At 69.1% G+C, this 55,015-nt stretch carries 54 protein-coding genes and 1 pseudogene (2 of these 55 running past the window's edge); 28 read left to right on the top strand and 27 right to left on the bottom strand.

All coding sequences use genetic code 11. The features are described 5' to 3' along the window. Window positions 1–841: the 5' portion of a sensor histidine kinase gene (locus tag ACZ7MX_RS01905; protein ID WP_472129253.1), read on the bottom strand. It extends 878 nt beyond the left edge of the window; the window shows 841 of its 1,719 coding nt (coding positions 1–841); it begins with the start codon at window positions 839–841; the stop codon falls past the left edge of the window. Between the two features lie 243 nt (window positions 842–1,084). Here ACZ7MX_RS01905 and ACZ7MX_RS01900 point away from each other — a divergent pair, with 243 nt between their 5' ends. Then, window positions 1,085–1,966: a universal stress protein gene (locus ACZ7MX_RS01900; RefSeq protein ID WP_472128357.1), complete on the top strand. Its 882-nt coding sequence runs from the start codon at window positions 1,085–1,087 to the stop codon at window positions 1,964–1,966. 55 nt (window positions 1,967–2,021) lie between these two features. Here ACZ7MX_RS01900 and ACZ7MX_RS01895 read toward each other — a convergent pair whose 3' ends face one another. Then, the gene (locus ACZ7MX_RS01895) at window positions 2,022–2,876 is read right to left on the bottom strand and encodes a universal stress protein (protein ID WP_472128355.1); all 855 of its coding nucleotides are present in this window, start codon (window positions 2,874–2,876) and stop codon (window positions 2,022–2,024) included. Between the two features lie 302 nt (window positions 2,877–3,178). Between ACZ7MX_RS01895 and ACZ7MX_RS01890 the strand changes: the two genes are divergently transcribed. Beyond that, a complete protein-coding gene (locus ACZ7MX_RS01890) occupies window positions 3,179–3,640 on the top strand; it encodes a Crp/Fnr family transcriptional regulator (RefSeq protein WP_472128353.1) in 462 nt (153 codons plus the stop codon). A gap of 10 nt (window positions 3,641–3,650) precedes the next feature. Here the strand turns inward: ACZ7MX_RS01890 and ACZ7MX_RS01885 are convergent, their stop codons facing one another. Together ACZ7MX_RS01885 and ACZ7MX_RS01880 are read right to left on the bottom strand one after the other, a co-directional pair. Further along, window positions 3,651–4,358 carry a helix-turn-helix domain-containing protein gene (locus ACZ7MX_RS01885; RefSeq protein ID WP_472128351.1) on the bottom strand — a complete coding sequence of 236 codons (708 nt, stop codon included), beginning with the start codon at window positions 4,356–4,358 and terminating at the stop codon, window positions 3,651–3,653. Between the two features lie 28 nt (window positions 4,359–4,386). Beyond that, complete coding sequence (locus ACZ7MX_RS01880; RefSeq protein ID WP_472128349.1) at window positions 4,387–5,076, bottom strand: CBS domain-containing protein; 690 nt, start codon at window positions 5,074–5,076, stop codon at window positions 4,387–4,389. A 253-nt stretch (window positions 5,077–5,329) separates the two neighbouring features. On the opposite strand from ACZ7MX_RS01880, the gene ACZ7MX_RS01875 reads away from it, so the two are divergent. Next, on the top strand, window positions 5,330–6,322 hold the full coding sequence (locus tag ACZ7MX_RS01875; RefSeq protein ID WP_472128347.1) for an Acg family FMN-binding oxidoreductase: 993 nt from the start codon (window positions 5,330–5,332) through the stop codon (window positions 6,320–6,322). 73 nt (window positions 6,323–6,395) lie between these two features. On the opposite strand, the pseudogene ACZ7MX_RS01870 reads toward ACZ7MX_RS01875, so the two are convergent. From ACZ7MX_RS01870 to ACZ7MX_RS01850, 5 genes and pseudogenes are all read right to left on the bottom strand, one after another. Then, window positions 6,396–6,777 (bottom strand): annotated as a pseudogene (locus ACZ7MX_RS01870) (GNAT family N-acetyltransferase). Between the two features lie 150 nt (window positions 6,778–6,927). Next, the gene (locus ACZ7MX_RS01865) at window positions 6,928–7,524 is read right to left on the bottom strand and encodes an MFS transporter (RefSeq protein WP_472128345.1); all 597 of its coding nucleotides are present in this window, start codon (window positions 7,522–7,524) and stop codon (window positions 6,928–6,930) included. Window positions 7,525–7,637: 113 nt separating this feature from the next. Further along, window positions 7,638–9,527 carry an ABC transporter ATP-binding protein gene (locus ACZ7MX_RS01860; protein WP_472128344.1) on the bottom strand — a complete coding sequence of 630 codons (1,890 nt, stop codon included), beginning with the start codon at window positions 9,525–9,527 and terminating at the stop codon, window positions 7,638–7,640. A 587-nt stretch (window positions 9,528–10,114) separates the two neighbouring features. Continuing rightward, window positions 10,115–11,296: an acyltransferase family protein gene (locus ACZ7MX_RS01855; protein ID WP_472128342.1), complete on the bottom strand. Its 1,182-nt coding sequence runs from the start codon at window positions 11,294–11,296 to the stop codon at window positions 10,115–10,117. Window positions 11,297–11,627: 331 nt separating this feature from the next. Next, entirely contained in the window at window positions 11,628–12,083 is a 456-nt protein-coding gene (locus ACZ7MX_RS01850; protein ID WP_472128340.1) for a MarR family winged helix-turn-helix transcriptional regulator, read from the bottom strand. Window positions 12,084–12,172: 89 nt separating this feature from the next. Here ACZ7MX_RS01850 and ACZ7MX_RS01845 point away from each other — a divergent pair, with 89 nt between their 5' ends. Continuing rightward, complete coding sequence (locus tag ACZ7MX_RS01845) at window positions 12,173–13,120, top strand: quinone oxidoreductase family protein (protein ID WP_472128339.1); 948 nt, start codon at window positions 12,173–12,175, stop codon at window positions 13,118–13,120. Between the two features lie 111 nt (window positions 13,121–13,231). On the opposite strand, the gene ACZ7MX_RS01840 is transcribed toward ACZ7MX_RS01845, so the two are convergent. Then, on the bottom strand, window positions 13,232–13,798 hold the full coding sequence (locus ACZ7MX_RS01840) for a nucleoside deaminase (protein WP_472128337.1): 567 nt from the start codon (window positions 13,796–13,798) through the stop codon (window positions 13,232–13,234). Window positions 13,799–13,898: 100 nt separating this feature from the next. Between ACZ7MX_RS01840 and ACZ7MX_RS01835 the strand changes: the two genes are divergently transcribed. From ACZ7MX_RS01835 to ACZ7MX_RS01825, 3 genes are all read left to right on the top strand, one after another. After that, window positions 13,899–14,882, top strand: coding sequence for an antibiotic biosynthesis monooxygenase (locus ACZ7MX_RS01835; protein WP_472128335.1), 984 nt, complete (start codon window positions 13,899–13,901; stop codon window positions 14,880–14,882). 28 nt (window positions 14,883–14,910) lie between these two features. Beyond that, window positions 14,911–16,308, top strand: coding sequence for an FAD-binding oxidoreductase (locus ACZ7MX_RS01830; RefSeq protein ID WP_472128334.1), 1,398 nt, complete (start codon window positions 14,911–14,913; stop codon window positions 16,306–16,308). Window positions 16,309–16,652: 344 nt separating this feature from the next. Then, window positions 16,653–17,174 (top strand): lamin tail domain-containing protein, encoded by a 522-nt coding sequence (locus ACZ7MX_RS01825; RefSeq protein ID WP_472128332.1) that lies wholly within the window; start codon window positions 16,653–16,655, stop codon window positions 17,172–17,174. Between the two features lie 430 nt (window positions 17,175–17,604). Here ACZ7MX_RS01825 and ACZ7MX_RS01820 read toward each other — a convergent pair whose 3' ends face one another. Then, window positions 17,605–18,006 carry a carboxymuconolactone decarboxylase family protein gene (locus tag ACZ7MX_RS01820; protein WP_472128330.1) on the bottom strand — a complete coding sequence of 134 codons (402 nt, stop codon included), beginning with the start codon at window positions 18,004–18,006 and terminating at the stop codon, window positions 17,605–17,607. A gap of 128 nt (window positions 18,007–18,134) precedes the next feature. Here ACZ7MX_RS01820 and ACZ7MX_RS01815 point away from each other — a divergent pair, with 128 nt between their 5' ends. Next, window positions 18,135–19,019 (top strand): LysR family transcriptional regulator, encoded by an 885-nt coding sequence (locus ACZ7MX_RS01815; RefSeq protein WP_472128328.1) that lies wholly within the window; start codon window positions 18,135–18,137, stop codon window positions 19,017–19,019. A gap of 169 nt (window positions 19,020–19,188) precedes the next feature. Here ACZ7MX_RS01815 and ACZ7MX_RS01810 read toward each other — a convergent pair whose 3' ends face one another. Further along, window positions 19,189–19,911 carry a hypothetical protein gene (locus tag ACZ7MX_RS01810; protein ID WP_472128326.1) on the bottom strand — a complete coding sequence of 241 codons (723 nt, stop codon included), beginning with the start codon at window positions 19,909–19,911 and terminating at the stop codon, window positions 19,189–19,191. Between the two features lie 92 nt (window positions 19,912–20,003). Continuing rightward, a complete protein-coding gene (locus tag ACZ7MX_RS01805; protein ID WP_472129251.1) occupies window positions 20,004–20,948 on the bottom strand; it encodes a beta-ketoacyl-ACP synthase III in 945 nt (314 codons plus the stop codon). A 103-nt stretch (window positions 20,949–21,051) separates the two neighbouring features. On the opposite strand from ACZ7MX_RS01805, the gene ACZ7MX_RS01800 reads away from it, so the two are divergent. From ACZ7MX_RS01800 to ACZ7MX_RS01790, 3 genes are all read left to right on the top strand, one after another. Continuing rightward, window positions 21,052–21,660, top strand: coding sequence for a TetR/AcrR family transcriptional regulator (locus ACZ7MX_RS01800; protein WP_472128324.1), 609 nt, complete (start codon window positions 21,052–21,054; stop codon window positions 21,658–21,660). 407 nt (window positions 21,661–22,067) lie between these two features. After that, the gene (locus tag ACZ7MX_RS01795; RefSeq protein WP_472128322.1) at window positions 22,068–22,742 is read left to right on the top strand and encodes a hypothetical protein; all 675 of its coding nucleotides are present in this window, start codon (window positions 22,068–22,070) and stop codon (window positions 22,740–22,742) included. 3 nt (window positions 22,743–22,745) lie between these two features. Continuing rightward, window positions 22,746–24,044: a sensor histidine kinase gene (locus ACZ7MX_RS01790; protein WP_472128320.1), complete on the top strand. Its 1,299-nt coding sequence runs from the start codon at window positions 22,746–22,748 to the stop codon at window positions 24,042–24,044. A 179-nt stretch (window positions 24,045–24,223) separates the two neighbouring features. On the opposite strand, the gene ACZ7MX_RS01785 is transcribed toward ACZ7MX_RS01790, so the two are convergent. Beyond that, entirely contained in the window at window positions 24,224–24,394 is a 171-nt protein-coding gene (locus tag ACZ7MX_RS01785) for a hypothetical protein (protein ID WP_472128318.1), read from the bottom strand. 386 nt (window positions 24,395–24,780) lie between these two features. Between ACZ7MX_RS01785 and ACZ7MX_RS01780 the strand changes: the two genes are divergently transcribed. Continuing rightward, a complete protein-coding gene (locus tag ACZ7MX_RS01780; RefSeq protein ID WP_472128316.1) occupies window positions 24,781–25,983 on the top strand; it encodes an alpha/beta hydrolase family protein in 1,203 nt (400 codons plus the stop codon). Between the two features lie 247 nt (window positions 25,984–26,230). Here the strand turns inward: ACZ7MX_RS01780 and ACZ7MX_RS01775 are convergent, their stop codons facing one another. Beyond that, a complete protein-coding gene (locus ACZ7MX_RS01775; RefSeq protein ID WP_472128314.1) occupies window positions 26,231–27,130 on the bottom strand; it encodes a hypothetical protein in 900 nt (299 codons plus the stop codon). Between the two features lie 262 nt (window positions 27,131–27,392). Further along, entirely contained in the window at window positions 27,393–28,091 is a 699-nt protein-coding gene (locus ACZ7MX_RS01770; RefSeq protein ID WP_472128312.1) for a MerR family transcriptional regulator, read from the bottom strand. An 87-nt stretch (window positions 28,092–28,178) separates the two neighbouring features. On the opposite strand from ACZ7MX_RS01770, the gene ACZ7MX_RS01765 reads away from it, so the two are divergent. Beyond that, window positions 28,179–28,640, top strand: a complete 462-nt coding sequence (locus ACZ7MX_RS01765; protein ID WP_472128310.1) for a DUF6194 family protein — start codon at window positions 28,179–28,181, stop codon at window positions 28,638–28,640. A 184-nt stretch (window positions 28,641–28,824) separates the two neighbouring features. Next, window positions 28,825–30,237 carry a PA14 domain-containing protein gene (locus ACZ7MX_RS01760; RefSeq protein ID WP_472128308.1) on the top strand — a complete coding sequence of 471 codons (1,413 nt, stop codon included), beginning with the start codon at window positions 28,825–28,827 and terminating at the stop codon, window positions 30,235–30,237. Window positions 30,238–30,857: 620 nt separating this feature from the next. On the opposite strand, the gene ACZ7MX_RS01755 is transcribed toward ACZ7MX_RS01760, so the two are convergent. Then, window positions 30,858–31,661, bottom strand: a complete 804-nt coding sequence (locus ACZ7MX_RS01755; protein ID WP_472128306.1) for an alpha/beta fold hydrolase — start codon at window positions 31,659–31,661, stop codon at window positions 30,858–30,860. Window positions 31,662–32,787: 1,126 nt separating this feature from the next. On the opposite strand from ACZ7MX_RS01755, the gene katG reads away from it, so the two are divergent. From katG to ACZ7MX_RS01740, 3 genes are all read left to right on the top strand, one after another. Next, a complete protein-coding gene (gene katG / locus ACZ7MX_RS01750; RefSeq protein WP_472128304.1) occupies window positions 32,788–34,977 on the top strand; it encodes a catalase/peroxidase HPI in 2,190 nt (729 codons plus the stop codon). Between the two features lie 195 nt (window positions 34,978–35,172). Further along, entirely contained in the window at window positions 35,173–35,805 is a 633-nt protein-coding gene (locus ACZ7MX_RS01745) for a glyoxalase (RefSeq protein WP_472128302.1), read from the top strand. A 142-nt stretch (window positions 35,806–35,947) separates the two neighbouring features. Then, window positions 35,948–36,349, top strand: a complete 402-nt coding sequence (locus tag ACZ7MX_RS01740; protein WP_472128300.1) for a PPOX class F420-dependent oxidoreductase — start codon at window positions 35,948–35,950, stop codon at window positions 36,347–36,349. A gap of 133 nt (window positions 36,350–36,482) precedes the next feature. On the opposite strand, the gene ACZ7MX_RS01735 is transcribed toward ACZ7MX_RS01740, so the two are convergent. Then, a complete protein-coding gene (locus ACZ7MX_RS01735) occupies window positions 36,483–36,917 on the bottom strand; it encodes an ester cyclase (protein WP_472128298.1) in 435 nt (144 codons plus the stop codon). A 196-nt stretch (window positions 36,918–37,113) separates the two neighbouring features. On the opposite strand from ACZ7MX_RS01735, the gene ACZ7MX_RS01730 reads away from it, so the two are divergent. Then, window positions 37,114–37,692 carry an antibiotic biosynthesis monooxygenase gene (locus ACZ7MX_RS01730; RefSeq protein ID WP_472128297.1) on the top strand — a complete coding sequence of 193 codons (579 nt, stop codon included), beginning with the start codon at window positions 37,114–37,116 and terminating at the stop codon, window positions 37,690–37,692. Window positions 37,693–37,921: 229 nt separating this feature from the next. Here the strand turns inward: ACZ7MX_RS01730 and melC2 are convergent, their stop codons facing one another. The 3 genes from melC2 to ACZ7MX_RS01715 all read right to left on the bottom strand — a co-directional run bounded on the left by melC2 (window position 37,922) and on the right by ACZ7MX_RS01715 (window position 41,058). After that, window positions 37,922–38,740 carry a tyrosinase MelC2 gene (melC2, locus tag ACZ7MX_RS01725; RefSeq protein ID WP_472128295.1) on the bottom strand — a complete coding sequence of 273 codons (819 nt, stop codon included), beginning with the start codon at window positions 38,738–38,740 and terminating at the stop codon, window positions 37,922–37,924. Between the two features lie 40 nt (window positions 38,741–38,780). Continuing rightward, window positions 38,781–39,254, bottom strand: coding sequence for an apotyrosinase chaperone MelC1 (melC1, locus tag ACZ7MX_RS01720; protein WP_472128293.1), 474 nt, complete (start codon window positions 39,252–39,254; stop codon window positions 38,781–38,783). Between the two features lie 646 nt (window positions 39,255–39,900). Beyond that, window positions 39,901–41,058 (bottom strand): ABC transporter substrate-binding protein, encoded by a 1,158-nt coding sequence (locus ACZ7MX_RS01715; RefSeq protein ID WP_472128291.1) that lies wholly within the window; start codon window positions 41,056–41,058, stop codon window positions 39,901–39,903. A 794-nt stretch (window positions 41,059–41,852) separates the two neighbouring features. Here ACZ7MX_RS01715 and ACZ7MX_RS01710 point away from each other — a divergent pair. After that, on the top strand, window positions 41,853–42,425 hold the full coding sequence (locus ACZ7MX_RS01710) for a hypothetical protein (RefSeq protein WP_472128289.1): 573 nt from the start codon (window positions 41,853–41,855) through the stop codon (window positions 42,423–42,425). A 111-nt stretch (window positions 42,426–42,536) separates the two neighbouring features. Here the strand turns inward: ACZ7MX_RS01710 and ACZ7MX_RS01705 are convergent, their stop codons facing one another. Then, window positions 42,537–42,971, bottom strand: coding sequence for a spore-associated protein A (locus ACZ7MX_RS01705; protein WP_472128287.1), 435 nt, complete (start codon window positions 42,969–42,971; stop codon window positions 42,537–42,539). Between the two features lie 191 nt (window positions 42,972–43,162). Between ACZ7MX_RS01705 and ACZ7MX_RS01700 the strand changes: the two genes are divergently transcribed. Continuing rightward, the gene (locus ACZ7MX_RS01700) at window positions 43,163–43,591 is read left to right on the top strand and encodes a DUF5959 family protein (RefSeq protein ID WP_472128285.1); all 429 of its coding nucleotides are present in this window, start codon (window positions 43,163–43,165) and stop codon (window positions 43,589–43,591) included. A gap of 42 nt (window positions 43,592–43,633) precedes the next feature. On the opposite strand, the gene ACZ7MX_RS01695 is transcribed toward ACZ7MX_RS01700, so the two are convergent. Then, on the bottom strand, window positions 43,634–44,365 hold the full coding sequence (locus ACZ7MX_RS01695; RefSeq protein ID WP_472128283.1) for an SDR family oxidoreductase: 732 nt from the start codon (window positions 44,363–44,365) through the stop codon (window positions 43,634–43,636). Between the two features lie 522 nt (window positions 44,366–44,887). On the opposite strand from ACZ7MX_RS01695, the gene ACZ7MX_RS01690 reads away from it, so the two are divergent. Next, a complete protein-coding gene (locus ACZ7MX_RS01690; protein WP_472128281.1) occupies window positions 44,888–45,553 on the top strand; it encodes a DUF4097 family beta strand repeat-containing protein in 666 nt (221 codons plus the stop codon). 347 nt (window positions 45,554–45,900) lie between these two features. On the opposite strand, the gene ACZ7MX_RS01685 is transcribed toward ACZ7MX_RS01690, so the two are convergent. After that, window positions 45,901–46,365, bottom strand: a complete 465-nt coding sequence (locus ACZ7MX_RS01685; protein ID WP_467568904.1) for a MarR family winged helix-turn-helix transcriptional regulator — start codon at window positions 46,363–46,365, stop codon at window positions 45,901–45,903. A 116-nt stretch (window positions 46,366–46,481) separates the two neighbouring features. Here ACZ7MX_RS01685 and ACZ7MX_RS01680 point away from each other — a divergent pair, with 116 nt between their 5' ends. The 5 genes from ACZ7MX_RS01680 to ACZ7MX_RS01660 all read left to right on the top strand — a co-directional run bounded on the left by ACZ7MX_RS01680 (window position 46,482) and on the right by ACZ7MX_RS01660 (window position 51,735). Then, window positions 46,482–47,372, top strand: coding sequence for an SDR family oxidoreductase (locus ACZ7MX_RS01680; RefSeq protein WP_472128279.1), 891 nt, complete (start codon window positions 46,482–46,484; stop codon window positions 47,370–47,372). Between the two features lie 401 nt (window positions 47,373–47,773). Then, the gene (locus ACZ7MX_RS01675; protein ID WP_472128277.1) at window positions 47,774–48,793 is read left to right on the top strand and encodes an L-histidine N(alpha)-methyltransferase; all 1,020 of its coding nucleotides are present in this window, start codon (window positions 47,774–47,776) and stop codon (window positions 48,791–48,793) included. A gap of 105 nt (window positions 48,794–48,898) precedes the next feature. Then, window positions 48,899–49,042 carry a hypothetical protein gene (locus ACZ7MX_RS01670; protein WP_472128275.1) on the top strand — a complete coding sequence of 48 codons (144 nt, stop codon included), beginning with the start codon at window positions 48,899–48,901 and terminating at the stop codon, window positions 49,040–49,042. 48 nt (window positions 49,043–49,090) lie between these two features. Continuing rightward, window positions 49,091–50,278: a YcaO-like family protein gene (locus ACZ7MX_RS01665; RefSeq protein ID WP_472128273.1), complete on the top strand. Its 1,188-nt coding sequence runs from the start codon at window positions 49,091–49,093 to the stop codon at window positions 50,276–50,278. Further along, complete coding sequence (locus tag ACZ7MX_RS01660; RefSeq protein ID WP_472128271.1) at window positions 50,275–51,735, top strand: TfuA-like protein; 1,461 nt, start codon at window positions 50,275–50,277, stop codon at window positions 51,733–51,735. Before ACZ7MX_RS01665 ends, ACZ7MX_RS01660 begins: the two co-directional genes overlap by 4 nt. Before the next feature lie 181 nt (window positions 51,736–51,916). Here the strand turns inward: ACZ7MX_RS01660 and ACZ7MX_RS01655 are convergent, their stop codons facing one another. After that, window positions 51,917–52,369, bottom strand: coding sequence for a nucleoside deaminase (locus ACZ7MX_RS01655; RefSeq protein WP_472128270.1), 453 nt, complete (start codon window positions 52,367–52,369; stop codon window positions 51,917–51,919). Window positions 52,370–52,458: 89 nt separating this feature from the next. Between ACZ7MX_RS01655 and ACZ7MX_RS01650 the strand changes: the two genes are divergently transcribed. Continuing rightward, window positions 52,459–52,911 carry a hypothetical protein gene (locus ACZ7MX_RS01650; protein ID WP_472128268.1) on the top strand — a complete coding sequence of 151 codons (453 nt, stop codon included), beginning with the start codon at window positions 52,459–52,461 and terminating at the stop codon, window positions 52,909–52,911. Window positions 52,912–53,097: 186 nt separating this feature from the next. Further along, entirely contained in the window at window positions 53,098–53,673 is a 576-nt protein-coding gene (locus ACZ7MX_RS01645; protein ID WP_472128267.1) for a TIGR03086 family metal-binding protein, read from the top strand. Window positions 53,674–53,764: 91 nt separating this feature from the next. On the opposite strand, the gene ACZ7MX_RS01640 is transcribed toward ACZ7MX_RS01645, so the two are convergent. After that, window positions 53,765–54,430 carry a response regulator gene (locus ACZ7MX_RS01640; protein WP_472128265.1) on the bottom strand — a complete coding sequence of 222 codons (666 nt, stop codon included), beginning with the start codon at window positions 54,428–54,430 and terminating at the stop codon, window positions 53,765–53,767. Next, on the bottom strand, window positions 54,427–55,015 hold the final stretch of the coding sequence (locus ACZ7MX_RS01635; protein WP_472128264.1) for a sensor histidine kinase. 728 nt of this gene lie beyond the right edge of the window; the window shows 589 of its 1,317 coding nt (coding positions 729–1,317); the start codon falls outside the window, past its right edge; its stop codon occupies window positions 54,427–54,429. The genes ACZ7MX_RS01640 and ACZ7MX_RS01635 overlap by 4 nt, the downstream gene beginning before the upstream one ends.

Below are 55,015 nucleotides of genomic sequence, written 5' to 3'. Positions count from 1 at the left end.
TACCGACGAAGGAGCCGTCGAGGGGGAGGACCAGGCCGCGATGGGCGTCGGCCTCCACACCGACGGCGAGTGCGACGCTCACGTGGTCGTCGTCGACCGGCAGGGCCAGCGCGCCGAGATCCGCCGCGAGAATACGCACGGCGTGGCCGAGGATCATTTCGAGGACGTCGTTCTCGCCCGGCCCGGGCAGGAGACCGGCGACGATCTCACTGTTGGCCTCCAGCCACTGCCCCCGGTAGCGGACCTCGTCGTACAGACGGGCGTGCTCGATGGCCACACCGGCCGCCACGGCCAGCGTCGCGAGCACCGTCTCGTCCGCGGCATCGAAGGGGCGGCCGCCGCGCTTCTCGGTGAGGTAGAGATTGCCGAACACCTCGTCGCCGACCCGTATCGGCACCCCGAGGAAGGAGTGCATCGGCGGGTGGCCCGGCGGGAATCCGTACGACGCGGGATGGTCGGCGAGTTCCGTCAGGCGCAGCGGCGTGGGGTGGCGGATCAGCTCACCCAGAATTCCGTGCCCCTCCGGAAAATGACCGATGGCCTCGGCCTGCGCGTCGGGGATCCCCACGGTCAGGAACTGGGAGATCCGGGTGTCTTCGCCGATCACCCCGAGTGCCCCGTATTCGGCGTCCACGAGGACGACCGCCACCTCGACGATGCGGCGCAGCACCTGCGACAGCTCCAGCCTGCCGCCCACGGACATGACCGCTTCGAGCAGCAGATGCGGCGACCGGTCCGAGGTGCGTTCGATCGCCCGGAGCCGCTCCTGCAGATCGTCGGGCAACGCACCCAGGCTCAGGTGCGCCCCGTCGCCTCGGTCAAGCCTCTCGCCAGTCACCATGTCCTCCGCGGTGACCGCCCCGGTATCCGCGGCCACACCTTCCACGGTAGTGACCGCGGCGGGACGGGCACGCCCGTGCCGGGTGCGTGGCGCCGGACCGGTCGGACAGCGCAGCGGTGGGCCGTTCGGCCTCCTGACGGCACCCTTCGGCTCATTGCCGGCCGGGGGAGCATTCGGCAGGCTCGAGATGGGGGACGGGTGCATCGCGACCCGTACCCCCTCCTCCCTGGAAGAAGGACAGCCATGGAGCCGGAAGTGATCACCGTGGGGCTCGACGGCTCTCCGGAGAGTCTGGCAGCGGCACAGTGGGCAGCTGACGAAGCGGACCGGCGGCGCTGTGTGCTGCGACTCCTCCATGCCTGGGTCCTGCTGGCCGCCGAAGCCCCCGACACGCCCCCCGATCGCGACCAGAACGCCGGCGCCCGGCGCCTCGTGCGCCGGGCACGGGAAGAGGTGCAGGACCGCCATCCCCATGTGCAGGTCATCGAGGACCTGGTCGGTTCGGAGCCGTTGCCGGCGCTGTTGTACGCGGCGAACGAGTCGCGGATGGTCGTGCTCGGGACCCGTGCGCTGACGGCATGGGAGAGCTATGTGCTCGGCGATGTCAGCCTGGACGTCGTGGGCCAGGCCGATCGGCCGGTCGTACTCGTCCGCGGGGGCTGGTCCACCGAAGCACCGCGATCCGAGGCACACGTCGCGGAGCCGCGCATCGTCGTCGGGATGAGCCTGAACGGCCCCTGCGACCCCCTCCTCGATTTCGCCTTCGACGCCGCGGCGAGCCGTGGCCTGCCGCTGCAGGCCGTGCACGGACGTGCGCTGCCGGCAAGCGCCTATGTGCCGTGGGGGATCGAACCGGAAGTGGCGGAGGAAGTCGCCAAGGAGGCGGACGGTGAGCTGAGGGAAGCGATCCGCCCCTGGCGGGAGCGCTTCCCCGACGTACCGGTACGGCTGACCGTGCTGCCGGAGAGCCCGACCCGGGCCATGGTGCAGACGGTCGCGGGCGCCGAGCTCCTGGTCGTCGGCCGGAGGAGGAACCATCCGCGCTTCGCACCCCGGGTCGGTCCGGTGGCGCACGCCGCGATGCACCACGCCACGTGTCCGGTGGCAGTGGTACCCCACGACTGAGCGGACCCCGGCCAAGAGGGACCCCGGCCCGTGACGGGCGCGTCCGGGCGGCCGCTCAGATCCGCGGCACGACCGCCACGGGGCAGCGGGAATGATGCAGCACGGCGAACACCACGGGCCCGAGCAGCATCGGCGTCCGCTGCACGCGCCTCCCCACGACCAGCAGACCCGCCCGGGAGCAGGACTCCAGCAGGACCGGGGTGATCCGGCCCCGTTGCAGCTGTGCGACGACGTCGACGTCGGGGAACTTCGCCCGCCACGGCGCCAGAACCTCGGCGAGCTTCCGCTCCTCCGCTGCCGCGAGTTCCCCTTCGTCCACCGGAGGCACGGTGGTGGGCACACACTCCACCACCGGTGGCTCCCAGGCCCGCACGGCACGCAGCCGCCTGTGATGGGCCTCGGCGGCAACGAACGCGAACTCCACAACCGCCTCGCCCCGCGAGCCGGCTTCCTGCACGCCGACCACGACCTCGGGCCGCTCGTAGGCGGCGCTCTCCTCCTCGCGCACGGTCACCACCGGGCACTTTGCGCGCCCGAGGACATGAAGGCTGACCGAACCGAGCAGGAAGCCGGCGATCGCGCCGTGCCCGCGCGACCCGAGCACCATCATCGTGGCCAGGCCGCTGCGGTCCACCAACGCGTCGACCGCTTGCTCCGAGACCTGCTCGGTCGTCACCGCAACGTCCGGATGCAGCTCGTGCGCCATGGCTTCGGCCGCTCCGAGGACCTCGTCCCCGTAGCGCTTCCGGTCCGTGGCCGCCCGGGCGCCGGGGACGTTCACCGGCTGCGAGACCCAGGAATGGAGGAGGCGCAGCGGAAGTCCGCGGGCCGCCGCCTCCGCGGCACCCCAGCGCACGGCCGGCACGCTGTTTTCGGTGCCGTCCAGACCTACGACAACAGACCCGCCCATGACGTACCTCCGCGCACCCAGGGCCGGGATACCGGCTTCCTCGTTCCAGCATCGCCGCAGCCCGGAACGGAGCCCATGGGCCGAGTGGGCCCTGACGGGGGCCGGGTGGCGGTGTAAGCCCGGCTCCCGGTCGGCCGTCCGTAGCGGCGCGTCCAGGGGCCCTGCGAACGGGGCTGTTCGGCCCACCGACCCGCGCCGAACAGCCCCTGCCCGGAGCACCGTCCGCGTGCGCACGCTGAAGGCTGACCGAGTTGCGGAGGGCCGGCCCGCACGCCGCCGGCCGGAAACCGGGAGCAACCGTCATGACCACGGAGCCACTGCTCACCGCGCTGCCGGCCGAAGGACGGGAACGCCTGATGCGCTTCGCCCACGAAGTGTCGTTCCCGGCAGGGCAGCGGATCTTCGAAGAGCACGGACTCGCCGACCGGTTCTGGATCATCCGCACCGGCTCGGTGAACCTGGACGTCCACATCGCGCCCGGCCCACCGACGGTCGTCGACATGCTCGGCCACGGCGACCTGGTCGGCTGGTCCTGGCTGGTCCCGCCGTACACCTGGCGCATGGGCGCGGAGGCCTGCACCCCGGTACGCGCCTACGAGTTCGACGCCACGGCAGTGCGTGCGCTGTGCGAGGCGGACCGGGACCTCGGCCTGGCCGTGACCCGCCGGGTCCTCGGTGTGCTCGCCCGCCGCCTCCAGGCCACCCGGCACCGGCTGGCCGACATGTGCGCGCCGGGGGCGACCACCATGCCGGCCCCGCCGTGAGCGGGGTGGGTCACGTCGCTGTGGTCGACGGCGCACGAGCCCCCATGACACGGATGCGGCGTCCGGTGATCCGGGTCGGGTGCACCGCGATCCAGACGTGGCGCCCGTTGCCGGTCCAGGGGCCGGTGTGGGCGTGCTCGTCCAGCCAGCGGCACTCGGACCTGTCGGTGACCGCGTGCGCGGGCCCGACGACGAGGACGCTCCACCCCTGACTGAAGGCGTCATCGATGTGGTCGACCTCCAGCGCGACCTCCTGGCCGGCCGCGGCAGCGGGGCCGGAATCCGGGGCGGTGCGGTAGCCGATGACCTCGTCGGCGACGGTGTAGTTCACGGGGAAGATCGCGGGCGTACCGTCAACGGTCACCGCCACTCTGCCGACCCCGTGGGTGGCGAGCAGGTCCTGGCACTCGTCGGAGCTGAGGACCAGCACCTCTGGGTGGGCCGCCGCCGTGCCGACGCCCGTCGGCAGCTCCGTCGTTCCCCCGGTGAGTTCGGCGACCGTCGTGTCCAGCGCACCGGCGAGGCGCAGCAGGAATCCGATACCGGGCTCGGCGGTGCTCTCCTCCACGTACCGGAGATATTCCGGCGAGGCGGCGGCCCGCGCCGCGGCTTCCTCGCGGGTCAGCCCCAGCTGCTGACGGCGCAGCGCCACCCGCCGGCCGAGGTCGCTGCGCGTCCGGACCGGCTCCGCCGGGGGCTCGGGTCGGCTGTCCTTCATCGTCCCCACATCCCTTCGTCGAGGTGCTTCATGCGGGTGTCGAGCTTCGTCCGACCGGTCCGGCCGGACCGGCGGCCATGGCCGGCCGCAGGTCCTCGGAGACCGCGACGACGCCGTCGACGCCGGCGCACATGCGCACGAGGACGGGGGTCAGCAGCGGCTCGTCCACCGAACCGTGCAGCGTGACCTGGCCCCGCACCACCTCGGCGGTCACTCCCGAGGCGCCGAGGCGTGCGGTGCGTCCGATGACCTCACGGGTGATCTCGTCCTCGATGGCCTTGTCCTTGCGCAGGAAGACGCGCAGGAGGTCGCTCCGGCTGACGATGCCCAGCAGCACGTCCGCCTCGTCGACCACGGGGAGACGCTTGACGTTCTGGACCTCCATCAACCGGGCGGCCTCCACCACCGTCCATTCCGGGTGCGCGCACACTGCCGGCGCGGACATCAGCTCACCGGCGGTGCGCCCCTCGGCCCGGGCCCGCTCCCACGCCTCCAGGTGAGGCACGGGCGTCCTGCCGGAGAGGTCCGACCGGTCGGCCGCCTTCCGCAGCAGATCGGCCTCCGACACGATGCCGGCCGGCCGGCCGAGGGCGTCCAGGACCGGTACGGCGCTCACCGCGTGGTCGGCGAGGACCTGTGCGATGTCCTTGAACGGCGTATCGAGCTGCACGCTGACGACCTTCCTCGTCATGAGCTCGCCTATCGTGCGGTGTTCCATCTCCGGCTCCTTCCGCCCGGGCGGACCCGACGTGGCATGCGCTTCGCCGGCCGCAGGTCCGGGTGCTGCTCCAGCCTGGCCGCAGCGGACCGGCCGGGGGATGAGCCGATCGGCCCCCGAGCGGTGGCCGGCAGGCCCGAAAGGCCCGGGTGGCCCACCGACAGGGCCCTACGGCCCCTGACGCGGGCCCGGCAACACCGGCGACGCTGAAGAGGTCCAGCGATCCACTGCCCGCCGGTTCGGGAGGCCCCCGGTGTTCACCAAGATCCTCGACGACACCCTGGTCAAGAGCCTGGTCGCCGACGCGGTCACCGCGCCGTCCATGCACAACGCCCAGCCGTGGCGCTTCCGCTACGCCCGCCACAGCCGCACGTTCACCCTCTCCGCCGACCTGAACCGCGCGATACCGCAGGCCGATCCGACGACCCGCGGCATGCACCTGGGCTGCGGAGCGGCGCTGCTGAACCTACGGGTGGCCGCGGCCCAGGCCGGCCACCGCACCTGGACCACGCTGCTGCCCGACCCGGACAGCCCGGCACTGCTGGCGATCGTGCGCCTGGACGACCCGCACGGCCACGCCGACGAAGCTCTCCCCGACCTCCACCCGGCGATCCGCGAACGCCACACCAGCCGCCACCCGTTCACCGAGCGGCAGATCCCGGAGACCGTACGCGCCGCCCTGACCGAGGCCGCGGCCCGGGAAGGCGCACAGCTGAGCTTCCTCACCGCCGCGCACCGCGAGACCGTACTGGACCTCATCAAGCACGCCGAGGGCTACAACCGCATGGACGACGCCCGCGACGCCGAACAACACGGCTGGACCCGCGACACCGGTACCGGACCGTCCGCCGACGACGGCGTCCCGGCCTACGCCTTCGGCCCCCGCAAACGCGCCGGCGACACTCCCGTCCGGGACTTCGCCGGCCGGCACGCCGTGTCCGACCGTGGCTACGCCGACTTCGAGAAGAGCCCCCAACTGGCCTCGCTCAGCACCGCCGGAGACGACCCCGCCGACTGGCTGCGCGCCGGCCAGGCACTCGAACGCGTACTGCTCGTGGCCACCTCGGAGGGAGTCGCCGGTTCGTTCGCGACGCAGCCCGTCGAGTGGCCCGAACTGCGCTGGATCCTGCGCGACCCGGTCTCGGGCTCCGGGTACGTACACATGCTCCTCCGCCTGGGCTACGGGCCGCCGGGACCCCGTACCCCGCGACGCCCGGTGGACCAGGTACTGACGATCGCACCGTGAGCGGGCTCGCACCACCCGCAGCGGGGCCCCCGGAGACTCAGCTGATGACCCGTCAGGAGGAGGCTGGCGCCCGCTACTTCGGCCGGCGCCATCGGATCTCGCCCTCGTGCCATTCGTCGGTGGGCAGGAGTCCGGCGGCGGTGGCGACGGCAGCCGATGCCTGATGTTCGGGGTGGATGTGGGCGATGACGGCCTGCACGGGCTGTTGGCCGAGCCAGTCGACGAGTCCTCGGGCTGCTTCGGTGGCGATGCCTCTTCCCTGCCACGGGGTCCCCACCACCCAGGCGATCTCGGCGAGGGAGCCGTGACCGGAGGGGCCGACCGTCGCCTGGACCGTGCCGGTCAGGCAGTCCTCGGCACGGAGCCGGATCACCCATCTCTTCGGCGTGCTCGACGCGCAGGGGCAGCAGGTCCAGCCGCGCGGTGCTGAGGGCCCGGGCCGCGAGGGCGCTCATGCGCACGGACGTGCCTTCCCGACCGACGCGGCAGCGTCGGCCTCGCTCGGTGACCTGTGGATCGATCATCCCCGAACGTACGTCCTCGCGGGCTCGATCCACAGGTCGTCAGCACGACTCCACGGCATGGCGACCGGCCGGTCCGGTCGTTCAAAGGCCGGCAGCAGGGCGGTCGTTGCGCGGCGAGGCGGCTGCCGTCGTCGTGCGGGGCCTTTGTCGCAGTGCGAGGGCGGCGACGACCGTGACACCCATCACCGCGACGCCGATCCAGGACGCTGTGGTGTATCCGTTGTCGGTGGGGAAGGCCGAGCCGACGGGGGTGTGGGCGGCCAGGGTCAGGCCGCCCAGGGCGCTGCCGAGGGAGAAGCCGACGCTGCGGACGACTTGATGGAAGCTCATCGCGCTGGAGGTCTCCTCCGCCGGGGTGACGGCGAGGATCGCGTTCGGCATCGCGGCCGAGAAGACACCGACGCCCAGGCCGAGGATGCCCAGCACCGTGAAGGACAGCCACAGCTGGCTGCGGTTGACGGCGAAGAGCACCAGTGCCGCCAGTACGGCGGTGGCCCCGACGGCCAGGACTGTCACAGGTGCCAGCCGCCGCCGTAGTGGGGGCACCAGTTTGCCGCCGACGAAGCCCAGTGCGGAGAACGGCACCAGGACCAGGCCCGCGATGACGACGTCGGCGCCGAAGCCGTACCCCGACGACTCCGGCGTTTGCACGTAGCGGGTCACCAGGGTCAGCAGCAACCGGGCAAGAGCGGCGTGTCAGTGCCGGGACACAATTCGCCGTACAACTAAGGGAGTTGAGGCACCAGAGCAGGAGCGACTTCGACCTCACACCAGGGCCGGCATGGTGGCCGCTACCGGTCCTTGGCCAGCGCGACGAGCTCGGCGAACAACCCGCCGGCGTGGATCAGTTCGTCGTAGCCGCCCTGCTCGATGACCCGACCGTCGCGCATCACGAGGATGCGGTCCGCCAGCCGGGTGTTCTCCAGCTGATGGGTGACGACGATCGTCATGCGCTCGGCGGCAATGCGCTTGACCTCCAGGAAGATCTGGTGTTCGCCGCGCGGGTCCATCTGCGAGGTCGGTTCGTCCAGGATCAACAGGGGCGTGCGCCGGTAGAGAGCACGTCCGCACACCAGTCGCTGCCACTGTCCTCCGGACAGCTCCACCCCACCGAAGAGTTCCCGAGCGAGCAGGGTGTCGAGCTGTCGGGGCAGCTTCTCGATCGCCTCGCGCATCCCCACCGCGTCCACGGCCTCCCACACGGCCTCGTCGTCCCATGTCTTGGGCTGCCCGAGGGTGATGTTCTCCCGCGTCCGCAGAGGCCAGCAGGCGAAGTTCTGCGGGACCAGTGCGGTGCGCTTCCATACGGCGTCCGGGTGCGCGTGGGCGAGGTCGATGCCGTCCCACGCGACGCTGCCCTTGTCGGCCAGGAGGATTCCGGTGATGAGTTTGGCCAGCGTGGACTTGCCAGAGCCGTTCTCGCCGACGATGGCCAGGATCTCGCCGCGGCGCAGAGTGAGGGACACTCCGTCGACCGCCGGCTCGTCCTTGCCGGGGTACCGGTACACCACCTCATCGAGGCGGATCTCCGCCACCTGGTCGGGGATGGTCAGCTCGCCACGCTTCGGCGCACGCTCGGCGGCCATGTCGAGGAAACTGCGCATGTCGGCGAGGTACAGGGAGGTGTGGAACAACGCGGCGCCATAGATGACGAATTGGGACAGCGCGGCCAGTGTCGTCTGGACGGCGACGACGGCGGTGGCCGCGACGGGCAGGGCCACCCGGCCGGTGGTGGCCAGCCAGGCCAGGGTCGCCCAGGTGGCCAGGAGGAACGCTCCACCGACCGCACTGGTCACGAGGACGATGCGCAGCATGCGGGGCGCGGCGCTCAGGGTCCGTTTGTCGATGCGCTCGGACAGGGCGCGGTACCAGAAGGTGAGGTAGCCGGTCATGCCGTTGGCACGGACTTCGTCACCGTGCCGGGAGTAGGTGGCCCACCAGCGCATCATGCCGCGGACGTTGCGGTCACCCACGTTGGCGTAGTGGGTCTCGTAGTCGACGCGCGCGCAGAGCACCGCGCCGGTCCCGGCGGGGATGACGGCGAGCAGGAGCAGCGGGAGCATCATCCAGTGCAGGGCGGTGATGACGCTGCTCGCGGCGATCATGCGGATCAGGGAGGCCATGAAGCGCTGGGCGTCCTGCACCATCATCCGGGTGCGCGTGACGCCGACTTCGGCGGCTTCCTGCCGGTCGGCGAACCCGCTCTCCCCGTAGGCGGACGCCTCGACCCGGCACACGGCGGAGACCAGCGCGACGTCCGCCTCGGTCATCAGCAGAGGGGTGATGCGTCCGTCGGCGTAGGACGACAGAGCGCTGCTGATGCGGCCCACGCCCGCGGTGGCTGCCACCACGATCAGGGCGGGCATCGCGGCGTGCAGGCGTGGGGACACGGTGCCCGGCCCGAGGAGGTGGGTCATGGCCTTCGCGGTGAAGCCGAGCACCATGGCGGCCGAGGCGCCTGTGAGGAGCTGGCAGATCAGCAACAGTGCGACAGCGGGTTTGTCGACGGACCAGGCCATGCGCGCGGCGTGACCGAGCACAGCGGGCAGGCGCCGGCACATGGCGGCGAAACTGGCTTCCGCCAGCGGATTCTTTCCGTGTTTGCCTTCGAAGGTGAGGGTGGCCGGCGGGGGAGGAGGCGGATTCTCCGCCTGGGCGGTCGAGGCGTCGGTCACAGTCATCTGCATCCTCCCTGGGGCGGGCGCCGTGTCTGGATGGCTCGGCGGTGCACGGCATAACGACGGCCCGACGGAATCGAACGCGCTCGATTCCGGACTGCCTGAGACCCTGGAAACGCAAGGAGTTGACGTCCTGGCGCAGCACTACGGCCGTTGCGGCGGGGACGGGCATTGGCCGAAACACCGAGGACCGTGAAGCGAGTGACGAATGGGATGTGGCACGCCCTCGCGGCCTCTACGCGCCGGGGTGCGCCGGCGAGGTGGGGTGCGCGCACGAAGGCGCGCACGGCCGGCTGGCCGGTGAGCTCCTTTACCACCGGGAGGAGCACTCCGGCCGGCGTCGTTTGACGGTTCCGGTACGGGGGCTTCCGGGGTGATGGGGGAGAGATGTGGAGGTGTGCCGGTTCCGGGCTCATCGAGACACGGACAAGCCGTGCCTGGACTTCCGGGCCGACTACGGTCCCTACGTCTCCCACTGCAACCGCACCGACTACCAGAGGTGGCACTGGGACGATGTACCGGCGGCACATCCCAACGCTGGACGCTCCGGTAGACCTCCCGGAAGAGGGAAAGCGGGAGCCGGTCCGCCTTCAGGAGAGTGTCCCCACCCGGTCACTCTCCTTCTCCGTACGGTCGACCTGCGTGCAGGCGAGGCTCTTCCCTTCATCCGCCTCGCCGCGGGCGACACCTTGCCGGCCCGCGCGCCCTGCCCCGGGTCGTTCCGCAGGCGGAGCCGCCCGGGATCCGCGGCGCATCTCCTGCAACCCCTTGTCGATCCCGTCGCGCAACCAGGCACCCACAGAACGCTCCACCCACCGGTTGACGGCGTACGAGAGCACCAGCATGAGCGCGATGATCGACATGAGCAGCACGGGGGCCGGCAGACGGTGCCGCAGGAAGGCGATGAGCGTGAAACCGATGTACATGTGCAGCAGATACAGCGGGTACGTCAACGAGCCGGCCCGGCTCAGCCAGCGCCACCGCACTCCGTCGAACACCCCCAGGGCGATGGCCGCCATGAGGAGGAAGGCCAACAGCACTCCGATGCGTGCCGGCCAGTCGTGTGCGGTCGCGGCCTTGTCCCCGAGGTTCATCACCACGCGGCCCTTGACGTAGTGCTGGGCCAGCAGGAATTCGACCGCGACGATCGCCCACAGCAGCATGGTGGGCCGGAAGCGGTGCATCAGGTAGAAGGCGATTCCCGCGATGAAATACGGGGAGTACGGTGCGATGGCCCATACCGACAGGAAACTGGTGTCGGCCTTGTAAGCGACCACGCCGGCCACCGTCCACAGGCCGCAGAAGAGTACGCATCTGCGGTAGGTGACGCCCTTGTGGACGACGAGAGCGAAGAGCAAGTAGAACTTCAGCTCGATGAACAACGACCAGTAGACATCGTCGAGATCGGACACCCCCACGCCTTGCTGCAGCATGGTGAGGTTGGTCAGCACCGTCTCCAGACTGTCCGCACTGCGTACGCGGGGCCACAGCGCCAGGACGGAAGCCGTCAGGAGAACGGCGACCCAGTAAGCGGGATAAAGGCGCGAAACCCGGGACTTCACGAAATCGCCGAGTGTGCGTCCCCACGCGCTCATGCAGATGACGAATCCGCTGATCAGGAAGAAGACTTCGACACCCAGCCAGCCGAACTGTGCGACGTGGTAGAGCTCCGGTGAGAACGCCCGCGGATCGTTGCCCCACCCGTCGCGAAGGGTGAGGTAGTGGTAGCCGAGGACCATCAGTGCCGCCACGAACCGCAGCCCGTCGAGCACATAGAGTCTGGGGCGCCCGACTGCCGATTCCGAAGGTGCCGGACCGTCAGGCGCGACCAAGCGCATACCGCGATTCCTCATTCTTCCTGGGGTGTCGGGCGTCGTCCTCGCTCCCCGTGGGCGAGTGAGGAATTGTCTCCTTGATCCTTGCAAACATCGGGGAGGCCGTGCGGCAGGGCCGGCGCACAGCGGCACATGAACTGATGGGGGGTTGATTTCCGGCTGTCGGGCAGGAAGATGGCAGGCCCCGCTCCTCGGTTCAGTCGGCGCACCGCCTTTCTCCCTCCCGACACGCCGGATCGCACGCCTGGGCTCCCGGTCGGCGTCGTCGTCAGCGTGCTGGGGCTGTGGGGGTCTGCTCGATGAGGGTGGCGGTGGCGCGGTCGAGGAACTCGCAGAATTGGCGGTGTTCGTCGGTGCTGAAGCGGTCGGTCAGGGCGCGTTCCAGCACGATGACTTCCTGGTACGCCCGGTCGAGCAGGTCTCGCCCCGTGTCGGTGAGGGTCGCGATCATGACCTTCGCATGGGTCGCGGAGGCTTTGCGGCTGATGAGTTCCTTGGTCTGCATGCCGTTCAGGACGGTCGCCATGCTCTGCTGGGAGACGCCGCAGGCCCGGGCGAGTTGAGCGCCGGACCGGCCGTCCCCGCGGGAGAGCGCGAGGAGCACCGTGTACTGGGTCATGGTCAGCCCATAGGTACGCAGTACCGCCTCGTGGTGTGCCATCAGGGCCTGTTCCGCACGCCGAAGTCGGGTGCACAGGTACTCCTCGACAGGCACCTCGGACATATCTCAACTCCCTTACTTGACTCAGTTACCTGATACTCCTAGATTCACCAGTATCAGGTTACTGAGTCAACACAGGGGGTTGAAGCGCGATGAAGGCTGTGGTCCTGGGTGCCGACGATCACTTCCGTCCGACCGAGGTCCCCGACCCGGTTCCCGGGCCGGGTGAGGTGGCTGTGCAGGTTGCCTACGCGGGTGTCCAGTGGGGCGATGTGCTGGTGCGGGAGGGGCGCTTCCCCCTCCCGCGACCGTTCGTGCCCGGCTTCGAGGTTGCGGGGCGGATCACCGCGGTCGGCGACGGGGTGGCGAAGGACCGGGTCGGGGAACAGGTCGTCGCCCTGGTGGGTGGAGGCGGCTACGCCGAGGTCGTCCTCGCGCCGTCCGCGCTGGCGATCACCGCGGAGAGTGTCGATGTCCGTACCGCGGGCGGGTGCGGTTGGATCGCCCCGACCGCCTACGACCTGATCAACACCGTCGCCGGAACCAGCCCCGGCGACAGCGTCCTGATCCACGCGGCATCCGGCGGAGTCGGCACCCTGGCGGCCCAGTTCGCCGCCGCGGCGGGAGCGACGCGCATCATCGGCGTGGCCGGCGACGCCGACCGGGCAGACTACGCGCGCCAGTTCGGCTATCACCGGGTGCTGACACGTGAGGAGTTCCCCCGGGCTCTCGGCGGGGAGACCTTCGACGCCATCCTCGACCCGGTCGGGGGAACCACCCGCACCGCGAACCTGGCGCTCCTGGCGCCCCACGGCCGGCTCGTGGTCTACGGCAACATCGCCAGCTTCGACCCGGTCGACCTCTCGACGAACGACCTGCTCACGAACGGGCAGTCGGTGATGACGTACAACAGCCACCTGCTGAGCCGAACCCATCCGGCCCGGCTGGCCGCCAGTGCCGCCGGAGCGCTGGCCCGGGTGGCCGACGGCTCGGTGCGCATCGACATCACCGCCGAACACGAGCTCGCCGACGTGGAGACCGCCATCGCGAACCTGGCCACCGGTGCCACCCGCGGAAAGAGCGTCATCCGCGTCCAGTGACCGCGGCGGCCGACGCGTGCGGAAGGTACTGAACGCCGCGCAAGGACAGGAACCCGGGATCGGTTGCGGGGACACCGCGCCGCAACCCTGGTACGGAGACCGCGGCCGCTCCTAGTACGAGTGCCGCTCCTGCCGGTTCGTCCATGCCTCGTAGGCCTTGGAACCCAGCTCGGGGTAGATCTGCTTGATCTTGATCCGGCGCTGGTCGAGCGGTTTGGTGAAGTCCTCGTACTGGAACGAGTCATCGAAGCCGATTTTCCGGGTTTCCTCCAGATCGCAGCCGAAGTAGACCTCGTCGATCCGCGACCAGTAGATGGCGCTCATGCACATCGGGCAGGGGGCGCCGCTGATGTAGATCGAGCAGCCCTGCAGCATGCGGGCGCGTTCGGGGACGGGGTCCGGCGAGCCCTCGGGGCGGGGGACGTACTCCAGCGTGGTCTCGTTCTGATGGTCCGGGGAGATGGACGGCGCCTCGGGGTTGAGCATTTGCACGGCCTTCCGGATGGTCTCCACCTCGGCGTGGGCGGTGGGATCGCCGGTCAGCAGCACGCGGTTCTGCCCGCGGGCGATGATCTCGCCATCGCGGGTGAGCACTGCCCCGAAGGGGCCGCCCCAGCCCTTTTCGACGGACTCGGTGGCGAGTCGTACCGCCTCGGCCATGAGCTCTTTGTGTTCCATAGTGGAGTCTCCCTCGACGTCGGCCCATCGGCCTTTCCGGAAACCGGAAATTAAATGCTCCATTTGCCGTTTAAATGCGTTATGTACTAGGCTACTCAAGGTGAGTGCCCGTGCAAGCCATGACTCAGCGGCCGACATTGCCACCGTGGTGACCTCGCAGAAGGTCCGCGAAGGCCGGGCCGATGAGTACCGGCTCTGGCAGGACAGAACCAATCAGGCGGCCCGTGAATTCGAGGGATTCGTGGGCGCCGAGGTATACCCGCCCGGTGCCGGCGGCGCAAACGAATGGGTCACTGTATTCCGCTTTTCCGGAGTGGACCACCTGACAGCCTGGTTGGATTCCGACCGGCGGGCGGAGCTGCTCAAGGAAGCGCACGGACTCTTCGAAGGGCCTCCGACCCAGGAGGTGCTGCGTGGCGGCAGTCCGGCCCAGGAGACGCCGAAGGTCGTCACGGCCGTCATCTCCCACGACGTGAAACCAGGACGCGAACAGGGCTTCCTCAAATGGCAGGAGAAGACGCTCAAGGCCCAGGAGAAGGCGCCGGGATTCATGGGCTCCGAGCTCTTCAAACCGGTCGAGGGCGTTCAGCAACACTGGGTGGTCGTCTTCCGGTTCGACTCCCGCGAGCATCTCGACGACTGGCTCGCATCGGATGTGCGCGCCGTGCTCCTTGAAGAGGGGCGCAAGTACTTCACCGCCTATGACGTACGCAAGGTCAGCTCGGCGTTCAGCGGCTGGTTCAGGTTCGGCCACGGCAACGATGAGGGTGCGCCGCCCAACTGGAAACAGGCGATGACCGTGCTCCTGGCGCTCTATCCGACCGTCATGGTGCTCACGCTGACCCTCGGAGACGCACTGAACAGCATCAAATTCCCCCTCTACCTCGCGATGTTCATCTCGAACATCCTCAGCGTCAGCGCCCTGACCTGGCTTCTGATGCCCCTGGTGAACAGAGCTCTCGGGTTCTGGCTGGCGCCCGGCCGGACACTCGGCCGCCGGGCACAGCTTGCGGGCATCGCCGCCGTCGCGCTCTGCTATCTCGTCTCCCTCGCCGTCTTCGCCCTGATCACCCTGATGCCCTGAACGGTCCGCTGCGCATCGAGGAGGCGACATGGGCCGACGCACACCGGTGTCCGCGCCGGACCTCGACGGAAGGCTGATCCGCCGGGGCGATGCCGGATACGAGGACGCCCGGGCCGACGTGGTCTGGAACCGTGTCACACCGGCGCGGTTCCCCGCCGTCATCGTGCAGGCCGCCTCGGAGAGTGACGTCGTACGGGCCGTCGCCCACGCCCGCGACCAAGGGCTGCGCCTCTCCACCCGCTCCGGCGGGCACAACTGGTCCGGCGCCCCGCTCCGCGACGACGGGCTGCTGCTCGACCTTTCCCGACTGCGCGAGTGCACCCTGACCCCGGCCGACGGCCCCGGCCCTCCGACGGCCGTCGTCGGGCCCGCCATCACCGGCCAGGAGCTGGTCGCTCTCCTCACTCCGCACCAACTGGCCTTCCCGGTCGGCCACTGCCCCACCGTCGCGGTGGGCGGATTCCTGCTCAGCGGCGGCCTCGGCTGGAACTCCCGGGCCTGGGGCGTGTCCTGCGCCGACGTCCAGGAGGTCCGGGTGGTCACCGCCGACGGACGGATCGTCGACTGCAGCGAGAGCCGGCACCCCGACCTCTTCTGGGCCGCGCGCGGTGCCGGAGCGGGTTTCTGCGGCATCGTCACCCGCTTCCGGCTCGCCCTGCACCCCCACCCCGGGTCGATCATGGCGACCAGCCGCACCTTCCCGCTGGCCGACACCGCCCGGGTCACGGAGTGGGCGGAGCTGATCGCGCGCGGGCTGCCGCCGTACGTGGAGACCGCCTTCGTGCTCGCGGCGTCCGGTCCGGCGACGGCATCGGTACCCCCGGGACCCCGGATCACGGTTGCCGCCACGGCCTTCGCACCCTCACCCGAGACGGCCCGGCAGGCCCTCAAGCCTTTCACCGAGTGCCCCTTCGGCGAGCTCGAAGTCGCTGCGGAGCCGCCCGCACCGACCTCGTACGCCGCCCTGCACGAGGGCGCGAGTGCGGTCTGGCCACCGGGCCACCGTTACGGCGCGGACACCCTGTGGGCCCCGGAGAGCTACCACACCCAGCTCACCCGCCTGGTGGATCCGATGGCCGCCGCGCCCTCGGGCAAGTCGCTGGTGCTCGCACCCGTGCACCCCGTCTCCGAGGACCCGGCGCTGCTGAGCAACATGGCCTTCGCCCCGCTCGGCGCCTCCTACCTGGTCTGTTATGCGATCTGGGACGATCCGGCCGACGACGCGACGAACGGTCGCTGGCTTCGGGAGGCGAGGGCCGCGGTGGACCCGCGCGGCGACGGCCGGCGCTACATCGCGGAGGCCGACCTGGAGGCCGGCGGCCCGCGGGCCGGGTCCTCGTACGCACCGGCCGCCTGGGACCGCCTCGCCGAGATCAAAGCTCGTTGGGACCCGGAAAACCTCTTCCACTCGTACCTCGGCCCCTGAACGGCCCGGCGTGGAGGGGCTTGTCCGGGGAGCGCGAATAGTCAGGAGTTCAGCCCCCGCGGTGGCCGAGTCGGCTCGCGTCCGGAGCCCGGTGGCAGGTGCTGCCGCGGGTAACCCCTTGGGGCGTCTGGATGGGTGTAAGGGGCGTCGCGTTGGCGTGGGCGAAGGCGGGGGAGTGTGCGCCTGGCGGGGAGAGGTTGTGTGAATGTCTGTGTTTTGTAACACCAAATCTGAATTCTTCCGGCAAGGCATGACGTGGGGTCACTGTGTGGGGGCCCGGTCAAACCGGCCGGGCTTCCGGTTTTTCCCGGCACCTGCTTCGGGGTGCCTCAGGAGGGGATTTCGTGTTCCGTCACGCTTCGCGTATCGCCGTTGCCGTAGTGGGGGCTGCGGCTCTGGCCGCCACCGCCGCGCTGCCCGCCGCCGCGGCCGACCACGACCGCGGCCACCACGGCTGGCACCACGGCTGGCACCACCACGTGCGCTCCGCGGTGGTGCTCGGGCCGATCCAGTACGACAGCCCCGGCCGCGATGACGGCTCCAACCGGAGCCTGAACGCCGAATGGGTCACCCTCCGGAACATCGGCCGCTGGCCGGTGACCATCAAGGGCTGGACCCTCTCCGACAAGACCGGACACAGCTACCGCTTCGGCAACGTCCGTCTGGCCGGCCACAGCCAGGTCCGCGTCCACACCGGCATCGGCCGTGACGACCGCACCGACCTGTTCCAGGACCGCCGCGACTACTTCTGGGACAACTACTCCGACACCGCGACCCTGCGCAACGACCACCGCCGCATCGTCGACTCCCGGTCCTGGGGGCACCACGGCCACTGGGACCACCACGGCCACTGGGGCCACCACTAACAAGCCCTACTGCCGGTGAGGGCTGACGTCACTCACCGGCACTCTCCATGATGCGCCGCAGGGGTCCGGTCCTGCGGCGCATCACCATGTGGACAGAAATGGGCTGGCGGGCAGCGCTGGAGGAGGGGGCCCCGCACAGGAGAACCTCCGTCTCGACCCTGCCGAAACCATCCGGTCTGTCGATGAATCCCGTGGAGTGACAGCCCCTTGAGCAGCTCGCCTCTGGTCGGCGTGGACGATGCGTCCGCCGATCCAGTATGATCATGACGTAGCTCCGGCCCGCGGGTGGGAGTCACGCGTCTGTGGTCCAAGGAAAGACGTCCACCAGCCGGTGGGAGATGCAGGTGCAAGGCCTGCCGGGCGCTCCGACAAAGGTCTCTTCCCCCTACGGGGAAGAGACCTTTTTGCTGGCCGCGAGGCTCGGGACGGGTCAGCTGAGGTTGGTGAGAGGGAGCAGGCCCCGTTCGGCGAAGACCTTCTTGGCGACGAGTGTGGCGTTGATCGACCGCGGCATGCCGCAGTAGACGGCCGAGTGCAGGAGCGCCTCGGAGATCTCGGTGGCGGTCAGGCCGACGTTGAGGGCCGCGTTGATGTGCACCTCCAGCTCGATTTCGCAGCCACCGAGCGCGGTGAGCATGCCCAGGGTGACCAACTGCCGCTCGCGCGCAGGAAGTTCGGGGCGCGAGTACATGTCGCCGAACGCCCATGCCACCACCTGGTGGCCCAACTCCGGTGAGGTGTCTGCGAGGGAGTCGACGATGCGCTGTCCCGCTTCGCCGTCAACCTCCTCCAGGACCTTCATGCCGTATGCGTAGCGGTCCTCGCGGTTCATGGTTTCTCCTCAGAGCCAGGTGTGCGTTCCGGTTCCGTCCGGTGCGCTGTGTCCAGCCTGGCCTGAGTGGCGACCCAATCTGCTCCACGGGCATTACTGCCTATACTTCCCATGCCTGGGAGGTATGGATGGAGCTAAGGCTACTCGGCTACGCAGTGGCGATCGCGGAAGAGGGCAGCATCAGCGGTGCGGCCCGTCGGCTGCATCTGACGCAGCCCACCCTCAGCCGCCAACTGACCGAGATGGAACGGCAGTTGGGCATCAAACTGTTCGTCAGACAGGGGCGTGGGCTGACGCCGACGCAGGCCGGCCAGGTTCTGGTGCGGCGTGCGGCCACCGTGCTCGCCGAGGCGGAGGCCGCCCTGAAGGACGTACGGCTGGCCGCGCAGGGCATGACCGGGCGACTGGTCGTGACCTTCGCCGGTTCGGGCATCAACGGACCGCTCGGCGCGGCGCTGGGTCGCGTACGACGCGAACTCCCCCGGGTGCAGCTCCAGTTGGAGGAAAGCTTCAATGATGCCGAGATGTCCACCGGTGTCCTGGAGGGGCGTTACGACCTCGCGGTCCAGCGTCTTCCGGTGCGCGATGCCCGGCTGGCCACCCAGGAGTGGTGGCGTGAACCGCTGACGCTGTTCCTGCCCGCCGGCCACCCGCTGGCCTACCCCTCCGAACCCGCCCCGCTCACCGCACTGGGCCAGATCCCCCTGGTCATCTGGCCGCGGGAGGTGTCACCGCGCTCCTACGACGAGATCATCGCGCTCTGCCACGGCGCCGGTATCGTGCCGCAGATCGGGGCAGAAGGCCGCAGTGTGCAGACACTCCTGGCCCTGGTCGCGGCCAAGTTCGGAGCAGCGGTGCTCGCCGATTCGCACCGTGCGCTGCGCCGCCTCGGAGTGACCCCGCGGCCCCTGGCCGAGACCTCGACCACCTTGCACCTGGTGTGGCGGGCCGAGGAGACCAACCCCCTCGTCGAACGGATCCGCACCGTCCTCACCGACGCCATCGGCGGATGAGATCGATCCTGGAGTGATCCCGCTGTCCGTGCCCGGCCCGCGGCCTCAACGGTCTCCGTCCGCGCGCCCCGGTCCGGTCGGAGCTACAGCCCGTGGTCCAGGACGGCGTCGTGGCCGGCGGTCAGGTACTCGACGTGCCGGCCCCGTACGGCGTCGACGGCACCTCCGATCAGGGCGCCGGCCGGGGATCGATCCACAGCGCCTCGGAAACGGCGCACAGTTCGCCCTCCGCCGTGGCGAGCGCCACGCCCGCCATGTGCTTGCGGCCGGACTCCGACAGCAGCCACGCGTACGCCATGTACGGCTCACCTGCGGCGACCGGCCGCAGAATCGTCCCCGTGAGCGCTGCGGTGACCGCGCCCGGACGCTGGGTGCCGAGAAGGCGGCCCGCCCAGTTTCCCGGGCAGTCCAGGGCGCCCCAGACCAGTCGGGTCGGGAGGAGGCCGTCCGGGCCGGCGAAAACGGGGGACGGGACCCAGGCATTGGCCACCACTTCGCGACCCGGCACCGGCGTGAGGTGCATCCGCAGGCCGCGGTCGGCGGGACGCAGACCGCAGCCGAAGCAGTCGACCACCCCCGACGGCGGCGCCGCCCGGAACCTCTCGGCCGCGGCAACCGCCTCGTCCCAGGAGGGCGGGGCAGGCGTGTCGAGCAGCAGCTCGGCGGGGCGCGCAGTGGCCAGGGGCCGCTCGTTCTCGCTCAGCTCCACGCCTCCTCCCGCGATTTCGGCGATCCGCACGGGCACGTCCGTCGGCACCGGCCCGCGGAAGTCCACCCGTACCGTCTTCGCCTCGGATCGCTCCGCCAGCACGCCGGCGACATAGCCGCCGAAGGCCACCCCGGGATAGCCAACGTACAGCCCCGGCACCACGATTGCGTCAGTCCTCGTCATGGCCCCATCTCACCGCATCTCCGGACCAGCTGCGCCACCCGGCCCTGGGGGGTGCAACCTGCACTCCTGTGCCGTCGCTGCGGTGCTCGGATTCAGGGGCACGTGACGACCTGACCGGCCCAGGACAGACCGCCACCGAAGGCCAGCAGCAGGACCGGAGCGCCGGGGGAGAGCTCACCGCGTTCGGTGAGCTTGGACAGGGCGAGCGGGACGGACGCGGCGGAGGTGTTGCCGGACTCGACGACGTCGTGGGCGACCACCGTGCTCTCGGGGAGGTCGAGTTGGCGTATGACGGCGTCGATGATGCGCAGATTGGCCTGGTGGGTGACGACACCTGCCAGATCGGTCAGGGCCAGGCCGGCACGTGCGCAGGCTTCCCGGGCGATGGCGGGGAGTTCGCCGGTGGCCCAGCGGAAGACCGTCTGGCCTTCCTGGGCGAAGTGCGGGTGCCAGTCGTCGACGAGGCGGACCGCATCGCCTCGGGTGGGGTCGGAGCCCCAGACGACCGGGCCGATTCCGGCGGCGTCGGCGGTGCTGAGCACGGCGGCGCCCGCCCCGTCGCCGAGCAGGACACAGGTGCGGCGGTCGGTCCAGTCGGTGACGTCGGACATCTTCTCGGCGCCGATGACCAGGGCGTGCCGGGCGGCGCCCGCGCGGATCGTGTGGTCGGCGCAGGCGAGCGCGGTGCAGAAGCCCGCGCAACCGTTGTTGAGGTCGAAGGCCACCGGGGAAGGCAGGCCCAGACGTGCCGCGACCTGGGCGGCGATGGAGGGGCAGCGGTCGATCGCGGTGCAGGTCGCCACCGTGATCAGGCCGATGTCGGAGGGCTCCAGCCCGGACGCGGCCAGTGCCTTGCCGGCGGCCGTCGCGGCCATGTCGGTGACTGATTCGTCCGAGGCGGCGATTCGCCGGGTGGCGATGCCGGTACGGCGCCAGATCCACTCGTCGCTGGTGTCGACCAGGGCGGACAGGTCGTCGTTGGTCAGGACGCGCATGGGCTGGTAGTGGCCCATGGCGGTGATGCGGCTTCCCGGCACGGTGGAACGCACAGGTGATCTCCTCGGCTCGGCGATGGGATACCGGAATATAGCAACCGATCGGTCGGAAGCTAAAGATTGGGCGGCTCGGTACACTGACGCCATGAGCCCTCGCAACTCCCGCATCGAAGCCCGCAGGACCCGGGAGCGCATCGTGGAGCGCGGCATGGCGCTCGCCTCGGTCGAGGGCCTCGAAGGGCTGACCATCGGGCGTCTCGCCGCCGACCTCGAGATGAGCAAGGCCGGCGTGCTCGGGCACTTCGGCACCAAGGAGGCGCTCCAGCTCGCGACCCTGCAAGGGGCCGCGGCGGCCTTCTCGCGGTTGGTCTGGGAGCCCGTGGCACACGAGAAGCCGGGCCTGCCCCGCCTGAGGGCCGTTCGCGACACCTGGATCGCCTATCTGGAGACCGGGCGCGACGTCTTTCCCGGCGGTTGTTTCTTCACCACCGCCTCCACCGAGTTCGATGCCCGTGGCGGCCCCGTCCGCGACGCCGTGGCCCGCCTGTTGCGGGTCTGGCGCCACCGCCTCGCCGCCGAAGTGCGCACGGCTGTCGCGGCGGGCGATCTGCCCACGGACACCGACCCGGACCAGGTCGTGTACGAGATGGTGGCTCTCTACCTGGCTCTCAACCAGGAAATCCAGCTCTTTGCCGATCCCACGGCTGCCGCCCGCACCCGCCGGGCCGTGAACCGGCTCCTCGACCAGCCGTAGAGTCCAGGCACGGCCGTGGGGCATGGCCAGGGGCGATGCGGTGGTCGAGACGGCTCGGACACGCACCGGAGGGACCTGACGCCCGCTCACCCCACTCTTGCGGAGTCAAACGGTCCTCTGTGCCTACCGGGACGGCCACCCCCTCCTCAACAACCATGCGACAGGGCAGGCGAGCATGGGGGACAGGCACGGCCCTCCGGCCCGGGCAGAGCCCCGTGCGGTGACCGGGCACGACCTGTCGCGCGACTGATGGGTTACGGTTTCCGGACTTGTCGGATCGTCGCAGAGCCACGCGGAGAGAACGTTTGACTCCTCACAACTCAGCCACTGCGCCTTCCGGCCCTTCTCGGACCAGCGCCGTTTCCCCTCTGCGCGGCCTGCACCGGCCCTGTCCCGGGGTACGGGCGGTGGCGCTGGTGAGTGTGGCGGCGGCCAGTGTGGTGCTGCTGGGCGGCTGTGTGCAGGCCAGTGCGCCGAAGAGCGCCGGGCATGCCGCCCCCGTCACCGGTCCGGCGGAACTCTGGCCCGGCAGCAAGCCCGCACCGGCGGCTTCGCCGGCCACCGGAGGACAGGAGAAACCGCAGCCGCTGACCGCGGTACCGCGGGTGCCGTCCGGGGACATCCGGAAGGTGTCCGCCGGCTCCGTACTCCTGGCCCAGATCGACGCGGACAAGCGCCGCGACCAGCCGGTCTTCGACGAGGGAGAGGAACGCACGATCCGCTCCTGCGCCGCCAGGCCGGGTTCCGGCTCGTGTCCTGTGCGGGCCCCCGAATACCACGACCTGACCGGCGACGGGAAGGACGAGCTGATCGTCGGGGTGCGCAGCGGAAGCAACCTCCTGATCATCTACGCCTACACGCTCAGGAACGGGGTGGTGACCTCGATCCTCGGTTCCACCAGTTCCCCGCAGTCGGTGGAGGTCGCCGACCACAAGCTGGTCATCCACGAGCCCGGGGACGCGCCCGGATACGAGAGCCGCACCGTCTACGTGTGGGATGCGCGGCACCAGGTCATGACGATCCAGGACGTCGGCTACGGCCGGCGGGCCCCGGCCTCTCCTCCTACTTCTTCGGGCAGGTGAGTCGTGCGCACTCGCCGACCGCGTCCGCCGCGGTGGCTGCATGCCTGGACGGCGACGCTGTACTGGAAGGCCGCCGTCTTCATCACCGTCATGTGCTGCCTGCTCGCCGCGGTGCTCGGCATCCTGGTGCACGTCCTGGTCGACCGGCAGACCCAGGACCGTGCGCGCCACACGGCGCTGGCCGAACTGGACCGCAGCAAGGCCGTGTACGTCGCCGGGGACCCCCTGGACCGCAACGTCTCGGTGAGCCCGCCCGACCTCCCCGCGCCGCTGCGCGAGATGACCGTGCGTCGCCACGAGCGCGGAACCCAGCTCGCAACGCACCAGGGCCGCCCCGTGATGTGGGCCGCCACCCCCGTCGCCGGGGGGAAGGTGCTCGCGCTACGGCTGGACTACAGCGAACAGGCAGCCTCTCTCCGCGGCCTGGACGGGGCCATCATCGGCTCCTCCGCCGCCGCGATCGCCCTCACTCTGGCAGCTGGGCTGATCTCCGTCTCCCGCATCACCCGCAGGCTGCACCACACCGCCCGCGTCGCCCGACGCATCAGCACCGGCGATCTCGACGCCCGCGTGAACGACCCCCGCGCCCGGCGCCCCGACCGGGCCCAGGACGAGGCCGCCGCCGTGGCGACCGCGCTCGACGCGATGGCCGCCAGCCTCCAGGCCCGACTGCACAGCGAACAGCGCTTCACCGCGGATGTCTCCCACGAGCTGCGCACCCCGCTCGCCGGCCTGCACTCCGCGGCCGAGCTGCTCCCGCCCGGCCGCCCGACCGAGATGGTGCGCGACCGCGTCCGGGCCCTGCGCAGGCTGACCGAGGACCTGCTGGAGATCTCCCGGCTCGACGCCCAGGTCGAGAGCGCCGACCTCGACATCCACCAACTGGGCCCACTGACCGAACGGGCGGTACGGGCCACCGGAACGACGACCGAGGTCCGCGTCGTGGCGGACGACCAGGTCGAGACCGACCGGCGCAGGCTGGAACGTGTGGTGGGAAACCTGGTCGCCAACGCCCACAAACACGGCTGCCCGCCCGTCGTGGTCACCGTCGACGCCCCCGTCATCACCGTGCGGGACCACGGCGACGGCTACCCCGCCTACCTCCTCGACCAGGGCCCCCAGCGCTTTCGGAGTCAGTCGGGCGGGTCTGACGCCGGCAAGCGGACCGGCCACGGCCTGGGCCTGACCATCGCCGCCGGCCAGGCCCATGTCCTCGGTGCCACCCTCCGCTTCGCCAATGCCCCCGACGGCGGAGCCGTAGCCGAACTCCACCTCCCGCCCTCCCCGGAGCAGCGTCGATAACTGACCGGCTACCCGTTTCTCCTTCCTGTTTGTTTCTCCTTATCTCCCTGCTCATTGGGTCCTTATCGCGTCAGAGCCGGTTGCCGGCACAGCAATTGCGATTCATTCGCCTCCGCAGGCTTCGTCTCCCGTCCGACGTGGGAAGCGCGCGGCGCTCCGCACCACTCTTGCCGGCGCGGTCACCGGTGCGGCAGTCGTCCTGCCGGTCGGATGAACAGCCCGTCGGTGTCCACGCACCGCCCCCACACCGTCTGCTCCCCGTCCCACTCCTCGCTGACGAGCGCGAAGCCCAGAGGCAGCCCCCGGCCCCAGCCGATCTCAGGCAGCGAACCGTCCTCGTCGTCGTCCACGGTGCTTTCCCCCTCCGGCCTCCGAGGGCAGCGCCGATCAATAGGCCCGACCATCGGAGGCCGCAGGGGTCGGCTCGGGCATCGAGGGCCCCAGCAACTGCCACGGGCCCTTCGAGGGCGGTGGGCGCCGGTGGGCGCCGGGGCGGCGCGGGTCAGGCTCCGCCCCGACCGCGTCGACCTGGGGTGTAAACCCGTGGGGTGACGCCCGTGGACTGACAGGGGTGAGGGATTGCAACCCGTGGGTTGATGCGGCTCGATCGGGGCGAGTGACAACGTTCCCTTCATGCGCACGGATCTTCGGCATCACGCACCGATGCGCGACCGTAAGGCGCAGCTGACTGACGGTCAGTTGCGCTCGGATCCGTCAGAAGACCCAGGGAGGGGCCGTGACCACCACACCGTTCACCAGTCCAGACACCTTGACGCGCCGTCGCCTGCTGGGAGCCGCGCTGGCGGCCGGCGTGGCGCTGCCGCTCGGCCTCGCCGGGACGGCTCGGGCAGCCTCGGGCGCGCCTGCCCCGGCACGGCTCACCCTGCCCGCGCCGACCGGGCCGTATCCGGTGGGCACGGTGGCGCTGCACCTCGTCGACGCCGCCCGTCCCGACCCCGTGGCGGGCCCGGGGCGTCATCGGGAGCTGATGGCGAGCGTCTGGTACCCCGCCCGGGACGTCGAGCGGCACCCGCTGGCGCCGTGGATGTCCCCCGCCAACCTGCGGGGCCTGCTCACCTCCGCGGACTTCCCCGCCGACGCCGCACAGGCGCCGCTCACCACCGGCCACCAGAGTGCCCCGGTGCGGCGCAGCGGCCGCGAGCTGCTGCCCGTCGTCGTGTACTCGCACGCCGCGCACAGCCACCGCGCCGACCACACCATCATGGTGCAGGAACTCGCCAGCCACGGCTACGTGGTGGTGACGGTGGCCCATACCTACGACGCTTACACCGAGTTCCCGGACGGGCGGGTCCTCGCCCCGGACCCGGATCGCGCGATGGGGCCGGCGGACTTCGCCGCCGACATCCGGTTCGTCCTCGACTGCGTCGAGGAGCTCGCCGCCGGACGCAATCCCGACGTCGACGGCCGGTCGCTGCCGGACGGCCTGACCGGCGCGATCGACCCGCGGCGCATCGGCATGTTCGGCTGGTCGAAGGGTGGGACGGCGACCGCCCGCGTCATGCTCGACGACCCGCGCGTCCAGGCCGGGCTGAGCCTCGACGGCCCCATGCTGCCCGCCATCACCGGCGACCTCGACCGGCCGTTCATGATGATGACCGCCCAGTTCACCCGGGCCAAGGAGTCCAGCGTCGCCGAGTTCTGGACGCACCTGCGCGGGTGGCGGCTCAACATACAGGCAGAGGGCGCCGTCCACTCGTCCTACGGCGACAACCAGGTACTGATCCCGCAGCTGGCGAAGGTGGTGAAGATGACTGACGAGCAGCTGCGCGCCTTGATCGGCACCCTCGCCCCGGCCCGGGCGGTACGCATCCAGCAGGCGTACCCACTCGCGTTCTTCGACCTGCACCTGCGGCACCGACGCGGGCACCTGCTCGACGGCCCGTCCCGAGCCTTTCCGGAGGTGACCTTCCTGCCGTGAGGCGACGAACGCGCGCCCCGCGGGCGTCGCGGTCTGGTGACGAACGTCACGGTCCGGTGGGGTCGTGTTGCGGGACCGGTCAGGGACGCAGAACGACATCACGCGGGTAGCGCGCGACACGGTGGAGGCGGCCTGCCGAATCACCGCCGCTCCGACCGGCTGACGGAACGCACCGCCCCGGCGCAGTGAACGTCACCAACCTCCGAACCGCACACGCCGTGGGGTATCGGCACAGCACAGCTATTACCTAGTGGGGTATCGGGGCGGCCGACGACGCGGCGACGCTGCTGGTGAGCATGGCCGTGTGGTACATCATGAAGCCGATACAGGCATGCGCGTGCGCGCCGGCGTCGGAGTTGGGGAAGCTCGGCACCTGCGAGAAGCTGTTCGTCGGCATGAACCGGTAGCCCGCGGGCGGGTTTTGCCGGAACCGCTGGGTGTAGCAGCTGGACACCGCGCCGGGCGAGGGCGTCAGCTCCGCGGGTTCGGTGAGGATGAAGGGGCTGTCGAAGTCGATGACTTCGCGTATGAGTCCCGAGGGTTTCATCGCGGCGATGAACTTCCGCATCGCCAGGATGCCTGAGCTGAACGAGGTGACGCCGACGTCCGTGAGATTCGACGGAGGGAGGAAGGGGACGAACGCGGCTTGGGTGGCCGCCGTGATGTTACTGAGGGTCGCGACCGGGTCGATGGAGAACATGTTCTGCTGAGGGTCGACGCCGAGCGCGGCCATGGTGGTGAACGGAACCAGCAGCGGGACACGCCGGACGGACGCCAACTGGCCGCCCTGGAGCGCGATGTACCGCTGCAGGCTGCCGGACCAGCCACCGGTGAAGGTGGGGTAGTCGGTATCCGTGGCGTGGATGATGGGGGGCTGCGGCGGGGGCCGGAGCTGGACCACTGTCGGGTGGAAGAAGACCTGTATCCGGGAGAAGTCGGTGGTGCCGAACGGTACCGCGACACCGACCCAGAACACCTGACTGTCCTTGGTGACCTTGAACAGGAATTCGTGGATCGTCGAGGTCAGCTGTATCTCTTCGAGGAAGTCACCCTGCATCACGGGTTTGATCACCGGATTGGTCACGACATGCGGAAGCGTCAGGGCGAGAGGGTTGGACTGTGTCACCGTGATGTTCATGGTCGTCATCTCACCTACTCGGTGACCTCGATCCCGAAGTATGCCCGTCCGGCAAGTTCGCCCGTCCGGAACTGCGCCCGTCCGGAACTGCGCCCGTCCGGAAGTGCGCCCGCACCTGCGGACTGAAGTACGCCCCGCCCTGGGGACTGCAGCGGTCAAGGCCATACACAGGGACCTGGGATTCGTCCCGAACCGTCCCTCACAACTTCAGGAGACACCCGCCCCTCGCCGCCCGCAACTGGGGCCGCCACAACGGGAAGCAGGTGTCAAGTCAACCGGCGACCAGGGCGAGCACGGCACTGAGCGCGGCGGCTCCGTCCAGGAGGGCCTTGGAACGTGCCGTGATGCTGGCGTCCCTGGCAGTCAGCGCGGCGGCGACCTCCTCCGACCGGCGGGCGCACCGCATCTCCGGCATGAGGGTCCGAAGAGGAGCGATGCGGTAACCCGCCTTACGTAGTTGGTGAACGATCCGCGCGTCCCGCACGTGGGTGGGTGTGTATCGCCGCGTGCCTCGTACCGGGTCGCGGTCGGGAACGACGAGATCCTCCCTGTCCCAGTGCCGCAACGTCGAAGGGCGTACGCCCAAGGCGGCGGCGAGTTCGGAGATGCTCATCGCGTCCGACGCGCGTACGTCTTCGATCGGCTCGCTGGAGATTGCCCGGGCTGCCTGCTTGGCCTGCCTCAGTTGTGTGCGCTCCGCGTCGAGCCGGGCGTGCGCCGCGTCGAGAAGAGCAAGCGCCATCTGCGAGGTGGGCGACCGGTGGACGGCCCGGATGATCTTCTTGGCCCCGGTCGGACCCGTTCCTGCTGCCAGGGCCCGGTAGGCCAGCGCGGACTGCAGATGTATCTCCGTATAGACCCGGTAGCCGGCCGCCGTGCGCGCTGCCGACGGAAGCACACCCTTGTCCTCAAGATTGCGCACCTGTTGCACGGAGCACCCGGCACGCCGTGCGACGTCGACGGTGCGCATGCCCCCCGATTTGAGACCTGACATCGTGAAGTTCCTCCATCGCAGCCTCAAAGTCTCCACAAGCACTTCAATGCCACGCTAGAGCACATGAGCATGGACGAGATCATCAGCTTCGTGGACGGCCTCGACGGCGTCCTGACCCTCAGGCCGGCACCCGGTGACGGCTCGCCGGAAATCGGCTGGGGCGACACGTTCTTCTACTACGCACCTGATGGCGTCACCCCGACGGCAACCCAACCGTTCGCGACGATCGTGATCAAGGACTATCCCGGCGACCAGGCATCACGTCTGGACCGCCCGGACACCTTCCGCGTGAACATCTCTGCCGGGAAAGAAGCGTTCATCCGGTGGACCGGTCACGCGCCACGCGAACCAGCCCCCACTGAGGTCGACCCCAGCACCGTCGACACCGTGATCGCGCACCCCGTCTACGGCACCGTCGGTTGGCTGGCAGTGGTGAACCCAGGCCCGCGTACCGAGGTGGCGACCCGTGAGCTGCTGCATACGGCCTATCACCTCGCGCGCTCACGCTATGAACGGCGCACGTAGAGCTGCCGATGGGAACGGGGGAGAGGACGGGGATAAGACCCGGTTGACCAGCAGAGTCGCGATCGCTACCGGGTCCCTTCACGTCATCGGGCGCGCTGTGCAACCTTCTTCCCACCTCACGGGTCTCCACGCCGTACGTCTTACCCGCACAGCGTGAAAGGTCCCCGTGCACCAGAAGAGACTCGTGGCCGCCCAGACAGGGGGCGCCATGTGTGCCGTCATCCTCGGCAGCCTGCTGGCTGCCGCCCCACAGGCGGCAGCCGCCGATGTCACCTGCTCGACCAACGTCTACAAGCGGACGTTCTACAACAACACCTCGTTCTCCGGCTCCCCGGTGAAGACCGACTGCGACGGAGCCATCAGCCAGAGCTGGGCCGGCAGCCCGGTCTCCGGCGTGGCGTCGAACAACTTCGGTGTCCGCTGGTCGGTGACCCGTGACTTCGGTTCCGGCGGCCCTTTCATGTTCAACGTCTCCGCCACTGACGGAGTCCGCTTCTACCTGGACGGCGTCCGCCAGATCGACCTGTGGTACGCCACCGGTGACACCGCCCGCTCCACGTTCCTCGGCTTCGCCGTCCCGTCCGGCAAGCACACCATCCGCGTCGACTACGTGAATTGGTCGGGCGCCGCGAAGGTCGCGTTCACGTACACACCCCGGACGTCGGCCACGTACGACGAGACGAAGCCGCTCGCCCCCACCGGCGTGAAGACCGCCTACAGCACCACGACCCGCAAGACGACCGTCTCCTGGTCCGCCAACAAGGAGATGGACCTGGCGAGTTACTCCCTCTACCGGCGGCCCGTCGGCTCCAGCACCTGGACGAAGGTCACCACGACCACCGCCCGCAGCTACACCGACCCCCTCGTGAACCCCGACGACCGCACGCCCTATTACTACGAGGTACGCGCCACGGACAAGGCGGGCAACACCTCGTCGGGCAGCACGGACACCATCGTCCGGCCCCTGCCGATCGTCACCAACCTGACCGGCACCTACGACAAGGTGACCGGCAAGGTCACCCTGAAGTGGCCGCTGAACACCGAGCCGCACTTCGACCACTACACGGTTCTGAGCAACGACAAGGTGGACGGCTACTGGAAGTGGGTGCCGCTGGGTACCACCACCGGCAGCACCTGGACCACGGCTCCGATCGTCGCTGACGGCGAGACCCGCCACTACCGCGTCCTCGTCACCAACGATGGCGGCACCACCACCTACAGCGGGGACGCCCTCAACGCCTCCGCCACCAACGAGCTCTGGCTCAACATCCCCGACGGCATCGCCCCCGGCTCCGCCCCCGAACTCCTCGTCGGCGCCTGCGAGGGCGGCATACGGGCGACCGCCAACGACTACACGCCCGCCCCGATCCGCGACTTCACCGGTTTCGAGATCGAGCGCCGCGAGGCGGGTACGGACGCCTGGTCCGTCGCCGCCCACCAGGGCTACGACCCGCGCCACGACCCGGCCTACGTCACCGTCTGCGACCCGCTGCCCGCCGACGGGCGCACCTACCAGTACCGGGCCCGTACCTATGACGCGGCTGGGAACTACTCGCCCTACAGCGAGATCCGTGCCATGACCGTGCCGGCCGGCTGACGGTCAGGTGACCACGCGGCAGGGGCCCGGGAGCGATCACGCCGCTGCTGGTTGACTCGGGAGCCTGTTGACTTCGCCCCGTCGGCTTGGCCGGCGGGGCGAAGTGCTGCGGAGTGACGGGTGCGGGTCCGGGCGGGCCCTGGGAAGCCGCGGCTCCGGAGCCGCTTGCTCCTGTCTCCGGCGGGGGTCAGAGTGAGAAGGGACTGCAGGTAGTTGCGGTACGGCACTCGACTCGACGGGCCCCGTGGACCGCACGCTGATCGGAAAGGACATACGGAAGGGACATTCGGAGGGACATTCGGAAAGGACCTGTGATGACTGTTCCGCAGCCGCCCGCGCCGCCAGGGCCCCTTCATCCTGAGCCGGTCCCGCCCACTCCTGGCCCTGCGCCCAGTCCGCCGGAGCCGGGGCCAGGGCCCGTTCCGCCCGGGCCCGAGCCTGTTCCTCCGCCGCCTCACCCTCCGGAGCCGGGGCCGGAGCCGGAGCCGGAGCCTCGTTCAAGCCCCCGTTGACGGACGAGCGAGTCAGTGCTCCCTCTTCTCCCGCGCTTCTCTCGCGCGAGCACTGCATGAGAGGGCTCCGGGCGGTCCGTCCCGCCCGGAGCCGTACCGCGCACACCGTCAGATGCAGCGGGGCACGAAGGCGGGGTCCGCGGGGCCGCTGCGGCCGAGTGCGTTGAGTACCCACTGGGCGACGACCGGATCGTTGGGGCTCTGGTCGTGCTCGAAGGTGTCCAGGGGGCAGCGGTCCTGGAGCGTGACGTTGGTGACCTGCTTCGCCGGCCCGCTGAGGAAGGCGCTGGTGTACGGGGTCACGACCTCATCGTGCTCGGTGGTGATCACGGTGTAGTCGGGGCCCGCCACCGTGTCCCCCTTCGCGTTGAGGTGGGTCAGGAACGGCGAGCCGACCATCTGGTCGGTGCAGGCGTCGCAGCCGGCAAACCCGGTCGGGATGGTCAGGGGGTTGGTCGTGCCGTGGTTCGAGGGCACGATTCCCACCAGTTCGTCGACCTTGGTGGCGCCGCCGAGGAAGTCGAGGTAGTAGCGGGGCATCATCCCGCCCTGGCTGTGCCCGACCAGATCGACCTTCTTGGCGCCGGTCGCGCCGAGTACCGAGTCGACGAACGTATCGAGCTCCTGGGCCGAATCGGCGATGTGGGCGGTGGCGTTGTTGCCGTAGTTGAGTGCGAAGACGCAGTATCCAGCGTCCTTGATCTGCGGCGACAGGACCGACCAGTTCTTGGCCATGTCCTCGAAGGTGCCGTGGACCAGCACGACGGGATAGGGGTGCGCGGCGGACGGCTTGCACGTCCAGTCGTTCGCGCCGGGCGGCGAGACGCCGTCGGCCTGGGCGGGGCCGGCGGTCAAACCGAAGAAGGCGCAGGTGGCCACCACCAGGGCCAGGGGGAGGGTCCTCAGACGCATGCCGTTCCTTTCGCGGACCGCGCAGGCGAGACCCGCGTGGCCACCGGGTGCCGACTGCGCACGGGAGCCGGAATGCGGCGGCTCGGCCCCTTCGGCGCTGTGACGACTACTGTGTCCCCTGTTCGGCAATGTCGAACAGTAAGCGGGATTCTGGATTCCGCTTACTGACGCGTCAACCCTTTGGACGCCCATTGAGGCGCTGAACACACAGGCCGCTCGCGCGACGCCGGCCCGTACTGCCCGCCCGGTGCTGCCCGGCTCCGTCCTGCTCTGCTCTGTCCGCCCGGCGCTGCTCGTTGGCGCATCCGGCGCCACCACCGTCGTGCCGTCGGTCGCCATCGACCTCCGGTGCGCACCGTCCGACCGACTCGGGCCCGGCGGAACGCCCGAGGTTCTGTCTCCGTGAGCCAGGAAGCGGCTGTGGAGAGGCGCAGTGTCCGCCCGCGTGCGAGTCTGAATGGGCCGGATGCCGGCATCCTCCCGGAAGGAGCATGTCATGAGTGCCCAGTCGGGCCGGGCGAGACCAGGCACGAGGGATCAGGGCCGACGCACGGAACGCGCCATGGACCGGATGGCTGACGACGCCAGGCGGGGCGATCGCCTGGGGTCGGGGACCAAGCGGGAAGCGCAGCGGGTGCGGTCAGGTGCCGAGGGGACGCGGAGTAGGGAAGGCAAGCGACCCGACGGCGAAGGCTAGCCCTCGGCCTCCCCGCCCTCCCCGCCCTCAGCGAGTTCCCTGCAGTGGAAGGCAGGGGACCGATTGCCATGTATGCGTCCGTTCGGTCAGCGGCCGGAGTGCGGACCGGCCGGGACAGCGGACTGTCCACTCCCAGCCGTCCCAGCTGTGACGACCTGCCGATCCGCCGAGCGAGCGCCGGAAGCGGCCGACGGCCTGCCTGCGGGCCCGTAGGGCGCTGGATCCGGCGGAAACCGCCGATCAGGAAGATCGCGAATCGCCGGTCAGGAACCGCCGATCAGGCACTGTCCCGCGGCGACTGCCACGTGCGCCACGAGCACGGCCGCACTGCTCGACTCCGACAAGTCAATCCGGCGTCGCAGACAAGCACCCAACAACTCTCAGACAAGCAACCAACAGAAGGACCCCGATACAGGAAGAAGGACGGACGTGTCCGGCAGCGAAAGTGAGAACCCAGTAATCCCCTCCCCGGCCCCCACGTCGACCCGGCCCAGGACGAACCGGGACTGGTGGCCGAATCAGCTGGACCTTCAGGTTCTCCACCAGCACTCGCCCCAGGCCAATCCGATGGGCGAGGACTTCAACTACGCGGAAGAGTTCGCGACCCTCGACCTCGACGCGCTGAAGCAGGACGTCTTCGAGGTGATGACGACGTCACAGGACTGGTGGCCTGCCGACTACGGTCACTACGGGCCGCTCTTCATCCGGATGAGCTGGCATGCCGCGGGAACGTACCGCATCGCCGACGGCCGCGGCGGTGGCGGCGCCGGCGCTCAGCGCTTCGCCCCACTCAACAGTTGGCCCGACAACGCGAGCCTCGACAAGGCACGCCGTTTGCTCTGGCCGGTCAAGCAGAAGTACGGCCGGAAGATCTCCTGGGCGGACCTCCTGGTCTTCGCCGGTAACTGCGCCATGGAATCGATGGGGTTCAAGACGTTCGGGTTCGGCTTCGGGCGAGAGGACATCTGGGAACCCGAGGAGATCTTCTGGGGGCCCGAGGACACCTGGCTCGGAGACGAGCGCTACAGCGGCGACAGGGAACTCGTCGGTCCCTTCGGTGCCGTGCAGATGGGACTGATCTACGTCAATCCGGAGGGGCCCAACGGCAACCCCGATCCGATGGCTGCCGCCGGGGACATCCGCGAGACATTCAGGCGTATGGCGATGAATGACGAGGAGACGGTTGCGCTCATCGTCGGCGGCCACACGTTCGGCAAATGCCATGGCGCGGTCGATCCCTCGTACATCGGGCCGGAACCCGAGGCCTGCCCCCTTGAGCAGCAGGGCCTCGGCTGGCGTAACACCTACGGAAGCGGCGTCGGATCCGACGCGCTGACCAGCGGGCTTGAGGGCGCATGGACCACGGAGCCGACGAAGTGGGACCACGGATACCTGGACAACCTGTTCAAGTACGACTGGGAGCTGACGAGGAGCCCCGCCGGCGCGCATCAGTGGACTCCCACGGATCCGTCGGCCAAGGACGCCGTGCCTGATGCCCATGATCCGTCGAAGCGGCACGCTCCCATGATGCTGACGACGGACCTGGCGCTGAAGCTGGATCCGATCTACGGGCCGATCACGAAGAGCTACCACGAGGACCCGGACAAGCTCGCGGTCGCGTTCGCCAAGGCGTGGTACAAGCTGCTGCACCGCGACATGGGACCCGTCTCGCGCTACCTCGGCCCGTGGATTGCCGAGCCGCAGCTGTGGCAGGACCCCGTTCCTGAGGTCGATCACGAACTGATCGCGGACGCGGACATCGCCGACCTCAAGGCCAGGATCCTCAGCTCGGGACTGTCCCTCTCCCAACTGGTGACCACTGCCTGGGCGTCAGCGGCGAGCTTCCGCGGCACCGACAAGCGTGGCGGGGCCAACGGGGCACGGATCCGACTCGCGCCGCAAAAGGACTGGGAGGTCAACGACCTGCCCGAGGTGGCCGAGGTGGTGCAGACCCTTGAGCAGATCCAGCAGGACTTCAACGCCTCTCAGACCGGCGGAGTGAAGGTCTCGCTGGCGGACTTGATCATCCTGGGCGGGTGCGCGGCCGTCGAGCAGGCCGCGAAGAACGCGGGGTACGACATCACCGTCCCGTTCGCACCGGGACGTACGGACGCCTCGCAGGAGCAGACCGACGTCGAGTCGTTCGCCGTGCTCGAACCCAGGGCGGACGGCTTCCGCAACTACCTGCGGGCGGGAGAGAAGTTGTCGCCGGAGACCCTCCTCCTGGACCGCGCCAACCTGTTGACACTGACCGCTCCCGAGATGACGGTTCTGGTCGGCGGTATGCGGGCCCTGAACACCGGCTTCAAGCGATCCCCGCACGGTGTCTTCACCGACCGGCCGGAGGCGCTGACCAACGACTTCTTCGTCAACCTGCTCGACATGGGGACGGAGTGGAAGGCGTCGAACTCGGCTGAGAACGTGTTCGAAGGCCGGGATCGCGCCACGGGCGAGAAGAAGTGGACGGCCACCGCCGTCGACCTCATCTTCGGTTCGCACTCCCAGCTCCGAGCCATCTCGGAGGTCTACGCGTCCCAGGACGCGGGGGAGAAGTTCGTGCGCGACTTCGTGGCGGCCTGGGACAAGGTGATGAACCTCGACCGGTTCGACCTCGCCTGAGCCCGATGTCCCGGTCGCCCATTCACCGGCCGGCCGGGACACCTCGGAACCCAGGGCTGTGACGAGCGGTTCTTCCAGGATCGGACCCGTTGCTCTGGATCAGCTCGGCGTTGATCCATTGGTCCCAGCAGGTGACAGGAGACCGGTCAGGAATCGAGAAGCGCCGGTCATCGGGCCGCACCTAGCGTAAGGGCCATGGCAACCATCGAATCCCTCACCCTTGAGGTGGCCGACCCCACGGCCGCCCACCACTTCTACACCACCGCCTTCGGGCTGGACACGCGGATAGGTCTGCGGGCATCGCAGGCACCCACCACCGGCTTCCGCGGCTTCACGCTGGCGCTCACGGTGTCCCAGCCGGCCAACGTCGACAGCCTCGTGAACGCTGCCCTGGACGCCGGCGCCACCTCGCTGAAGCCGGCCGCGAAGTCGCTCTGGGGCTACGGCGGTGTCGTACAGGCCCCGGACGGGACGATCTGGAAGGTCGCGACCTCGGCGAAGAAGGACACCGGCCCGGCCACCCGGGAGATCGACGAGATCGTGCTCCTGCTGGGAGTCGAGGACGTCAAGGCGAGCAAGGAGTTCTACGTCGGCCAAGGTCTGGCCGTGGCGAAGAGCTTCGGCGGCAAGTACGTCGAATTCGCCGCCGAGGGGCCCAGTCCCCTCAAGCTGGCCCTGTACAAGCGCCGCGCCCTGGCGAAGGACGTAGGTGTTCCCGCCGACGGCGCCGGATCGCACCGGATCGTTCTCGCAGGCACCGCCGAGCCTTTCACCGACCCGGACGGCTTCGCCTGGGAGGCCACGTCGCTCGCACCCGCGTCGTCCTGACTCCGGCCTCGGCCCGGCGCCTGGAAGGAACTGAGGCGGTGGGCAAACCAGGCACGCGGGAGTCCGGGGTGGGGGAGGGCCGGGTTCCCATCGCGGCTACCGTTGCCCAGAACCCCACCGAACCGATCCCTGGAGAGCCCCCGTGCCCGTACCCCTCGGCGAGGACGTGTTGACGCTGCTGCGTCGCCCCAGCACCTGCTACCTCGCCACGACGATGCCCGACGGCTCGCCCCAGCTCACCCAGACCTGGGTCGACACCGACGGTGAGCACGTCCTGATCAACAGCGTCGAGACGCATCAAAAGACGCGGAACATCGCGCGGGACCCGCGAGTGGCCGTCGCGGTCGCCGACCCTTCGGATCCTTCCGCCTACGTCCAGATCCGCGGCCGGGTGGTGCGGGTGACCACCGACGGAGCGGTCGACCACATCGAGGCGCTCGCGCAGAAGTACCTCGGTGGGCCCTACCCCTGGTTCGGCGGCCGCGACCAAGTCCGGGTGATCTATGTGATCCAGCCCGAACGCATCACCAGCCCCCGCGGCTAGGCCCATTGTCTGGAACGTCCGAACGGCAGCGGCTGCCCCTGGTCACGGGTCCACTGCCTCAGGGGCGGGCCCAGACACGGGCGTGGCCTGTGGCCTGTGGCCTGTGGCCTGTGGCCAGTGGACTTGGGCGTGGTCAGGACGGGAGGGCGCCGAGCTGGCGCAGTTGGGCGAGGACGTCGACGACACCCCGGATCTCGGCGATCCGCCCGCCGGCGAAGCGGAGGATGAAGATCTCGCTGTAGCTGACGGTCTTTCCGGTGGGCGGCAGGCCCTGGTACTCGCCCCGGTGGGTACCGGTCACCGTGTTCCTGGAGACGACCTTGTCGCCCTCCGCGATCGTCTCCTCGACGGTGACGTGGAGGTCGGGAAATGCGCGCAGGAGCACCTCCCACACCCGCTTCATGGCCTCCGCTCCCGTCGCGCCCACCGGTACCGGCGCGTGGAAGACCAGGTCCGGTGCGACGAACTCGTCGATGGCCTTCGAGATGACTTCCAGGTCACCGCTGTTCACTGCGGAGTGGAAGCGGTTGAGCGTCGCTGTGTTGCTTGTTGCCCCGGCTGCCGACATGCGCTCTCTCCTCTGGTCTGCGCCTTCGCCGTGTGCTGAACGGCGTCTGAGCAGTAGGACGGCACGGCCGCCGGGAATGTGACACGACGCGCGGACGACGGCCGGGAGTCGTTGCCATGGCGGCGGGGTCCACGTGTAGCGGTGGTTGCGAAGCGCTTGCGGCTTGACCTCAACCGCACTTGATGTATGAGAGTCCATGTCCATGACGCGATTCATGGACCTCGTTCGCCCTGCTGCTGGAACAGCGTTGTGGAGTGAGTGGCTTACTGGTACCGCCGAGCGTTCGCGTGCGGCCGCTGACGCTCTGATTGATGAGTGGGCGGCAGCCGCGACACCGTCCGGGCGCCTGGCACAGCACGTCTTCCTGGCCACGGATGGGGCCGGTCTCCTCTTCCATGCGCAGTGGACCAGCGATGAAGAGCACCTGGCATGGGCTCGTGCCCGCCGCGCCGGCGTCGTCAGTCGTGTGGACACGCTCGTGCCGGGTATCGAGCGCCCCGGACTGACCCGAACTCGCCTGCACCACAGCGTTGTTCACGACGCTGAACGACCAGCCGGCGTCTTCGTGGTCAGCGCGATGCCGGCGGGCGATGTGGATCTCACGGGCGTGCCGGCGCCGGGTTTGCTCGGGGCGTACGTCCACCTCACACCGGATGGCGAGCGTGCGATCGTCGTCGCAGAATGGACCGACGTCTTGTCTCATGAAGCCGCCACCGCCGGTGACGTCAGCTTCAAGCGGTACACGCTGTACCACTCGTTCGTCGACGACGTCTGATTCTCCATTCCGTTCCGCGGACAGGGCGATGTATTCGCCAATCCGCACAACGGAGCTGAGCGGCCGCCTGGCAGGCAGCCGCACCGCTCCGACCGGGCGGCCGTGGGAGAGGCCGCCCGGGCGGAGCGTCGTGCGGGGGTGCCTGGGAGGGAGGGTAGGGGTTGGGTGTCAGGTACGGGGCGCTGGAGCGCGAGCCGTGTGAGCTGCCTGAGCTGATGTCAGGTACCTGTCATTCATAGGTGTAGAACTTGGTGTGGTCCAGGAGGTCCGCCGGTGTCACGTCGTTCCACGGCTTCATCGTGTCGTGCAGGTCGACCACGTCGGGGGTGTCGGCGGTCGGGAGATAGCCCGAGGTGGGATGCAGCTTCTGCCAGTCGGCCCAGAGCTTGTCGATGAAGCAGTGGTGCAGCCAGAAGACCGGGTCGTTGGGGGAGGCGCCGGTGGTCATCTGACCGCCGACCCAGACATGCACCCGATTGTGCAGGTTGGGGCCGCGCCAGCCCTCGATGTTGTTGCGGAAGCCGTCGGACGCGCTGTTCCACGGGGGCGCGTCGTAGACGTTCATGGCGAGCACCCGGTCGACCTCGGCCCGGGTCGGCAGATCGCGCACGGCGGTGCCGAGGGAGCGGCGCAGGAACGTCCGGCCGTCCACCCTGAGGTTCATCGGCCACCTGCCGCCGCTGAAGGCGAACGGGCCCGAGGTCACCCGGCCGTCGCCGCTGCGCCCGTCACCTCCGAGGAAGTCGTCGGCCCACAGGGAACTGCGGGGGCTGCGGTCGACGGTCCAGTCCCAGTAAGGCAGGGTGACCGAGGGAGTGATGCTCTGCAGCGCCTGCTCGAACTGCAGCAGGAACCTGCGGTGCCAGGGGAGGAAGGACGGCGACCGATGGCCGGTCCGCTCCCCGTCGTCGGTGTCGCCGATGATGAACGCGTTGTGGGTGCTGATGAATTCGTCGTAACGGCCGGCGCGCTTGAGCTCCAGCACCGCGTCGACGAAGTTCCGCTTCTCGGTGGCGGTGAGGTTCGCCTGGTTCTTCCTGACTGCCATGTCGAGGACTCCTCGGTGGGGGGACGGGCAGGGTCGGGACTCAGCCGGTGATGACGGGGACCAGATCGGCGCCCTGGAGCCCCCGGACGGCAGCGCGCGCCAGGGCGTGCGGGGTGCTGAACTTCTCGTAGTGGTTCACCAGGCTGATCCAGGTGCCATCGGCGTTCCGCATCACATGGAGGTCGTCGTTGTCGATGCGGACGACGAAGTCCATGCCGTCATGCGGGCCGGCGAGCCGCTGCGCCCGCTTCCCGTGGCCTCCATGACCGCCGGGCGAATCGCCCGCGTCCGCCGGCCAGCCCGCTATGTGGCGGCCCTGGTACATCTCGTCGAACGGCTCGGGTTCGGGCATGTCGTGGCCGCTGCCGGAGTGCCTGGCTGCCGCCGGGTGTCCGTGGCCGTCGGCGGTTCGTGTGACGGTGCCGCCGGCGTGGGCGACCGGTGCGGCCAGCACCACTCCTGCGAGCGATGCGGCACTGCCGTGCAGCACTTGGCGCCGGGTGGGACGGGACATTGTCCACTCCTCTGGTGGGGCCTCGGCTCCCCTCCGGGGCGCGGCCGCCACGGAGGGCAGGAGCCGGCGCGCCGACGATCGGAACGCGCCGCCCCATGCTGGCAGGGACCAACGGATCATCAAGTCGGCCCGCATGTTCGGGCCACGATGGAACAACTCCCCTACCGAAGTGCAGAATTCAACGGCGTTGATCGTCCTTGTGTGGCGGTAGGGACGCTCCCCGGAAGCGGATATTCCGCGGTTTCCGCCGCCATCCACCGCAGATCCTTTTCTCCGCACCACACATCGTGGTGTCGCGCGCGGCCCGAACTCGGCGCAAACGGAGGGGGTTTGGGTATCCGGGGGTTTGGGGCGCCCGGGGCTTGGATGCCTGAGGGTTTGGGTGCCTGAGGTTTGCGGGCGGTTCGTCTCCCGTCCGGCCTCCGGTGCCGGGAGGCCGGCGTCAACCAGCTGCGTTGGGGCGTGCCTGGAAACCACCGGGCTCGGGCAGCAGCGCCGGGTGGCTTCCCAGCCGTCCGGCTCGGGCATGCGGCTGGTCGTCGACGATGAGCACCCGGGTTGTCGAGGGAGGTGAGCCAGCCGGTCGCGCGGTGCCGCCGCCGGGAGGAAGCGGCGGGCACCACGTCGGTCCCGGTGCTGGGCGAGGTCAGCCGGTAGCGGCCGTGCCCCAGCTCTGGCTGATGACGACCTTGGCATCGCTCTGCTGGGTCTCGGTCGGGAAGCTCGGCGTACCGGAGACCTTCGGCAGCTTCGCCGCCGCGGCCCTGTCGAGCGTGCCGGCCTTCTTCATGGCGGTCATCAGAGCCGGACGGGCGAATCCCTTCAGTCTGAGGTTCTGGCCCTCGGCGCTGTAGAGGTACTCCAGCCACAGGCGCGCGGCCGCGGGGTGCGGCGCATCCTTGTTGATGGCCTGCGAGTAGTACTGGGAGAACTTGCCGTCCGAGGGGACCACGACCGTCCAGTCGAGACCCTTGGACTTGAACTCGTCGGTGTACCCGGCGTTGAGGTAGTCCCAGTCGATGCTGATCGGCGTCTTGCCCTTTTCAATGGTGGCCGGGGTGGATTCGACGGGCGTGTAGTTGGCGCTCTTCTTCAGCTTGGCGAAGAAGTCTACGCCGGGCTGGATGTCGTCGAAGGAGCCGCCGTTGGCGAGGGCGGCCGCATACACGGCGCCGAAGGCCGAACCGGACTTGGTGGGGTTTCCGTTGAGTGCGATCTGCCCCTTGTACTGCGGTTTGAGCAGATCCTTGAAGCTGGTCGGGCAGGTCTGCACACGCCTGGCATCGCAGCCGAAGGAGATGTAGCCGCCGTAGTCGTTCGCCCAGCGGCCGATGGAGTCCCTCTGCACATCGGGGATGTCAGCGAAACCGGCGACCATGTACGGCGCGAGCAGCCCTTCCTGGGCGGCGCTCTGCGCGAAGGAGCTGCCGAGGTCGAGGACGTCGGGCGCGTTGTCCTTGCCCTTGCGTGAGGTGACTGCGCTGATTTCGTCCTGGCTGGCGCCGTTCGGGTTCTCGACCTCGATCTTGATGCCGTACTTCTTCTTGAAGCCGTCCATCAGGGCGCCGTAGTTGGCCCAGTTACGGGGCAGCGCGATCGCGTGGAGCGTGCCCTCCTTCTTGGCTTCCTTGGCCAGGGCGTCGATACCGCCGAAGGCCTCGGCCGTGGTCGCGGTGGCCGCGCTGCCCTTTCCGCCGCCGGTGCTCGACTCGTCGGGGGACGCGCTGCAGGCGCTTAGGGCGGGTGCAGCGGCGAGGGCGAGGATGCCGGTCAGGACGGCAGTCCTCGGCAGGAACACGGTCACGGTCTCTCCAGGGGTACGCACAGAGCATTGAGGGGAATCATGCGGGGCCACACAGGGGATGCACGTGGGGGGTGAGCACCTGTCCGACGACTTGCCTGAACAAGTTGGGCCTCAGTAGGCCCAACTATGGTGTCCGTCAGGTAAACATTGGTAAAACTAATGACTCCGATTCCCTCACAATCGCAGCTCGGAGGGGTCACCGTGGCGCCTCCCCCAGGCTGGCCGTGCTCCACAATTTGCACACAATTGCGCGCGAGAGGGATCACAGCGGCACGCCCCGAGAAGATCACCGGAGGTTGAGGTGGGTGATCACCGGAGAGGGCTGCGCCGTGGAAAGTCTGCCGAGTCGTGCAGAGCCCCGCAGAGGCGCACGCGAGGGCCGCGAGGCGTCCGGACACTCGATGTCGCCGCATACCCCGCCCTATTGCCGCCGGGGAACTCCCCACGACTCCCACCCCGCCTGGAACAGCGGTGTTGCACAACCTCCACCGACGGGGCGACGTTGGCGGCGAAACCGCTGGACGACGCAATCAACCAGGCAAGGCGGACCGCGGCCGCGTGAACCGGTACGGCCGTGCATGCGTCACCGAGACAGTCGCGTAGCGGCGTGCCCCCATCGCAATGCGGGGCAATTGCGGTCATAACGTCCCGCCGTGGAGTGGAATCGAAGAGGAGCTTGATCGCGGTGATCCGGCCGTCGTGGAACCGGCCGTCGTGAGCAGCGCTAACGCAGCGAACGACGGTAGGCGCCTCTGTAGGCTGTCCTGTATTGGGGGGAGCTCATGCGCTTTGTGATGACCGACAACTATGCCGCGCTTGTCATGTCCGTCGACGCTGGGCTGCTCGTGGTGGGGGCCGTGCAGTCCCACGGCACCGTCAACACGGTCAGGGAACGCATCAGAGCCGTGAATCAGCGCCATGCGGCAGCCATGACAGTGATCGCCGACCGGCTCCGTGCGGGTGAAGAGCCGACGAACGCCGAATTGTACCGGGCTCATGATTTGTCCCGAAAAGCCACCGGAGACCTGCGGCGGCGATTCGAGAGGCCGGCAACCGTGGGCCTGATGTGGGCCGTCATGTCGTTCTGGCTCGTCATTTCCGTGATGGCGACACTCTGGTGGTCGGCAGTGGAAGGACATGGCCAAGCCTCATGGCTGGCCGAGGGCACGTTGGCAGCTACGGCCCTCGCCACCATCGTCCTGCTGGCAGAGACCATCCTCCGTTTCTGTTGGGCGGGCGAAGCGGCGACGGACGACTTGGAGCAGGAACAACTGCAACGCCAAGTTGCTGCAGTCCACATGGACGCCGAGTTGGAACACCGTGTGAGGCAGCGCCTCGATGAGTTCGCCCGGGGCGGCCGCCGCTGAGGCCGTGGAGCACGCTCGGACGCCCGGTTGTTCTGCTGCTGCGGTAGAAGAGCCGAAGAGGGGATCGTTGCTCCCACGCAGGACCGGCCTGAAACCCGCCCCACAGGCTGTTCAGCCGCAGTGGCCGGCCTCGGTCACGTACTGGTCTGCGATCTGCCCACGCCAGGTGACGCATTCGAAGCGCGCGGGGATGTACACCGGCCCGGCATAGGAGGTGTAGGCGCCCGAATCCGAGGCGCTGACCTGCGTGTTGTTGGTCTGGTACACCTTGGCGTGCAGGTATACCGCCGCACCCGAACGGGCGCGCACGGTCACTGCGCAGTTTTCCCCGGTCGTGGCGTTCCACGTCAGGTACGCCGTTCCCAAAGTGCCGATGTTGCTGAAGTCCACCACCTTGTATCCCGCCCCGCAGACCCCGTTGTACGCGGCGACGGCAGACGCGGCGGAACTGTTCGCGGCGGACGCGGGCATCGCGAACGCAACGGAGCCGACCGTTGCGGCGGACGCCAACACCGTGGCCACGACGGCCCTACGCAGAGGCTTCATGATTCTCCCCGGTTCACTCAGGGGCGCTTGTTGCACCCGATGAGGAAGACCCCTGAGGCGCGGGGGAGTTGTGGCAGGGTATGTCACCATCGTGTCACCGTGGCCGCCGTGCCCTTGGCAGTAAAGCGGACGAGGGGTTCGCTCGGTGAGGCTGGCGGTGATCTCTGATACTCGCGGATGAAGGGGCAGCTATGGGCGAGATCGCTCCGAGGGAGCTCATCTGCCTCGCCGATGACGAGGGAAACAGCGTCACCGTCAACGTCCTGGGGCGCGATCCCGGGTGGAGCGCCGGACTCGATGCCGAAATCGTGGTCAGGACACCTTTCGTGTCCGGCCGTATCGGCCTGGTGCTGTCCACCTCGAAACTTGAAGACTGGTCCAACGCGCTGAACAGACTCGATGCGGGCGAGGAGGGTGCCTGGATGGAGATGAGCAGGGGGCCGTCCGTCTTCATCCAGCTCATCGGCGAGCGTGACTGTCCAGAAGTGGTCGTCGAGGACGAGTCGGGCTCCATGGTCACCGTGCGGGTGCCAGTCGTCCCGCCGGACGACTGGATTGCCGACCACCGGGAGCGTCTACGCAAGGTGATGGGGTACTGGGTCCCGATGCTGTCAGCGTAGGGGGCCAGCACAGGAAGGAGACCTTCGAGGCAGGAGGGCCCTTCAGGACAGCCAATCGGTGTAGTGGGTGGGGGCGATGCGGGCGTCGTTCGGGGCGGTGAGGACGTCGTCGGGGGCGGCGGCGAACATGCCGGCGCTGTCGTCGGTGACGACGGAGCGCCCGTCGCCCTTGGCGGTCAGGGTGAGTCGGCCAAGTTCGTCGAGGGGGTAGACGTCGGGCCCTGCGATGTTGAGTACGCCGTTCAGGGGGCTGCCCGCGGCGACTTCGGCGACGGTCCTGGAGACGTCCGCAGCGGCGATCGGCTGGATGGGTGTACGTGGCAGGCGCACGGTGTCGCCCTCGGTGGTCATGGCCAGGGTCGCGTCCATGAACTCCATGAACTGGGTGGCGCGGACGATGGAGTACGGGATCGGTCCGGCCTTGAGGATGTTTTCCTGAAGCACCTTCGCCCGGTAGTAGTCCAGATCGGGCACTTGGTCCACGCCGACGATCGAGAGGATGACGAAGTGTCTGACCCCGCTCTTCTCGCACGCGGCGAGAAGGTTGTCCATCGAAGTCTGGAAGAAGGCGAGCGAGGCGTCGTCGAAGGTGGGGGAATTCGTCAGGTTGATGACGGCGTCGGCGCCCGTCACGGCCGCATCCAGCCCCTGGCCAGTGATGATGTCCACGCCCGTGGACAGGGAGTGCGGTACGGCTTGATGTCCGGCCGCGTTGAGGTTCTCCACCACCCGTGAGCCGATAAGCCCGGTCCCGCCGACGACTGCGAACTTCATGGCCAACCTTCCTTCCGCAACGCTGCCCGATATGCGATGTATGCGGTCCTAACCGCCCTTTACGTATACCCGCACTCGGGCACCGCCGCCGCAGCGATCACGCGACACCCGCCGGCACTCGGCGGCACTCAGGGGCGACCCACTTCGGCCACGCCGGGTCGCGCGCGCCGATGCTCGTGGCCAAGGCGCGGCACCAGAAGTCGGAGAACGCCCGGCGCTGCTTCCCTCTGGTCGGAGGCCCTGGCCTTCGAGGAATGCGAGCGCCTTGGAGGGAGTGCCGGGCTGATGCCGGGGCGCTGGACAAGTTCGGGTGCGGTCCTGCCCCCTCCGCTATAGCGTTCACTCCCACTCCATTGCAATGACCATGGCGTTGGTGTTGCGTTACCGGCGAGATCGTTGCAACATTTTCCTGGCTTTTACCTGTGCTAATGCCTATTCCAGGCAATGAGCATGTTGCCGACGCATGGAATGCAACGTAGCGTTTCCGTTGCCAGAAACACCCGGCGAGCACAGGAGAGCACCATGCAGAAGTTCGACACCCCCGCCCCGATCTCCGCCGTCCTGGACATTCCCGCCGGACGCATTCAGTTCATCGCCGCCGACCGGGCCGACACCACCGTCGAGGTCCTGCCCGCCAAGCCCTCCAAGAGCCGCGATGTCCAGGTCGCCGAGCAGACCACCGTCGCCTACGCCGATGGCGTCCTGCGGATCCGCACCCCTGAGCCCAAGAACCAGCTCTTCGGGCCGTCCGGTTCCGTGGAGGTCACCGTCCAGCTGCCCGCCGGCTCACGTATCGAGGCCAAGACTGCCGCCTGCGAGCTCCGCGGCGTCGGCCGCCTTGGCGATGTCGTCTTCGAAGGGGCCTACCGCCGGATCAAGATCGACGAGGCCGCGAGCGTCCGTCTCACCGCGGTCGACGGCGATGTCGAGGTCGGCCGGCTGGGCGGCCCCGCGGAGATCAGCACCGCGAGGGGTGACATCCGGATCGCCGAGGCCGTAGGCGGGGCGGTCGTGCTCCGTACCCAGTCCGGCGACATCACGGTGGGCGCCGCGGCCGGCGTCTCGGCCGCCCTGGACGCCGGCACCAGCTACGGCCGGATCAGCAACACCCTGAAGAACAACGGCACCGCCGAACTCGACATCCGCGCCACCACCTCCCACGGCGACATCACCGCCCGCAGCCTCTGACGGAGCAGAGCCAGGACCGACCGGCCGGGGCCACCGCGGTCGAGCTCCCGCCGGGTCGTCGTCGACGACCCGGCCGTCCGTCCCCAGGGGCCTGCGATCCACGCGGCAGGCCCCGGAGGCGCCGTACAAGACGCCTCACACGACCAGGCGCAGCCAGGGGAACACATGGCGAAGAACAGCACTTCCATCTCCCCTGAGGCCAGTTGGCCACTGAGGGGTAATGGCGGCGAGTTGTCGCCGAACTGGGGGGCGGGTTGGCGGCACATTCCCCCGGCTTCTCTCCGCAGGCTCTCTGGCTTCGCCCTCGCCCTCCCCCTCGCCCGCCCTCCCCCTTGTCGCCGGTGTTCCTACTGAGCGTCTTTGTTGGCCTTGAGTTTGTGCCACACGGTGCTGAGGGCGGCGAGATCGGTCTCGTCGAGGAGGTCGGTGAACACGGGAGCCAGGCAGGCGCGGCGGGTGGCGTCGGCCTCCTCGAAGAGTTGATGGCCTTCCGGGGTGAGGGCCACCTCGATCGAGCGGGCATCGCGTGGGGAAGGGGTACGGGTGACCAGTCCCCGGCCCTGCAGGGCATCGACGACCCGGGACACCTGGCTGCGACTGAGCATGGTGCTGTTGCCCAGGACGGAGGCGGGGACCGGGTCCGGGCTGGAGGCGAGCCAGAGCATCACCTCGAACCATGAGACCGGAAGATCGTGGGCCTTCGTGAGGGCGCGGTCGACGCGCTCGGTCAGCACGGTTCCGGCCCAGACCAGGCCGTAGAAGGCGTGGTCGGCCACGGGCATCTCGGCCTGGGTCAGCTTCTTCTTCGCCATGCGTCCAGCCTACAGGGTTGCGTGTGCACGCACACAATGCTTATGGTGTGTGTACACGCACTTAAATTAGCCCCGGTATCCGGAGTCGGATATCCGGACCCGAGAGGTTTTTTGCCATGTCTTCCCAGTCTTCCCCGTCCTCCCACACGGTTCCCCAGGCTCCCTCGACCTCCAAGGTCGTCCTGATCACCGGCACGTCCTCCGGCATCGGCCTCGCGGCCGCGGTCGCCGCGGCCCAGGCCGGATGGCGTGTCGTGGCGACGTTGCGCAACCCGGGCCGGGCCGACGCGCTGCGCACGGCCGCGGCAGAGGCGGGGGTGGAGCTCGACGTCCGGCGGCTCGACGTCATCGATGAAGCCTCGGTCACCGCGGCGATCGACGGGGTGATCGCCGACTACGGCAGGCTCGACGCCGTGATCAACAATGCCGGCGCCGGCCACCTCGGCACCCTGGAGAACGAGAGCGTCGCCGACGTGCGCGAGGTGATGGAGGTCAACTTCTTCGGCGTGCTCCACGTCTCCAAGGCGGCCCTTCCTCACCTGCGTGCCGCCGGGGGACGCCTGATCACCGTCACCAGCGTCGGGGGAGTCGTCGGTCAGCCCTTCAACGAGGCTTACTGCGCGGCCAAGTTCGCGGTCGAGGGCTTCATGGAGAGCCTGGCGCCCGTGGCGGCCCGGCTCGGAGTCAAGGTGTCCGTCGTCGAGCCCGGCGCCGTGGCGACCGAGTTCGTGAACAACCTCGGGGTCGATCTGGAGGCCGAGGTGGCCGCCGCCGGCCCCTACGCAGACACCTTGCAGGCCTACCTGGACCGTACCGTCGCCCAGTTCCTCGGCAGCAACGCGCAGACGCCGGCCGAGGCGGCCGAGGCCGTCATGGAGGCATTGGAGGCCGACCGGCCCGCGTTCCGCATCCAGACCTCTGACTGGGCGCGCGGTTTCACCGGCACCAAGCTGACCGACCTCGATGGTTCCGCGGTCCTCGGCGTCACCGGGGGATGGGTGGCCTGATCCGGGGCCGGTTCGAAGACGTCGCCGCAGGAGGCCGCGTCGGCGCGTCGCCGCCTCGCCGTACGGACGATGACGGCGCGGCGCCCGGCGTGCCCTCCCGGCGCCCGGCGGCTCCTCCCGTCCCTCTCACCGGGTCCTCTTGGCCCCCAGCGGGCCCTCCCGGCCCCGGTGCCGGCCTGGGCTCCGTGCCTTGGGACGCGACGTCCGGTTCAACCTGCTGCGCCGGGCAGGCAGGCAGCCGGGCGTCGTTCGGGTGGGCTTACCGGCGCTTGAGACCCAACTCCCCTGCCCTCGCGGGAGCTTGTCGGTCCGCCCCGACCCCAGGGCGGTAGCACGCGACTGGACAGACATGGGTGACTGACTGGATGGACCTGGCTGGCTGACGAGGTACTCTCCGCCGGATGGGTATACAACAGCATGTGGTGACGCCGCGTGGTGACTTCTCTCGCCTTTACTCGGCGGAGCAGGTGGAAGCCATCGTCGATTCGCTCAGCCAACGAGCCGAGTTCCCCTACGAACTGACCTACCTCGGCGACGGGAGCGAAATGTGGCGAGAGGGCGAAGAGCCCTCCGATCCCGATCGCGCGCCGATGCTGGGTGACTTCGACACCCTCCTCATGCGTCACGCCGAGCAGCTCCTCGCTCTTGCCCCGTCATCAACGCCGGTGCAGATCATCGATCTCGGGCCGGGAACGACGCGGCCGGTGCGCGGTCTGATCCGTCACCTGCTGGACAGCAGCCGCTTCGCCGGCTATCGCGCGCTCGACATCAGCGCCGAGATCCTTGAGCTGGCCAGGGAGAACCTGCGAGCCGCATTCCCCGCCCACGGGGAGAGTTTCGAGCTGCGCCGTGGCGACTTCACCGGACCCGATCTCGCCGGGTTCCTCGCCACCGAGGGCGCACCTGACCACGGTGCCGATCCGGTGCGCTTCGTCGTCCTGGCCGGTGGGACGCTGTACAACTTCCTTGATCCGGCCGAAGTCCTGGGCCATGTACGTCGCTTCATGAGTGTCCACGACGTGCTGTTGCTGACCCTGCGCATCGACACCGGCGTCGACCGGCCCCCGTTCATGGATCAGGTCAGCGTGGGTGGCCCTTACAAGCCGCAGCAACTGGCGGGCCTGGACCTGCTCGCCATCGACCGGTCCTGGTACGTCACCGAAACCGGGTTCGACCCCAGTCGCAGCGAAGTCTTCGTCCGGGCACGGTTCCTGGAGCCGGTCGCGGTGACCTTCGACATCGGACAGGAACGGCGGACGGTGTCGTTCGAGCCGGGCGACACCGTGCTTGTCTGGCGCTACCTCTACCAGGACAGCGCGGCCGTGGTCGACCAGCTGACCCGTTGCGGGCTTCGGGTGCGCCTGTTCGAGCACGGTCAGGACAGACAGGTGGTCCTCGTTGCCGCGACGCCTGCGAAGTGAACTCCGCATCGGGCGGCCTGAGTTGGATCGGATGAGATCTTCCTAAGATGACCATAAGTCGGCTACATTCGGCGAGAAATCGGTCTACGACAAAAGGGTTGGCAGATGACTCTCAAGTTCCCCACTGCAGCCGAACTCCGTGACGAGCAGGACCTCAGGACCCTCAAGGCCGCCAGCAGGGACACCTGTTGGTCCGTCCAGCTGAAGGACGACGACGACCTTGAGCCCGCCGACATCCAGGGCGTGTGACGATCCCGATTGAGCTGCCCCACCACTGTCGACCACGCTGAGAGCGGCATGGCGGACATCGCGTCGGGAGGGGACGGAGCGCTCGCTCAGCCCGTCCTCTCCCTCGACGACACCCGCAAGGCCTGTGTGTCCGGCACCCACCGTGTCCTGACCCCCGCGGAGACGCTGCGCCGGATCCAGCCACTCTTCCCCGTCATCGGTATCACCCGGCTCGCCGACGTCACTTGGCTCGATGAGATCGGCATACCGGTCCACCAGGCCGTCCGCCCGGACTCCCGGACGATGTCGGTAAGCCAAGGCAAGGGCGTCACGCACGACCTCGCCAGGATTTCCGCTGCCATGGAATCGATCGAGTCCTGGCACGCCGAGCGCGTCGATCCCGGCGAGACGACCGCGACCGTTGCCGACATGGAACGCGTCTGCGGCTACCGCGTTCAGGAACTGCCTCTGGAACGTCGCCACCACCTCTGGTCCGGCCTGGAGCTCGAATGGACGAGAGCACAGCGCCTGGACGACGGCACGGACACCTTCCTGCCGACCGACCTGCTGCGCCTTGACGGCCGCGTCCGCGACACCTGGATGCCGCCACTCTTCGCCCAGAACAGCAACGGACTCGCCAGCGGCAACACCTTTGCCGAAGCGACCCTCCACGGCCTCTACGAGGTCATCGAACGGGACTGTCTGGCCCGTGCCAAGACCGGCACCTCGCCCGCCCTGGACCTGACCACCGTGGACGGCGCAGCCCGGGACCTTCTCGACCTCATGGACGCGGCCGCGGTCGTGGTTCGCGTCGAGGTGCTCCCTTCGCCCACCGGGCTCGCCTGCTTTCTGGCCACCATCTGGAGCGAAGAGTTTCCGGTGCTCTTCGCCGGCGCCGGCGCCCACCTCGACCGTGACGTCGCCCTGTGCCGCGCTCTGACCGAAGCCGCACAGTCACGCGCCACCCAGATCGCCGGATCCCGGGACGACCTCACCACCGGCGCCTACCGGCGTGCCGTAGCAAGCGGATCCGTACCTCCCACCCCTCTTCCCCAGGCCGACCGGCTCACCTACGACGAAATCGCCTCCGTCCGCAACGAATCCCTGGCGGACGACCTGAACACCACAGTCACCAGCGTCCTCTCCGTGACCGGACGGGCCCCGCTGGTTGTGGAACACACCCGACCCCAGCTGGGCGTCCCCGTCGTACGAGTGGTCTGCCCCGGCCTCAGCCACGACTCGGCATTCATGTCATGAACCGGTATCTCTTGGTCGGCCCCAGCCTGCCGGACGCCCCCGACCTGCTCGCGGCGGACGACATCACCGTCCTCCCGCCGGTAGCAGCAGGAGACCTGCTGAGACTCGCCCCTCAGGAGGGAGACGTCGTCGGCATCATCGACGGCTACTTCCGCCAGACCCGCGCGGTCCGGCACAAAGAGATCCTCACGCTCCTCCAGAACGGTGTCACGGTCCTCGGCGCGGCCAGTATGGGCGCCCTGCGCGCGGCTGAGCTCGACACCTTCGGCATGCACGGCGTGGGCCGCATCTACCACGACTACCGAGAAGGCCGGCTGACCGCCGACGACGAGGTAGCCCTCCTGCACGGGCCGGCGGACGAACGCTACCGACCGCTGTCCGAAGCACTCGTCAACATCCGAGCGACCCTGCGCCTGTGCCTCCAGGACGGGATCCTCGACGAGCCCACCGCCGGCCATCTCATCGCCGCGCTGGCCCGGCGCCCGTACCGCCTGCGCTCCTACCCGGAGCTCATCCAGCTCGCCCGTGAGGCCGGGGCACCAGCCACACACATCGAAGCGCTACGGCGGCTGTGCACGACCCGGGCCGTCAACGTCAAGCGCGAAGACGCACTGCGACTGGTCGACCAACTACGCGCGCGCACGAAAAGCCACGCGAACGACACCACGCACCACTCGCCCAAGCCCACTGTCACCCCCACCATTTACCTGCACCGCTGGCAGCTGCTGGCACGCAGCGTCGACACCGAGGACGGCGAGACCGCCGAGATGAGCGTTCTGCGAATGTGCCAGCTCTACGCCCGCGACTACCCGGACTTCTATCGTGACGTGGTCTTCAACCATCTGATCCAAGAGTGCGCCGCCCACTGCGGGACGCCGTACGCGGAGGCGACCCTCGACGGGGTGCTGGAGCACGCACGGCATCGCCACGTCATCCCGGCCCCCGGATCGAGCAAGCCCGAAGACCTGAGATTCCTCGACCTGTGGCTGACCCCGACGGAGCGGACCTCACGCCCGCTGAAGGACCAGCTCGCCAGCTTTCTCGTGCGCAGCTTCCAGCTCACGCCCGGAGCTCCCGCGGACGGCCTGGCGCTGGACGCGCTGCGCCGGCGGCCGGTCTTCTCGACAGCGGCGAAGCGCGTCCACGCCGCGAAGTCGGTGAACGACCACGCCCAGCGCAGTGAGCCCACTTTCGACATCCACACCCTCTCGGCGGCCCGTATCTCGACCCACATCAGCGAACGATGGGGCGCCGGAGCGGGATCCCTGGAACTGCACGCACTGGACCGGGGAATAAGCTCGCGGGACGTCCTGATCGCTGCGGCCCGCCCGTACTACCTCCTGTCCAAGTACAACCCGGACCTCATGGACCTGCGGATCAACCACTCGAACGCGGGCCCGCCGCCACCTCCGGAGCCACAAGGGTCGGCGCCCGGCCAGATTGCCGGCAAGAGGTAGAGCACACTCCTTCATCGGCCTGGACTACTGCCCCTTGCGCACGTCGGGCTCCGTGCCGAACCGACCTGGGTGCCGAGACGACCTGGCCGCAGAAGGCCAAGAGGTGCGCAGCGACGGGGCGGCGATCAGGGCTGCGGGGTGCGCAGTGCGTGCTCCCAGTGCTGGGTGTCTACGGCTACGGTTACGGCTCCCCGATGTCCTCCAGCCAGAGTTGCGGTCGGGCCGCGATGAAGTCGCTCATCAGCGCTACGCATTCGTCGTCGTCCAGCACCACGATCTGCACACCGTGCTCCGCGAGCCATGCCTGACCCCCGTCGAAGGACCGGGCCTCTCCGATCACCACACGCGAGATGCCGAACTGCCGCACGAGCCCGGAGCAGTACCAGCACGGAGAGAGCGTCGTGACCATGGTCGTCCCGCTGTAGGTACGCTGCCGTCCGGCCGCCCGGAAAGCGGCCGTCTCGGCATGCATGGAGGGATCACCGTCCTGCACACGCCGGTTTCGGCCCCTCCCGAGCAGGGCGCCGTCCGCGCCGTACAACGCGGCCCCGATCGGGATGCCGCCCTCCTTCAGCCCGAGGCGGGCCTCCTCCAGCGCGACGTCGAGCAGGGTACGTTCCCGGATGAGATCCATGTCCCCATTGTGCTCTTCGAGGGTTTCGTGCTCAATGGAGCCAGCGGCTGAAGGGGGACAGCGCTGTGTGGAATCCGAGCCGACGTCTGATGTCCTGGCTCTTACAAGGCACTTACCGGGGGCCGGACCTGCCACTGCATCTTGCCGCCATACGACGGCTCGAACCACGCAGGGAAGAGGTCTACGAGCACGAGTACCTGTACACATGTCTGAGCGTCCTCGACGCGAAGGCTCAGGTCCTCCTCGGCTATGACGCGCTCCTCATGGCCGCCGCCTCCATCGTGCTCTCCGTCGTCCCGGACGGGATGTCCATCGGCAAGGCGTTGATCGTCGCAGCGCTCGCGACGAGTGGTGTGTCTTCCGTGCTCTGCCTTCCGGTCGTCTGGGTTCAGTGGACGGACACGGACGAGTTCGAACGAGCGGAGGATTCCTTCCAGCGCCTGCTCGTGACCAGGAATCGGCGCACGATCAGCTACCGGGTGGCCTGGGTAATAGCCCACCTTGCCGCCGTGCTCCTGATCGTGGGCACCCCGCTTCAGTAGCCGCTGAGCAGCGCAGACCTGCACAGCTGGCCTCCAGGGGCAACAGGATGGATGGCCGAACGGCCGGCAGCCCGTCGACTTTTCGGGATGGCGAAGGCCAAAACTTGACGGCAGATGTCAGGTATCACCCCGCAGAGTGGTCCCATCGGCCCGCCTACCGTCCGGGCCCGTACGAGAGGTGCGTCCATGAACGCGTTCGACCCCCGCCCCCAGTTCCTCCACGCTCTGGATCAGCTGGAGAAGTTGCTGAGCGGCCTCGAACCCGCTCTGCTCGGCCGTCCGACCCCCTGTGAGGCGTACGACTTGCGGGCGCTGCTGAGCCACACGGTCGGCGCGGTCCATCGGATCTCCTACATCGGCGAGGGCGGCCGCGGGATGGACGTCGCCGCGGCGACCGGGGAGATCGCCGACACCGACTGGGCCGGCGCGCTCGGCAGAGCTCGCGCCCGCGCGGCAGCGGCTTGGGCGGACGGCGACAAGCTCGACCGGGAGTTCGAGGTTCCGTGGGGTGTGGCCGTGGGCCGGGTCGCCCTGAGCGGTTATGTGATGGAGATCGTCACCCACACCTGGGACATCGCCCAGGTCATCGCACCCGGGGCGGAGTTGGACGAGGAGCTGGGCCGCCTGGCCTTCTCCATCGCCCAGAAGGTCCTGCCGGCCGAGCCGCGCGGTGGCGAGATGCCCTTCGCCGCGGTCCACCCCGTCCCGGACGACGCCGACATCCACCGCCGACTGGCCGGCTGGCTCGGCCGCGCCGTCTGACCTTCCGGGGCCGGGCACGAATGGCTCCTCGCCCTCGTGCTCCACGGAGGGGAACGTTCATGTGGGCGTGACACGGGAAGACACGTCCTTCCTAGCGGCCCCGCTGCAACAGGCCGCGTTCCAGCGCCACCACCACCGCACGCGTACGGTCGTTGACGTCCAGTTTGGCGTAGAGCCGCAGCAGATGGGTCTTCACGGTGGCTTCGGCGATGACCAGGCGGCGGCCGATCTCGGCGTTGGAGAGACCGTCGGCGACCGCATTGAGCACGTCGGTCTCCCGGGCGGTGAGCGGTACCTGGACGGGCTGCCGCATCTTGGCGACGAGCTTCTCGGCCACCCGGGGGGCGAGCACCGTTTCCCCGCGGGCCGCCGCCCGGATGGCGTCGGCCAACTGCTCGCGGGTGGTGTCCTTGAGGAGGTATCCGATCGCGCCGGCCTCGACCCCGCGCTCGATGTCGGCGTCGGTGTCGTACGTGGTCAGGATCAGCACCCGGGTCCCCGGGTGCCTGGCCACGATGGCGGTCGTGGTGGCCACCCCGTCCATCACCGGCATGCGCAGATCGACCAGGGCGACATCGGGTGCGTGCCGGCCGACGAGTTCCAGCGCCGCGCGGCCGTCGGCCGCCTCGCCGACGATCTCGATGTCCGGGTCGGCGGCGAGCAGGGCGATGACGCCCGCACGCATCACCGTGTGGTCGTCGACCACGATGACGCGGACCGCGCCGCTGGTCGGGTGCTGGGTCAGGTCGCCCGTCATGCCCTCTCCTCGTGCTCCAGGGAAGTGGGTTCCACGGGAGTCGGTCCCACCGAAGTCGGTTCCGCCGGAGTCGGCTCCGCGGGTAGCAAGGGGACCGTCGCGAGCACGCGGGTCCCGTCGCCGACCGAGCTGGTGACGGTGAGCCGGCCGCCCAACTCCGCCAACCGCTTGCGCATCCCGTCGAGCCCGAACCCCGGCGCTTCGCCGACCACGAACCCCCGCCCGTCATCGGTGACTTCCAACTCCACCCCGTACGGCTGCTGGGCCAGCACCACGCTCACATGGGCGGCCGCCGCGTGCTTGCGCACATTGGCCAGCGACTCCTGCAGACAGCGCAGCAGCGCGATCCGGGTCCGCTGCTCGCACACCGGGTCGGCCAGTTCCGCGGTGAGCGTGAGCCCGGTGTCCTCGGTGAAGCGGTCCAGGGTCCGTTGCAGTGTGCGGGCGAGCGAGCCGGCGGCCACCCGGCTCTGCTGCGCCGAGCCCACCAGTTCACGTGCCTCGGCGAGGTTCTCGCGGGCCGTGTGCTCGATCGAGCGCAACTGCTGGGCGCTCCGTTCCGGGGCGGTGGCCAGGCCCGCCCGT

It is taken from the genome of Streptomyces sp. NPDC107765, assembly GCF_055657085.1.
This window is presented reverse-complemented; position numbering and strand designations above follow the sequence as displayed.

Excerpts from the sequence above, each read along its gene's own strand:
- ACZ7MX_RS01900 (WP_472128357.1), top strand. The coding sequence starts at position 1,085 with ATGGAGCCGGAAGTGATCACCGTGGGGCTCGACGGCTCTCCGGAGAGT.
- ACZ7MX_RS01895 (WP_472128355.1), bottom strand. The coding sequence starts at position 2,876 with ATGGGCGGGTCTGTTGTCGTAGGTCTGGACGGCACCGAAAACAGCGTG.
- ACZ7MX_RS01890 (WP_472128353.1), top strand. The coding sequence starts at position 3,179 with ATGACCACGGAGCCACTGCTCACCGCGCTGCCGGCCGAAGGACGGGAA.
- ACZ7MX_RS01885 (WP_472128351.1), bottom strand. The coding sequence starts at position 4,358 with ATGAAGGACAGCCGACCCGAGCCCCCGGCGGAGCCGGTCCGGACGCGC.
- ACZ7MX_RS01880 (WP_472128349.1), bottom strand. The coding sequence starts at position 5,076 with ATGGAACACCGCACGATAGGCGAGCTCATGACGAGGAAGGTCGTCAGC.
- ACZ7MX_RS01860 (WP_472128344.1), bottom strand. The coding sequence starts at position 9,527 with ATGACTGTGACCGACGCCTCGACCGCCCAGGCGGAGAATCCGCCTCCT.
- ACZ7MX_RS01850 (WP_472128340.1), bottom strand. The coding sequence starts at position 12,083 with ATGTCCGAGGTGCCTGTCGAGGAGTACCTGTGCACCCGACTTCGGCGT.
- ACZ7MX_RS01845 (WP_472128339.1), top strand. The coding sequence starts at position 12,173 with ATGAAGGCTGTGGTCCTGGGTGCCGACGATCACTTCCGTCCGACCGAG.
- ACZ7MX_RS01840 (WP_472128337.1), bottom strand. The coding sequence starts at position 13,798 with ATGGAACACAAAGAGCTCATGGCCGAGGCGGTACGACTCGCCACCGAG.
- ACZ7MX_RS01830 (WP_472128334.1), top strand. The coding sequence starts at position 14,911 with ATGGGCCGACGCACACCGGTGTCCGCGCCGGACCTCGACGGAAGGCTG.
- ACZ7MX_RS01820 (WP_472128330.1), bottom strand. The coding sequence starts at position 18,006 with ATGAACCGCGAGGACCGCTACGCATACGGCATGAAGGTCCTGGAGGAG.
- ACZ7MX_RS01815 (WP_472128328.1), top strand. The coding sequence starts at position 18,135 with ATGGAGCTAAGGCTACTCGGCTACGCAGTGGCGATCGCGGAAGAGGGC.
- ACZ7MX_RS01810 (WP_472128326.1), bottom strand. The coding sequence starts at position 19,911 with ATGACGAGGACTGACGCAATCGTGGTGCCGGGGCTGTACGTTGGCTAT.
- ACZ7MX_RS01800 (WP_472128324.1), top strand. The coding sequence starts at position 21,052 with ATGAGCCCTCGCAACTCCCGCATCGAAGCCCGCAGGACCCGGGAGCGC.
- ACZ7MX_RS01775 (WP_472128314.1), bottom strand. The coding sequence starts at position 27,130 with ATGACGACCATGAACATCACGGTGACACAGTCCAACCCTCTCGCCCTG.
- ACZ7MX_RS01770 (WP_472128312.1), bottom strand. The coding sequence starts at position 28,091 with ATGCGCACCGTCGACGTCGCACGGCGTGCCGGGTGCTCCGTGCAACAG.
- ACZ7MX_RS01765 (WP_472128310.1), top strand. The coding sequence starts at position 28,179 with ATGAGCATGGACGAGATCATCAGCTTCGTGGACGGCCTCGACGGCGTC.
- ACZ7MX_RS01755 (WP_472128306.1), bottom strand. The coding sequence starts at position 31,661 with ATGCGTCTGAGGACCCTCCCCCTGGCCCTGGTGGTGGCCACCTGCGCC.
- ACZ7MX_RS01745 (WP_472128302.1), top strand. The coding sequence starts at position 35,173 with ATGGCAACCATCGAATCCCTCACCCTTGAGGTGGCCGACCCCACGGCC.
- ACZ7MX_RS01735 (WP_472128298.1), bottom strand. The coding sequence starts at position 36,917 with ATGTCGGCAGCCGGGGCAACAAGCAACACAGCGACGCTCAACCGCTTC.
- ACZ7MX_RS01730 (WP_472128297.1), top strand. The coding sequence starts at position 37,114 with ATGTCCATGACGCGATTCATGGACCTCGTTCGCCCTGCTGCTGGAACA.
- melC2 (WP_472128295.1), bottom strand. The coding sequence starts at position 38,740 with ATGGCAGTCAGGAAGAACCAGGCGAACCTCACCGCCACCGAGAAGCGG.
- melC1 (WP_472128293.1), bottom strand. The coding sequence starts at position 39,254 with ATGTCCCGTCCCACCCGGCGCCAAGTGCTGCACGGCAGTGCCGCATCG.
- ACZ7MX_RS01710 (WP_472128289.1), top strand. The coding sequence starts at position 41,853 with ATGACCGACAACTATGCCGCGCTTGTCATGTCCGTCGACGCTGGGCTG.
- ACZ7MX_RS01705 (WP_472128287.1), bottom strand. The coding sequence starts at position 42,971 with ATGAAGCCTCTGCGTAGGGCCGTCGTGGCCACGGTGTTGGCGTCCGCC.
- ACZ7MX_RS01700 (WP_472128285.1), top strand. The coding sequence starts at position 43,163 with ATGGGCGAGATCGCTCCGAGGGAGCTCATCTGCCTCGCCGATGACGAG.
- ACZ7MX_RS01695 (WP_472128283.1), bottom strand. The coding sequence starts at position 44,365 with ATGAAGTTCGCAGTCGTCGGCGGGACCGGGCTTATCGGCTCACGGGTG.
- ACZ7MX_RS01690 (WP_472128281.1), top strand. The coding sequence starts at position 44,888 with ATGCAGAAGTTCGACACCCCCGCCCCGATCTCCGCCGTCCTGGACATT.
- ACZ7MX_RS01685 (WP_467568904.1), bottom strand. The coding sequence starts at position 46,365 with ATGGCGAAGAAGAAGCTGACCCAGGCCGAGATGCCCGTGGCCGACCAC.
- ACZ7MX_RS01680 (WP_472128279.1), top strand. The coding sequence starts at position 46,482 with ATGTCTTCCCAGTCTTCCCCGTCCTCCCACACGGTTCCCCAGGCTCCC.
- ACZ7MX_RS01675 (WP_472128277.1), top strand. The coding sequence starts at position 47,774 with ATGGGTATACAACAGCATGTGGTGACGCCGCGTGGTGACTTCTCTCGC.
- ACZ7MX_RS01670 (WP_472128275.1), top strand. The coding sequence starts at position 48,899 with ATGACTCTCAAGTTCCCCACTGCAGCCGAACTCCGTGACGAGCAGGAC.
- ACZ7MX_RS01665 (WP_472128273.1), top strand. The coding sequence starts at position 49,091 with ATGGCGGACATCGCGTCGGGAGGGGACGGAGCGCTCGCTCAGCCCGTC.
- ACZ7MX_RS01660 (WP_472128271.1), top strand. The coding sequence starts at position 50,275 with ATGAACCGGTATCTCTTGGTCGGCCCCAGCCTGCCGGACGCCCCCGAC.
- ACZ7MX_RS01655 (WP_472128270.1), bottom strand. The coding sequence starts at position 52,369 with ATGGATCTCATCCGGGAACGTACCCTGCTCGACGTCGCGCTGGAGGAG.
- ACZ7MX_RS01650 (WP_472128268.1), top strand. The coding sequence starts at position 52,459 with ATGTCCTGGCTCTTACAAGGCACTTACCGGGGGCCGGACCTGCCACTG.
- ACZ7MX_RS01645 (WP_472128267.1), top strand. The coding sequence starts at position 53,098 with ATGAACGCGTTCGACCCCCGCCCCCAGTTCCTCCACGCTCTGGATCAG.
- ACZ7MX_RS01640 (WP_472128265.1), bottom strand. The coding sequence starts at position 54,430 with ATGACGGGCGACCTGACCCAGCACCCGACCAGCGGCGCGGTCCGCGTC.